This is a genomic window from Streptomyces sp. NBC_00012 (assembly GCF_045040875.1).
Classification (GTDB): Bacteria; Actinomycetota; Actinomycetes; order Streptomycetales; family Streptomycetaceae; genus Streptomyces.
This window is the reverse complement of sequence record NZ_CP108309.1, coordinates 1,200,679-1,258,349: the sequence shown is the minus strand read 5'-3', so window position 1 is coordinate 1,258,349 and position 57,671 is coordinate 1,200,679. Positions and strand designations below refer to the sequence as shown.

43 protein-coding genes and 1 tRNA gene (1 of these 44 running past the window's edge) are annotated in these 57,671 nt (G+C 70.9%); 34 read left to right on the top strand and 10 right to left on the bottom strand.

Annotation, left to right across the window (positions count from 1 at the left end):
* From OHA19_RS05980 to OHA19_RS05965, 4 genes are all read left to right on the top strand, one after another.
* Positions 1 to 321: the 3' portion of a roadblock/LC7 domain-containing protein gene (locus tag OHA19_RS05980; RefSeq protein ID WP_405749587.1), read on the top strand. The gene continues 114 nt to the left of window position 1, outside the view; the window shows 321 of its 435 coding nt (coding positions 115-435); the start codon falls outside the window, past its left edge; the stop codon is at positions 319 to 321.
* Between the two features lie 2 nt (positions 322 to 323).
* Positions 324 to 695 (top strand): DUF742 domain-containing protein, encoded by a 372-nt coding sequence (locus tag OHA19_RS05975; protein WP_405722011.1) that lies wholly within the window; start codon positions 324 to 326, stop codon positions 693 to 695.
* 274 nt (positions 696 to 969) lie between these two features.
* Positions 970 to 1,530, top strand: coding sequence for a GTP-binding protein (locus tag OHA19_RS05970; protein ID WP_405753226.1), 561 nt, complete (start codon positions 970 to 972; stop codon positions 1,528 to 1,530).
* Positions 1,527 to 2,114 carry a GAF domain-containing protein gene (locus OHA19_RS05965; protein WP_405749585.1) on the top strand — a complete coding sequence of 196 codons (588 nt, stop codon included), beginning with the start codon at positions 1,527 to 1,529 and terminating at the stop codon, positions 2,112 to 2,114. Before OHA19_RS05970 ends, OHA19_RS05965 begins: the two co-directional genes overlap by 4 nt.
* A gap of 67 nt (positions 2,115 to 2,181) precedes the next feature.
* Here OHA19_RS05965 and OHA19_RS05960 read toward each other — a convergent pair whose 3' ends face one another.
* From OHA19_RS05960 to OHA19_RS05940, 5 genes are all read right to left on the bottom strand, one after another.
* The gene (locus OHA19_RS05960; RefSeq protein WP_405719132.1) at positions 2,182 to 4,092 is read right to left on the bottom strand and encodes a DUF2264 domain-containing protein; all 1,911 of its coding nucleotides are present in this window, start codon (positions 4,090 to 4,092) and stop codon (positions 2,182 to 2,184) included.
* A gap of 35 nt (positions 4,093 to 4,127) precedes the next feature.
* Positions 4,128 to 6,572: a polysaccharide lyase 8 family protein gene (locus OHA19_RS05955; RefSeq protein ID WP_405749583.1), complete on the bottom strand. Its 2,445-nt coding sequence runs from the start codon at positions 6,570 to 6,572 to the stop codon at positions 4,128 to 4,130.
* Between the two features lie 23 nt (positions 6,573 to 6,595).
* Positions 6,596 to 7,996, bottom strand: coding sequence for a M60 family metallopeptidase (locus OHA19_RS05950; RefSeq protein WP_405749581.1), 1,401 nt, complete (start codon positions 7,994 to 7,996; stop codon positions 6,596 to 6,598).
* 156 nt (positions 7,997 to 8,152) lie between these two features.
* Positions 8,153 to 9,247 (bottom strand): LacI family DNA-binding transcriptional regulator, encoded by a 1,095-nt coding sequence (locus OHA19_RS05945; protein WP_405719139.1) that lies wholly within the window; start codon positions 9,245 to 9,247, stop codon positions 8,153 to 8,155.
* Between the two features lie 62 nt (positions 9,248 to 9,309).
* Positions 9,310 to 10,296, bottom strand: a complete 987-nt coding sequence (locus tag OHA19_RS05940) for a hydroxyacid dehydrogenase (protein WP_405719142.1) — start codon at positions 10,294 to 10,296, stop codon at positions 9,310 to 9,312.
* A 339-nt stretch (positions 10,297 to 10,635) separates the two neighbouring features.
* Here OHA19_RS05940 and OHA19_RS05935 point away from each other — a divergent pair, with 339 nt between their 5' ends.
* The 5 genes from OHA19_RS05935 to OHA19_RS05915 all read left to right on the top strand — a co-directional run bounded on the left by OHA19_RS05935 (position 10,636) and on the right by OHA19_RS05915 (position 18,014).
* Positions 10,636 to 11,649, top strand: coding sequence for an ABC transporter permease (locus OHA19_RS05935; RefSeq protein ID WP_405719144.1), 1,014 nt, complete (start codon positions 10,636 to 10,638; stop codon positions 11,647 to 11,649).
* Positions 11,650 to 11,731: 82 nt separating this feature from the next.
* A complete protein-coding gene (locus OHA19_RS05930; RefSeq protein ID WP_405753224.1) occupies positions 11,732 to 12,592 on the top strand; it encodes a carbohydrate ABC transporter permease in 861 nt (286 codons plus the stop codon).
* Positions 12,593 to 12,664: 72 nt separating this feature from the next.
* The gene (locus tag OHA19_RS05925; protein WP_405719147.1) at positions 12,665 to 14,338 is read left to right on the top strand and encodes an extracellular solute-binding protein; all 1,674 of its coding nucleotides are present in this window, start codon (positions 12,665 to 12,667) and stop codon (positions 14,336 to 14,338) included.
* Positions 14,335 to 15,801 (top strand): M1 family metallopeptidase, encoded by a 1,467-nt coding sequence (locus OHA19_RS05920; RefSeq protein WP_405749579.1) that lies wholly within the window; start codon positions 14,335 to 14,337, stop codon positions 15,799 to 15,801. Before OHA19_RS05925 ends, OHA19_RS05920 begins: the two co-directional genes overlap by 4 nt.
* Positions 15,798 to 18,014 carry a right-handed parallel beta-helix repeat-containing protein gene (locus OHA19_RS05915; protein ID WP_405719152.1) on the top strand — a complete coding sequence of 739 codons (2,217 nt, stop codon included), beginning with the start codon at positions 15,798 to 15,800 and terminating at the stop codon, positions 18,012 to 18,014. The genes OHA19_RS05920 and OHA19_RS05915 overlap by 4 nt, the downstream gene beginning before the upstream one ends.
* 109 nt (positions 18,015 to 18,123) lie before the next feature.
* Here OHA19_RS05915 and OHA19_RS05910 read toward each other — a convergent pair whose 3' ends face one another.
* Together OHA19_RS05910 and OHA19_RS05905 are read right to left on the bottom strand one after the other, a co-directional pair.
* Positions 18,124 to 19,026 (bottom strand): transketolase family protein, encoded by a 903-nt coding sequence (locus OHA19_RS05910; protein WP_405749577.1) that lies wholly within the window; start codon positions 19,024 to 19,026, stop codon positions 18,124 to 18,126.
* Positions 19,027 to 19,064: 38 nt separating this feature from the next.
* Positions 19,065 to 19,766 carry a transketolase gene (locus OHA19_RS05905; RefSeq protein WP_405719157.1) on the bottom strand — a complete coding sequence of 234 codons (702 nt, stop codon included), beginning with the start codon at positions 19,764 to 19,766 and terminating at the stop codon, positions 19,065 to 19,067.
* A gap of 125 nt (positions 19,767 to 19,891) precedes the next feature.
* On the opposite strand from OHA19_RS05905, the gene OHA19_RS05900 reads away from it, so the two are divergent.
* From OHA19_RS05900 to OHA19_RS05790, 23 genes are all read left to right on the top strand, one after another.
* Positions 19,892 to 19,965 (top strand) — tRNA-Pro (locus OHA19_RS05900).
* Positions 19,966 to 20,479: 514 nt separating this feature from the next.
* Positions 20,480 to 20,713, top strand: coding sequence for a hypothetical protein (locus OHA19_RS05895; protein WP_405749575.1), 234 nt, complete (start codon positions 20,480 to 20,482; stop codon positions 20,711 to 20,713).
* Positions 20,714 to 21,077: 364 nt separating this feature from the next.
* A complete protein-coding gene (locus tag OHA19_RS05890) occupies positions 21,078 to 22,943 on the top strand; it encodes a phage tail sheath family protein (RefSeq protein ID WP_405749573.1) in 1,866 nt (621 codons plus the stop codon).
* Positions 22,944 to 22,990: 47 nt separating this feature from the next.
* Positions 22,991 to 23,515 (top strand): phage tail protein, encoded by a 525-nt coding sequence (locus tag OHA19_RS05885; RefSeq protein ID WP_255979047.1) that lies wholly within the window; start codon positions 22,991 to 22,993, stop codon positions 23,513 to 23,515.
* Between the two features lie 112 nt (positions 23,516 to 23,627).
* The gene (locus OHA19_RS05880; RefSeq protein ID WP_405719162.1) at positions 23,628 to 24,383 is read left to right on the top strand and encodes a hypothetical protein; all 756 of its coding nucleotides are present in this window, start codon (positions 23,628 to 23,630) and stop codon (positions 24,381 to 24,383) included.
* Positions 24,376 to 25,185: a hypothetical protein gene (locus OHA19_RS05875; protein ID WP_405749571.1), complete on the top strand. Its 810-nt coding sequence runs from the start codon at positions 24,376 to 24,378 to the stop codon at positions 25,183 to 25,185. The genes OHA19_RS05880 and OHA19_RS05875 overlap by 8 nt, the downstream gene beginning before the upstream one ends.
* Before the next feature lie 107 nt (positions 25,186 to 25,292).
* Positions 25,293 to 26,270 carry a Pvc16 family protein gene (locus tag OHA19_RS05870; protein ID WP_405749569.1) on the top strand — a complete coding sequence of 326 codons (978 nt, stop codon included), beginning with the start codon at positions 25,293 to 25,295 and terminating at the stop codon, positions 26,268 to 26,270.
* Between the two features lie 105 nt (positions 26,271 to 26,375).
* The gene (locus OHA19_RS05865) at positions 26,376 to 28,478 is read left to right on the top strand and encodes an ATP-binding protein (RefSeq protein WP_405749568.1); all 2,103 of its coding nucleotides are present in this window, start codon (positions 26,376 to 26,378) and stop codon (positions 28,476 to 28,478) included.
* Entirely contained in the window at positions 28,469 to 28,762 is a 294-nt protein-coding gene (locus OHA19_RS05860) for a hypothetical protein (RefSeq protein ID WP_405749566.1), read from the top strand. The genes OHA19_RS05865 and OHA19_RS05860 overlap by 10 nt, the downstream gene beginning before the upstream one ends.
* A complete protein-coding gene (locus OHA19_RS05855) occupies positions 28,759 to 35,322 on the top strand; it encodes a DUF4157 domain-containing protein (protein ID WP_405749564.1) in 6,564 nt (2,187 codons plus the stop codon). Before OHA19_RS05860 ends, OHA19_RS05855 begins: the two co-directional genes overlap by 4 nt.
* 12 nt (positions 35,323 to 35,334) lie before the next feature.
* Positions 35,335 to 36,015: a hypothetical protein gene (locus tag OHA19_RS05850; RefSeq protein WP_405749562.1), complete on the top strand. Its 681-nt coding sequence runs from the start codon at positions 35,335 to 35,337 to the stop codon at positions 36,013 to 36,015.
* Complete coding sequence (locus OHA19_RS05845) at positions 36,012 to 36,686, top strand: hypothetical protein (protein WP_405749560.1); 675 nt, start codon at positions 36,012 to 36,014, stop codon at positions 36,684 to 36,686. Before OHA19_RS05850 ends, OHA19_RS05845 begins: the two co-directional genes overlap by 4 nt.
* 132 nt (positions 36,687 to 36,818) lie before the next feature.
* Positions 36,819 to 37,187: a hypothetical protein gene (locus OHA19_RS05840; protein WP_405719185.1), complete on the top strand. Its 369-nt coding sequence runs from the start codon at positions 36,819 to 36,821 to the stop codon at positions 37,185 to 37,187.
* Complete coding sequence (locus tag OHA19_RS05835) at positions 37,180 to 38,319, top strand: hypothetical protein (RefSeq protein ID WP_405719188.1); 1,140 nt, start codon at positions 37,180 to 37,182, stop codon at positions 38,317 to 38,319. Before OHA19_RS05840 ends, OHA19_RS05835 begins: the two co-directional genes overlap by 8 nt.
* 45 nt (positions 38,320 to 38,364) lie before the next feature.
* A complete protein-coding gene (locus tag OHA19_RS05830; RefSeq protein ID WP_405719191.1) occupies positions 38,365 to 38,898 on the top strand; it encodes a phage baseplate assembly protein V in 534 nt (177 codons plus the stop codon).
* Between the two features lie 21 nt (positions 38,899 to 38,919).
* On the top strand, positions 38,920 to 39,267 hold the full coding sequence (locus OHA19_RS05825) for a hypothetical protein (protein ID WP_405749558.1): 348 nt from the start codon (positions 38,920 to 38,922) through the stop codon (positions 39,265 to 39,267).
* A 7-nt stretch (positions 39,268 to 39,274) separates the two neighbouring features.
* Positions 39,275 to 39,661 carry a GPW/gp25 family protein gene (locus OHA19_RS05820; protein WP_405719197.1) on the top strand — a complete coding sequence of 129 codons (387 nt, stop codon included), beginning with the start codon at positions 39,275 to 39,277 and terminating at the stop codon, positions 39,659 to 39,661.
* Positions 39,658 to 42,831, top strand: coding sequence for a putative baseplate assembly protein (locus OHA19_RS05815; RefSeq protein WP_405719200.1), 3,174 nt, complete (start codon positions 39,658 to 39,660; stop codon positions 42,829 to 42,831). The genes OHA19_RS05820 and OHA19_RS05815 overlap by 4 nt, the downstream gene beginning before the upstream one ends.
* Positions 42,828 to 46,622 carry a putative baseplate assembly protein gene (locus tag OHA19_RS05810; protein ID WP_405749556.1) on the top strand — a complete coding sequence of 1,265 codons (3,795 nt, stop codon included), beginning with the start codon at positions 42,828 to 42,830 and terminating at the stop codon, positions 46,620 to 46,622. Before OHA19_RS05815 ends, OHA19_RS05810 begins: the two co-directional genes overlap by 4 nt.
* Positions 46,622 to 48,763, top strand: coding sequence for a hypothetical protein (locus OHA19_RS05805; RefSeq protein ID WP_405749554.1), 2,142 nt, complete (start codon positions 46,622 to 46,624; stop codon positions 48,761 to 48,763). The genes OHA19_RS05810 and OHA19_RS05805 overlap by 1 nt, the downstream gene beginning before the upstream one ends.
* A 95-nt stretch (positions 48,764 to 48,858) precedes the next feature.
* The gene (locus OHA19_RS05800; RefSeq protein ID WP_405719208.1) at positions 48,859 to 50,484 is read left to right on the top strand and encodes a DUF6519 domain-containing protein; all 1,626 of its coding nucleotides are present in this window, start codon (positions 48,859 to 48,861) and stop codon (positions 50,482 to 50,484) included.
* On the top strand, positions 50,484 to 51,374 hold the full coding sequence (locus OHA19_RS05795) for a peptidoglycan-binding protein (RefSeq protein ID WP_405719210.1): 891 nt from the start codon (positions 50,484 to 50,486) through the stop codon (positions 51,372 to 51,374). The genes OHA19_RS05800 and OHA19_RS05795 overlap by 1 nt, the downstream gene beginning before the upstream one ends.
* A gap of 222 nt (positions 51,375 to 51,596) precedes the next feature.
* The gene (locus tag OHA19_RS05790; protein ID WP_405719213.1) at positions 51,597 to 51,977 is read left to right on the top strand and encodes a hypothetical protein; all 381 of its coding nucleotides are present in this window, start codon (positions 51,597 to 51,599) and stop codon (positions 51,975 to 51,977) included.
* Between the two features lie 82 nt (positions 51,978 to 52,059).
* On the opposite strand, the gene fusA is transcribed toward OHA19_RS05790, so the two are convergent.
* On the bottom strand, positions 52,060 to 54,159 hold the full coding sequence (gene fusA / locus OHA19_RS05785) for an elongation factor G (RefSeq protein WP_405749553.1): 2,100 nt from the start codon (positions 54,157 to 54,159) through the stop codon (positions 52,060 to 52,062).
* A 543-nt stretch (positions 54,160 to 54,702) separates the two neighbouring features.
* Between fusA and OHA19_RS05780 the strand changes: the two genes are divergently transcribed.
* A complete protein-coding gene (locus OHA19_RS05780; protein WP_405719219.1) occupies positions 54,703 to 55,335 on the top strand; it encodes a class I SAM-dependent methyltransferase in 633 nt (210 codons plus the stop codon).
* Positions 55,336 to 55,373: 38 nt separating this feature from the next.
* Here OHA19_RS05780 and OHA19_RS05775 read toward each other — a convergent pair whose 3' ends face one another.
* Complete coding sequence (locus OHA19_RS05775; RefSeq protein ID WP_405719222.1) at positions 55,374 to 55,700, bottom strand: hypothetical protein; 327 nt, start codon at positions 55,698 to 55,700, stop codon at positions 55,374 to 55,376.
* Between the two features lie 121 nt (positions 55,701 to 55,821).
* Positions 55,822 to 56,700: a DUF2510 domain-containing protein gene (locus tag OHA19_RS05770; RefSeq protein WP_405722018.1), complete on the bottom strand. Its 879-nt coding sequence runs from the start codon at positions 56,698 to 56,700 to the stop codon at positions 55,822 to 55,824.
* Positions 56,701 to 56,872: 172 nt separating this feature from the next.
* Here OHA19_RS05770 and OHA19_RS05765 point away from each other — a divergent pair, with 172 nt between their 5' ends.
* Positions 56,873 to 57,652, top strand: a complete 780-nt coding sequence (locus tag OHA19_RS05765; RefSeq protein ID WP_405719225.1) for a crotonase/enoyl-CoA hydratase family protein — start codon at positions 56,873 to 56,875, stop codon at positions 57,650 to 57,652.
* The last annotated feature ends 19 nt before the right edge of the window (positions 57,653 to 57,671 follow it).

Genomic DNA, 57,671 nt, shown 5'->3' with positions numbered 1-57,671 from the left:
GTGAAATCCCTTCATGGCATGGACGCCGACAGCGCCGACCACATGGCGGCGCTGGCCGCCGGCCTGTACTCGCTCGGCCGCAGCGCGGGAGCGCGCTTCGGTGACAGCGGCGAGGTACGGCAGGTGGTGGTCGAGCTCGACTCGACCCTGCTGTTCGTCTCCACCGCCGGGTCCGGTACCTGCCTCGCCGTCCTCGCCGGACGCGAGGCGGACGCGGCGGTGCTCGGCTACGAGATGACCATGCTGGTCAAGAGCGTCCGGCCCTATCTGATGACGCCCGTCAGACAAGCGGCCGGGTCGCCGGGCACCACGGGGCTGTGAGGGTGTCGGTCCCGCAGGACGGGCCTCTGCTCGACGACGCGGCCGGCCGGCTGATTCGCCCGTACACCGTGAGCAACGGCCGGACCCGTCCTACGGCCGTGCTCGATCTGCTCTCCCTGATCATGGCCACGGGGAGTGAACCGCAGATACATCTCGGTCCCGAGCACTCCGTCGCGCTGGGGCTGTGCGGCGGCCCCACCTCGGTGGCCGAGATCGCCGCCCATCTGCGGTTGCCCGCAGTCGTCACCAAGGTGCTCGTCTCCGACCTGGTCGACTGCGGGGCAGTGACCGCGCACCCGCCCGCCTTCCACGACATGCCCACCGACCGATCTCTGCTGGAGGCAGTGCTCGATGGCTTACGACGACAGCTCTGAGGGCTTCGGCAGCCCTGCAGCGTACTGGAACGACGCAAGCCCCGAAGGCTTCGGAAGTCACGAAAGCCGCGGAGGCCACGGTCAGTTCGAGGGCGGTGGCGGCCCGGATAGCTACGGACACCCGGGGAACCACGGGGATGCTCAGAGCTACGGGGACGCGCAGGGCTACAGCGGCACGCAGGGCTATGCGGACGCTCCGGGCCACGAACCCGAGCCGGATCACGGCGCCCCCGGCGGCCCCACGGGCTCCGAGGGGTTTCCCGTCGCGCTCAAGGTGCTGGTGGCCGGCGGGTTCGGGGTCGGCAAGACGACGTTCGTCGGCGCGGTCAGCGAAATCGCACCGCTCAGCACGGAAGAGCTGCTGACCCAGGTCAGCGCCGCCACCGACAGCCTCGAAGGAATCGAGTCCAAGACCGCGACCACCGTGGCGATGGACTTCGGCCGCATCACCCTCGACGAGCAGCATGTGCTCTATCTCTTCGGCACCCCGGGCCAGGAACGTTTCTGGTTCATGTGGGACGAGCTCTCCCAGGGAGCGCTGGGAGCCGTAGTGATCGCGGACACCCGCAGGCTCGCGGAGTGCTTCGCCGCTGTCGACTTCTTCGAGCGGCGAGGCATCGGATTCATCGTCGCGGTGAACGAGTTCGACGGCGCCTACCGCTACGCGCCCGAGGAGATCCGGGCCGCACTCGACCTGGGCCCGGACGTACCGGTGGTGCTCTGCGACGCCCGGATCGCCAGCTCGGGCACCGGGGCCCTGGTCACACTGGTCCAGCACCTGATCAACGCCACTTCTTCCTCGGCCCCGTTGACCGGTTTCGGAGCCCGCCCGTGATCCGGGACACCACAGGCCGCATCCTGCTCACGCCCGTCGACGGCGATGCCGTGGTCCGTACCCAGCGGCTGAGGACGCTCGGGCTCGGTGAGCGCCCCGACGCGTCGTTCGACAACTTCGACGCCTTCGCCGACCGGGTGGCCGAGGTGACCGAAGTGCCCTTCTCGATGGTCAACTTCATCGACGGCAACCGGCAGTTCTTCGCCGGGCTGCACACTCCGGGCGGCGCACACAAGGGATCCGACCTGGGTGCCGCGGCCGCAGGCAGCAGCCGCAGCGGCCGGTATGTGGCGCTCGACCGCGGCTACTGCCCGCATGTCGTCGTACGGCGCAAGGCGCTCGTCCTGGAGGACGTCTGCGACTACCCGCGGTTCGCCGGCAATCCGGTGGTCGACGAAATAGGCATCCGCTCCTATCTCGGAGCACCCCTGATCGACCGCACGGGCATCGCCCTGGGTGCCGTCTGCGCGGTCGACACCGTGCCCCGGCCGTGGGGCAGGGCGGGACTCGACACGATCAAGTCCCTGGCCATGGAGCTCGTCGGGCACATCGACCAGCGGGAGGGCAACGGCATCGGGATCTGATCGGGCACGCCCGCCCGGCGCCGGGGCGCCCGGCCGACGACCCCGATGAGTCCTTTGTCCTCGCAGTTCAGACCTCGACCGTCGTACCGTCCAGGAACGTCAGCACCACCGAGTCCGCACCCGCACGCACCCGCACCGCGTCGCGCAGCGCCTCCGGATGCACGGCGTCCCGGGAGAGGGCGACCAGCGAGACATGGATGCTCCGCCCGCCCGGGTGCGGCCCGCTGCGGAGATACGGAATCGCCGAGTGCGGCCCGTACGCATTCGACTGGACATCACGTGCCACGGCCGCCCCTTCGGTGCCGCCGTCCCAGCCGTGCAGCCCGATCAGCGCGCTGCTCAGACCTTCGGCGGTGCGGGCGAGTGCCCAGTCCGGACCCGACAGGGCGAACGGGCGCTCCACATGGGCGATGGCGTGACCGCCCTCCCGGACCACCGCGCCCTCGGGCGCCTCGACCCGGTGCACCCGGATCTCCCACGGACCGTGCAGCACACTTGTGGTCTCGACCCGGTACGGATGATCGTCACCGGGCAGCCGGGCCGCGTACCAGGAGGCGGCGACGCGGTCCTCGCAGCGCAATGGATGGATCCGGCGGCGCAGCGACGGGGTGCCGTTCGGTGCCAGGAGCGCCAGATGACCGTCGATGGAGCGGACCACGGCGTGCGGGGCGGCCTCGGGGCCCGTCGCCGTCGAGTACGCGAACCGGGCGTAGTGCGGATCGTCGGTGCCCTCGGACGGGTCGGCCCCCTCCTCGTACGGCGGATTGTGGTCGCTGCCGTGGTTGACCAGCCGGACGATGCCGTCGTCACGGGTGCCGTGCAGCAGCCAGCCGGTGGCGGGCAGCGCGGTGTACCGGTCGGACTCCTCGACGGGCAGCGGGAGTTCGCGCGCCGTCCACACCGCGTGGTCGGCCGGCAGCAGCAGCCCGAGGAAGCCCTTGCTCGCCCAGTACGGAGAGGCGGGGCCGGAGTACGGCTGGGTGCTCGGCAGGAACGTGTCGTACCAGCCGAGCGTCAGCAGCCCCCGCTCGTCCGGCACACCGCGCTCCGCGAAGTGCCGCATCGTGCCCGAGGCGAGCCGGCGGGTGAGCCCCGGCGCCAGCGGAGTGCAGTCGGCCAGTGCGCCCATCCACACCGGAGCCAGCGCGGCGAACCGGTAGGTCAGCGAACGGCCCTGGTGGACCGGCGCGCCGTCGGAGCCGAAGAAGTGCTGATAGTCCTCCAGGAACCGGCTCAGCCGCTGCCGGTAGACCTCGGTCCTGCCTCCGTCGTCGCCGCCCGCGATCCGTGACCAGAGGAGCGGGTACAGATGCATCGCCCAGCCGATGTAGTAGTCGAAGTTCCGGCCGTCCCCGTCGGTGTACCAGCCGTCACCGACGTACCAGTCCTCGATCCTGTCCAGGTTCGACTCGATGTCCGAGCGGCTGTACGGCGCGCCGACCGAGGCGAGGAACTGCTCGGACACCACCTGGAAGAGCCGCCAGTTGTTGTCCCAGGTGCGCCCGCCGACGAACCCGGAGAACCAGTCGACGACCCGCTCCTGGACCCGGGCGTCCAGCCGGTCCCAGATCCACGGCCGGGTCTCGTGCAGCGCCACCGCGACCGAGGCCGCCTCCACCATCTGCTGCGAACAGTCCGTCAGTTTCGGCCAGGCCTCCCCACTGCCGGGGTCCGTGCCCGCTGCCAGCCCCGCCGTGTACCGATCGATCAGCGCGGGGGCGACCGCCCCGCCCGCGCCCGCGATCCTGCAGGCGGCGAGCAGGAACGACCGGGCGAACCCTTCGAGACCGTCCGAGACGACCCCCGACCAGCTGCCCCGGCCGGGCAGCCGGTACTGGGCGAAGCCGGGGGTCGCGTACGGCACCAGCGCATCCAGCATCCGGTCGGCGGTCGTCTCCCAGTGCGCCCGGGTCCAGCCGGTACGTGACGACAGGAGCCGGTCGGGCGGCGGCAGTTGCAGATGCGGTGCGACGGACATGGTGGTGCTGCTCCTCTGGGTGATGCGCGGATGGGCTACTGGACGAGATCGGCTCTGTGGGTGTGGCCGCGTGAGCCGCCGACGGCGACGGTGAGCACGGGCCTGCGGCCCGGGACGAGACTCACCGAACCATCGGCCTGTGCCACTGACCGTACGGGGAAAGGGAGTTCGACCGTGAGCGTGGTGAGGGTCCGGCCCGGGTCGGCGACCGCGACCCGGACGTGTCCGCCCTGGCGCTGCACCAGCACCGACGCCGGGCCCGACGCGGTGATCCCGGCAGCCGTTCCGGCGCCCCAGAAGTTCACCGCGGTCAGCCCCGCCCGGCGCACCTCCACGGCCTGCGCGGTGGTGTCGTTGGCGACGATCCGGACCGGCCGGGACCGCGACCACACCGCGGTCGCCGCGGCCGACGCGCCGGGCAGCAGCACATAGGCGTAGTGGGCGTCGGCGGGAGAGGGGCCGTGGTCCGTCCAGAGCGTCAGATAGCGGCGGGTGACCGGGTCGGTGCTGCCGCCGGTGTCCGCGCCGGTGTCGATGGCCCGCCAGGTGCCGGTGCGCTGCTCACGCAGGGCGTGCAGGGCTGTTCCCTCCGGGAACACATAGCCGCCCACCGAGTCGACATGCGCCCAACGGGCCCGGCCGAACTCGCCGCTCCAGCCCTGCTCGACGGGGAGGCGGACGCCATCGACCAGCAGCCGGTGGCGTCCGTCCGTACCCAGGTTGCGGTTCTCGACGATCGTCTCGACCGGTCGGCCGTCGCTCGCCGTGATGCCCGCGCCGAGCGCGATCACCGCGTTGTCCAGCAGGAACCACGACTTCCTGGCCCGCAGGGTGGTGCCCTGGGCGCCGATCACCTCCATCGCGGCGGCCCCGTACCGGCCGTCCAGCACCACGCCACCCGCGACGGTGTTGGCCGGACGGTAGGTGGACGTACCCCCGCCGGTGCCGAGATCGGTCCGCTGCCGGGTGTCGACCGTGGTGCCGGGGAGACGGTAGGGATCGACGGTCGGCCAGAAGCCGTCATTGAACTGCCCGAGGTCTTCGCCGTCGTACAGATACGTCATGCCGTCGCCGGTGTACCAGCCGTGCAGATTCTCGCCGTTGCCCGCCTCGTACGCCGAGATCCGCTTCGACGAAAGCGACAGCGCGCAGGCCCAGCCGGGGCGGCGGTGCACGGCGCGGTCCATGTCCGCGAAGACGTGGCTGCCCGTGGAGCGGGGTCCGGCCGGCACCGTCCCGTCGCTCAGGACGGCCTTGGCCAGGGCGAGTTGGGGGAGAGTCGCGAGACCGTCGAAGGGGGTGGTGCGGTTGCGCGTCAGCCAGCCCTTGACCAGCGACCGCCAGCGCGTCGCGTACTCGGCGGGCGCGCCGGACGCCAGCAGCAGGATCGCGGCGAGGGCCGTCGCACCGTCGCGGTGGTCACCGGCGCGCTCACGGGAGATCGCCCGGCCGCGCACCGAATCCATCATCAGCCCGTCGAAGATCACCGGGGCGAAGGTCCGCTCCACGGCGTCGTACATCACCGACACCTCGGGGTCGGCCACCGCCCACTCGGACCCCGCCAGCAGAGCCAGCAGATACGCCGTGCCGCCCAGCAGCACCACGCCGTACGAACCTGTGTAGGCGACCACGTCGTGCTGGACGAACGAGCCGTCCTCGTAGAAGCCGTCGCCCGAACTCGTGTACCGGAACAGGCTGTTGCGGCCCGAGTCGCGTACGTCGGAGAGCGCGTCGCGGGCCGAGGCCAGCTTGGCCGGGTCCTGTCCCAGCAGCCCGCGCAGCGCCACGATCACGGCCTTGTCGGTGCGGTTCGCCCCGGTCTCCGCGAGCGTGGGGGAGTTGGTACGGCGGTCCGCGTCCGGGCAGAACCGGTCGACGACCGCGAGGTAGTCCGTCAGGTCGGCCGCGGGAATCCGGTCGCGCAGGATGACGGCACAGTCCATCAGCGCACGCGGGGCGCCGATCTCCCAGAACCACCAGTTGCCGGTCTCGCGCCTGGCCGGGTTGTACGCGGTGTCATGGGTGAAGCGGAGCGCGGCGACGAGGGCGCCCGCCACCTGTGTGGACCCGGCAAGGGAGGACCCCTCGGTGGCCCAGGCGGTCGCGACGGTACGCAGCCGGGTGTAGCTCTGGCCGAAGTTGCCCGGGTCGGTGAGCGGCGCGAGGTCCGGCCAGAGCGCGGTGCGGCCGACGCTGCGGTCGAGGGTGTCCCACAGTCCCGCGGCCGTGGTGTCCAGGGCCGCGACCGCGGCGGTGAAATCGGGGTCGGCCGGGTCGAATCCGCCGCCGGTGAGCAGGGATTCGGCCCGCTCGAGCAGTGTGTCGAAGCAGGCGGTGGGTGCGGCCGCGGCTCCGGCTCGGGCGGATGCGTCCGCGGTGGGGGAGGCTTGCGCGGAACCGGCCGTTGTCATTTGTGCCGTCGCGGCTGTGACGGCGGTGGCGCTGCTCGCCGCGAGCAGTGTGCGTCTGCTGAGGTTCACGGTGAACTCCCTTGTCGCAGCGGTCAGTCGGCCAGCGTGGCAGGGTCGACGGGCGGCTTCGGAAGGTTCAGTGCGGCCAGCTCGGCCCGGCCCGTGGCGTCGATCGGGAACGCCCAGGTGTTCAGGAAGAAGTCCGTGAGGTCGTAGCCCGCGATCCGGCTGGAGTAGGTGGCCAGGGCCCGGTAGCGCTTGTCGTTCTCGGTGTAGTCGGACTGCGGATTCTCCTCGCGGACCAGCTTGTGCAGCCGGGGCCAGAAGTCGTTGCCGAACGCCAGCTCCAGCTGTCGCAACGGGACGAGCTTCTCGTAGGCGCCGAAGGACTTCTCGTACGTCAGCCCGGCCGTGCCGAACTTCAGCCGTGCCGACTGGAAGTAGGTGAGCCCCGTCTTCGGGTCGACGGTGAGGAGGTTGGACGGCTGCTTCAGGGTGCGCTGGGCGGCCAGTGAGTAGATGTTGACCGTGACCTCGGTCAGACCGCCGGGCTTGTACGCCATCTGCTGGTGGAGATGGCCGAGTTCGTGGTAAAGCCCCCAGCCCCGGGTCCGCAGCCCCTCCACGGTCGTGGCCCGGTCGAGGTAGGCGCGCGGGAAGCCGTTGTAGCCGTGCGTGGCATAGGCGCCCACGCCGCTGGGCACCTTGCTGACCTCGGTGAAGTGGTACGGCCCGGCCTTGCGCCGGTGTACCGGCTTCGAGCCGTCCAGACCGCTGATCCGGGCGTGGGAGTCGATGATCGTCTCGACCAGCCCGAGCAGTGCGGCGTGGTCCTCGTCGCGGTACAGCAGCGCGCCCTCGCGAGTGAGCGTCATGATGGTGTTCGGTGCGTGCAGTTCGACGTACGGCGAGGCGGTGAGCGTGTCCAGCCGGTGCTGGTAATCGGCCTCCGAGGTGCTGCCCAGGGTGAAGACCGGCATGGGGACGGCGCCGGAGCGGATCACCACACCGGCCTGCTCGCCGCGGCCCGTCAGGGTGAGGTAGACCGGGCCGCCGTGTGGGTCCGTGACGGTGTTCGCCCCCGCGGTCAGCGGATAGCTGCGGGGCTCGGTGATCTCGCCGTAGTAGTCCCAGGCGCCGATCCAGAGGGTGGGCAGCAGATCGTCGTACGGCTGGACGGTGAGGGAGAGCGGGGTCCCGGCCGGGACGTACAGCCCGGTGGGCTGGAACTCCGAGCCGCGCAGGGCCTGTCCGAGCCGCAGCCGCTCGGCCTCGGCGGCGGGCCGGGCGGTCACGGTCAGCTTGACCGGGCGGCCGGCCGTGCGCTCGGTGGCGGTGCCGGACGTGGTGGCCCGAGCCGTTCCGGCGGCGGCGCCGAGTGCGACGGCAGCCCCGGCCCCGGCGGCCGCGGCGAGGACGGAGCGCCGGCCGACGGGGGATGAGACGGCGGAAGAAGGGGTGGAGGAGCCGGCGGAGTCTGTGGGCATGCGCATGCGGAACTCTCCCTGCGGAAACCAGTGAGGGGCGGAAGCGTGCGGAACGGTGCTGCTCGGCGCCAGCATGTAAGCGGTTGCTGTCCAGAGGCAAGAGGGGGCAAGAAGTTACTGAGATTTACTATGACCAACTGCGGACAGGCGGGAAGTAACCGGTCACTTACGGATGGAGCGGCCAGACCTCGGCGCAACGGAATCGCGTACCACGATGTGGGTGCCGAGCCGCAGCGCACCCGTGGTGGGTTCCCGCCAGTCGTCCTCGTCCCCGCCGTTCACGGCCAGCCGTACCGCCTGGCGTCCCATCTCCTCCAGGGGAATGTGGACGGTGGTCAGCCGGGGCCGCAGCTCCTGGGCCACCGGAATGTCGTCGTACCCCACCAGGGACACGTCCTTCGGCACCCGGATCCCGGCCTCCTCCAGGGCCTGGGCCGCGCCCGCCGCCACCATGTCGTTGGCCGCGAAGACGGCGGTGAAGTCCGGCCCGTCCCGCAGGACTTCGGCCATCTTCCGGTAGCCGAAGTTACGGCTGAAGGTGCCGGGGCGGACCAGGTCGGGGTCCGGGGCGATGCCGCGCAGCCGCAGCGCCCGCTGGTATCCGGCCAGCCGGTCGCGGGTGGTGGAGAGCTTGGGCGGGCCGGCGAGGTAGAGGATCCGCTCGTGGCCCTGCATCAGCAGATGGTCGGTGATGGCGAAGGCGCCACCCTCGTTGTCGTACTCGACCGCGACGGTCGGGGCCTCCTCGTCCAGCGGCGGCCTGCCGCACAGCACCAGCTTCGATCCGCCCGCGTCCAGCTCGCGCGCCCTGCGGGCCAGCTCGGTGGTGTAGCCGCGGTCCGCGATGGAGCCGCCGACCACCACCACCGCGTCCGCCCGGCGCTCGTGCATCAGATCGATGAAGGCCAGCTCCCGCTGCGGATCGCCCTGGGTGCAGCAGACCAGACAGAGCCGTCCGCCCAGTGCCGCCTCCCGCTCCACACCGCGCGCGATGTACGCGTAGAACGGGTCGATGACCTCGTTGACGATGATCCCGACGGTGCGGTTGGAGACGCCGGCCAGGGCGCGGGCGTGGGCGTTGACGACATAGCCCAGCTCGCGCATCGCGGACTCGACCCGCTCCCGGGTCGCCTCGGCGACCGGGTAGTTGCGGTTCAGTACGCGGGAGACCGTGGCCGTCGACACACCTGCGCGCCGCGCGACGTCGGTGACCGTTGCCCGCCGTTGTCCGTCCCCGGCTGTGCTCTGCCGGCGCATCCGGCTCACCCCCTGGTGGCTGTTGTGTGACGTCGAGCCTAGAGCCTGTGCCGGGGGCGGGCTCACGCGATCCTCCCCAGATCGGCCCGGTGCACCGGGTGGTCGAACGGTGTGCCGTGGGCGTACCGGACCAGCTCGTCCACCGCGAGCGCCCCCAGCCTGCCCACCTCGTTGCCCTGGGCGCCGGCCAGGTGCGGGGTGAGGAAGACGTTCGGAAGGTCCCACAGGGGGTGGCTGTCCGGCAGCGGCTCGGGCGATGTCACGTCGAGGACCGCGTCCAGTCGCCCGCTGACCAGGTGCCCGGTCAGCGCCTCGGTGTCCACGAGCCGGCCGCGCGCGGTGTTGACGAGCAGGGTGCCGGGTCGCATCAGGCCGATCCGCCGGGCGTCGATCATCCCGCGGGTCTCCGGTGTGTCGGGGGCGTGGACGGTCACCACGTCACTCGTCGCCACCAGGGTGTCGAGGTCGGTCGGGGTGACGCCGAGCAGTTCCGCCTCGGACGCGCTGACATAGGGATCGTGGAGCAGTACCTCCGCGTCGAGGATCCGGAGGAGTTCGATGACCCGGCGTCCGATCCGGGAGGCCCCGACGACACCGATGGTCAGCCCGTGGGTGCCGAGCCAGTGCTGCCGGTCGAGGTCGGCGTGGGTGCGGTGGGTGCGCCGGGTGCGGAAGAGCCCGGCCAGCGGGAAGACCCGCTTGGCGCCCATGATGATCGCCGCCAGGGTGTACTCGGCGACGGGTACGGCGTTGGCGGCGGCGGCCGACGAGACGACGATCCCGCGATCGAACGCAACCGGGGACAGAAACGTTTTCACCGTGCCGGCCGCATGGATCACGGCACGTAGCGCGGGGGCCCGGTCCAGCAGCACGGCGTCGACGGGCGGGCAGCCCCAGCCGGTGAGCAGGACCTCCGCGCCGCGAAGCGCCGCCGAGGCCGCCGGGGAGTCGAACTCGCTGATCACGGACGGGTCGAGCAGGTCGGCGGCCTCCTCCAGGCGGGCCCGGGCCGGTGGCGGGAAGACGTCGTCGAGCAGCCCGGGGCTCATGACCAGGACGGTGCGCGGCCGTCGCGGGGACGGTGCCGCAGCATCGCTACCGGATTGAGCCGGTGCCTCTTCGGTGGTTCGCACCCTGCCTCCGGACAGTAATCGCGTTCTATGGGATGACCGGCACGCTAGGGATCGTGATGGCCGACCGTCAAGCTCCAGCCCGCCTCAACTGTCCAATTACACACCATATTTGCGGTTTAGAGGTGCTGGATTCAGTCGCCGGAACATCGCGGCTCAACGACATTTGCCCGGATCTCTTGACGCTTGGGTTAATCGCTTACTAACTTGCGGCCCCAGAAGGCCCACCACGCGCCACCCAGCCGAACAGGACGCACCATGGCTGAAACAGCACCCCCGTTGCCGCGGGAAAAGCGGCGGCAGAAGGCTGAAACACCCTCCCCGCCCGCTGCCGGGGCCGTTGTCGCACAGCACCGGCTGAGCCTCTGGCAGCGGATCAAGCGGGACCGGGTGATGCTGCTGCTCACCCTGCCCGGCCTGCTGTACTTCGTCGTATTCCACTACGTACCGCTGCTCGGCTATGTGGTGGCGTTCCAGGACTACCAGCCGTACCTCGGCTACATGCACAGCGTCTGGGTGGGGTTCGCCAACTTCTCCGCGGCGTTCGGTGAGCCGGCCTTCTGGTCCGCGACCTTCAACACCCTGGAGATCGCCCTCGTCCAGCTGGTGTTCTTCTTCCCGATCCCGATCGCCCTGGCCCTGCTGCTCAACAGCATCGCCAGCGACCGGATCAGGCGTTTCGTGCAGAGCGTCGTCTATCTGCCGCACTTCATCGGCTGGGTCATCATTGTCTCGATCTTCCAGCAGATCCTGGGCGGTGCCGGGCTCCTGCCCGACGTGCTGGGCGGAATGGGACTGCCGCGCTACGACATGATGAGCGACCCCGACGCCTTCCCCTGGCTGCTGACCCTCCAGGTGGCCTGGAAGGACGCCGGCTGGGGCACGATCATCATCCTCGCCGCACTGCTGAACATCGACAAGCAGCAGTACGAGGCAGCCGCCATCGACGGCGCCGGACCGCGACGCCGCCTGTGGCACGTGACCCTGCCGGGCATCGCCCCCGTGCTCATCCTGCTGCTGATCCTCAACCTCGGGCAGATCCTCTCCGTCGGCTTCGAGCAGATCCTGCTCCAGCGCGACGCGGTCGGCCCGGACGCCGGTGAGGTCCTCGACACCTACGTCTACTACCACGGCATCAAGGACAACGACTGGGGCGTCGCCGCCGCAGTCGGACTCGTCAAGGCGGTCATCGGCACCGCACTCGTCCTGGGCGCGAACAAGTTCGCCCACCGACTCGGCCACGAAGGGGTGTACCGCGGTGCTGACCGCTGAGAAGACGCGCGCCATGACGGAATCCACCGCACCGGCGCCCCACCCCGCCCCCGCCCGGAAGTCCGACGGCCGGCCCCCGTGGATGGAACGGCCGACCCGCATCGGACAGACCGCCAAGGCGGCAGCCGTCGTCGTGGTCGTCCTCGCCGTCGCCTACCCGCTGGTCGGCGTCATCGGCACGAGCTTCGCCTCGCAGACCGACATCATCAAGAGCTCCGGCCTCGTCCTGTGGCCCGACCACCCGACCCTGGACGCCTACCGCACCATCCTCACCGGCGGAGTCGTCACCCGCGCGCTGATCGTCTCCGTCGGGATCACGGTCCTGGGCACGCTCGCCAGCCTCCTGGTCACCGTCGGCATGGCGTACGGGCTCTCCCGCCGCGACGTCACGGGCTCCCGCTTCATCCTGATGACGGCCCTGTTCACGATGCTCTTCAACGCGGGCATCATCCCGAACTTTCTGTTGGTCAAGGGCCTCGGCCTGTACGACACCTACGCGGCGCTCGTCATGCCCACCCTGGTCAGCGCGTTCAACCTGGTCGTCCTGCGGTCCTTCTTCATGAGCCTGCCCGAGGAGCTGTACGACGCCGCGAAGGTCGACGGAGCCGGCGACTTCCGCATCCTGGTGCGGATCGTGCTGCCGCTGTCGAAGGCCGTACTCGCCGTGATCAGCCTCTTCTACGCGGTGACGTACTGGAACGCCTTCTTCAACTCGCTCCTGTACCTCAACGACTCCGACAAGTGGCCGCTGCCGATGGTGCTGCGCACCTACGTGCTCCAGGGCCAGAGCCTGAACGCCGCCTCGGCCGGCGAGGTGCTCGCCCCGCAGCAGGCCGTACAGATGGCGGTCCTGGTGATCGCCGTCGTCCCGATCCTCTGCGTCTACCCGTTCCTCCAGCGCTACTTCACCAAGGGCGTGCTCACCGGCGCCGTCAAGGGCTGAGAGGCCCCCGTCGGCCTCTGAGCGCAACCACCGCCCCCCACTCCTTCCTTCCCCTCTCTCAAGGAGATTCAGGTGTCGAGCTCCACCCCCATCAACCGCAGAGCACTGTTCCGCATGGGTGCGGGCGTCGGTCTGGGACTGGCCGCCGCCCCGTTGCTCGCCGCCTGCGGCGACGGCGGCACGACCGCGAAGGCGGAGGCCAAGAGCGCCTCGCTGCTGCCCAGCACCGCGGTCCGCAACATCGGCCTCGCCCCCGACCTGGCGGGCACCGCGGCCGGCGTTCCGCAGGGCTACTTCGGCTACCCGGCCAAGCCGCTGCGCGCCACGAAGAACACCCCGCTGAAGGGTGCGAAGCCGATCAGCGCGACGATGGAGACCTTCTCACCGCCGCCGCCCGCCCGTGGCAAGAACGCCGCCTGGCAGGAAATCGAGAAGCTCCTCGGCGGCCAGGTGAACATCACCGCCGTCCCCGCCGACGACTACGGCACCAAGTTCTCCACCATGGTCGCCAGCGACAGCCTGCCGGACCTCTTCATGTACCCGGAGGTTGGCGGCGTCGACAACAAGGCCGCCTTCCTCCAGGCCAAGTGCGCCGATCTGACGCCGTACCTGGCCGGGGACAGGATCAAGGACTATCCCAATCTGGCCGCGATCCCGAAGGGCGCCTGGCAGGCCGCCATCTTCGGCGGGAAGCTGTACGGCATCCCGATCGCCCGCACCGGGACCGGCGGCGCCGGCGTCTACCGCCACGACCTGTTCGAAGAGGTCGGCGTCACCAGCCTCGACCAGATCACCGACCTCGACCGGTTCGTCGAGGTCTGCAAGGAACTGACGCAGCCCAAGAAGGACCAGTACGCCATCATCGCGGGCGCGACCAGCATGCTCGCCATGTCGGCGGGTGCGCCCTACTACTGGCGGCTGGACGAGAAGACCGGCAAGTTCACCACCGACCTGGAGACACCGGAGTTCCGCAAGGCGGTGGAGACCGCCCGGCAGCTGTACAAGGCGGGCTGCTTCTACCCCGGCACGCTTCAGATGTCCGGGGCGCAGAAGGCCCAGTACACGGACATGTTCAAGAACGGCAAGGGCGCCTACGTCTACGACGGCATGCCCACGTACCTGGCGCCCGGCGTCGGGTACGTCGCCGCCATGGGAGCGATCGACAAGAAGTACGACCCGCGCCCCTTCGTGCCGGTCGGCAAGGACGCCATCGCCTGGATGGACAACGTCAAGCTGGAGAACACCCACATCAAGAAGGCGTCCGGGGACCGCGTCAAGCAGATCCTGGCCCTCGCCGACTTCGCCGCGTCCCCGTTCGGCAGCCAGGAGTACACGCTCATCAACTACGGGGTCGAGGGCAAGGACTTCACCCGCGACGCCAAGGGCAACCCGGCGCTCACCAAGCAGGGCACCCAGGACGTCACCGTGCCCTGGAAGTTCATGGCCTCCGCGGTCCCGGCGATCTTCAGCGCCGACTCGGAGCAGGGCGTCCGGCACGTCCACGGCACCTTCACCAAGATGATCCCGATGATGGAGCAGGACCCGACCCTGCAGTACTCCTCGCCCACGTGGGACTCGAAGGGGTCCGGCAGCCTCTACACGTTCAAGCAGGACGCGCTCAAGGACATCATCGCGGGCCGCAAGCCCATGTCCGCCTACGACCAGCTCGTCAAGGACTACCTGGCCAAGGGCGGCGAGCAGGCCCGCGGCGAGTTCGAGGAAGCCTTCCAGAAGGGGAAGAAGTGAGGACGCGACGCTCGGCCCTGAAGCTCGGCGGCGCGGCGGTCGCCGCAGCCGTCGCCGTACCCGCACTCGGCTCGACCGCCACCGCACAGCCGCACGGCTTTGACCCGGAGCCGGGCTCGGACGGTGTCGGCGACCCGCTCTTCCCGACCCTCGGCAACGGCGGCTACGAGGTCGTCCACTACGACCTGAATTTCGACTTCACACCGGTCACCTACGACTTCACCGCCGCGGTGCGGATCAACGCCAAGGCCACCCAGGACCTCTCGGCGTTCAACCTGGACACCGACGGACACACAGTCGACTCCGTCACGGTCGGCGGCCGCCCCGCCACCTGGGCGCTCGCGCCCGGCAAGAGCGGCCAGGAGCTCACCGTCACGCCCGCCCGCCCGCTCCACAACGGCCAGGCTTTCACCACCGAGGTGCGCTACCGGGGCAACGGCAAGTCGCCCCGACTCGGCCTGACCGGCTGGAAGTTCGGCACGGACGGCGGCTTCGCCTCCGCCGCCCAGTCCTCCCGCGCCGACACCTTCCTGCCCTGCAACGACACCCCGTCCGACAAGGCGACCTGGACCTTCCACATCAGCGCCCCGCAGGGCTATGTCGCCGCCGCGAACGGCGAACTCCTCCACAAGACCCCGCGCGCCGACGGCTCCACCGTCTGGCACTTCGCCCTGCGCGAGCGCATGGCGACCGAACTCATCGGCATCGCCGTGGTCAAGGGCACCTACCTCTACGGCACCAGCCACCGCGGACTCCCGCTGCGCCACATCGTCCCCCAGGGCCAGGAGGACAAGTACGGGCCGATCGTCGCCCGCACCGCCGACCATCTGGCCTGGCTGGAGGCGAAGTTCGGCCGCTACCCGTTCTCCGTCTACGGCGTCCACATCTACGACGGCTACACCGACGCCCTGGAGAACCAGACCCTCTCCCTGTTCTCCACCAACTGGTTCAAGCTCAACGCCGACGGTCATCCCGGCTACGAGACGACCATGGTCCACGAACTGGTCCACCAGTGGTTCGGCGACTCCGTCACCCCGAACGACTGGCAGCAGGCCTGGCTCAACGAGGGCCCCGCCGTGTACTACGCCGGCCTGTACGGCGAGGAGCGCGGCTGGTCGGCCTTCGAGGACAAGATGAGGGCGACGTACGAGAAGCTCGACGCGGTCCGCGCCGCCGACGGCCCGCCCGGACTGCCCAAGGCGCTCGGCGGCACCAACATCTACGACGGCGGCGCCCTCGTCCTGTACGCCCTCAGCCTCCGGGTCGGCCGGCGGAGATTCGACCGGGTGATGCGTGAGTGGGTGAAGCGCTTCAAGGACTCCACGTACACCAGCGAGGCCTTCATCCGGCACACCGTCGATGTCACCGGCGACAAGTCCCTCGACCCGTTCCTGCGTGACTGGCTCTTCGGAGCCGTGAACCCGCCCATGCCCGGCCACCCGGATTGGAAGGCCTCCGCGTGAACCGCCACCACCTGAACACCGTACGGGGAACCGCCGCTGCCGCCACCGCCGCCTTCCTGGCCGCACTTCTTCTCGCCCCCGCCGCCCAGGCCGCACCCGGCACCCGCACCCTGTACGCGGCCCCGGACGGACACGGCACCTCCTGTACGGTCGCCCGCCCCTGCACGCCCGAGGGCGCCCGCGACCGGGCCCGCACCGAGACCGGCCACGACGTCCGCGTCCTGCTGAAGAACGGCACGTACAAGCTCGATCAGCCCCTGGAGCTCGGCGCCGCCGATTCCGGGAAGGACGGCCGCACCGTCACCTGGAGCGCGGCCCCCGGCGCCCGCCCTGTCCTCTCCGGCGGACAGGACATCACCGGCTGGCAGCAGAACGCCGACGGAACCTGGACCGCCGGGGTCCCGGCCGGCGTCACCCCCCGCCAGCTCTTCGTCGACGGCAGGCGCGCCACCCGCGCCCGTGGCGACGCCTGCGCCGCCGCCACCTGCGACGCCACGAAGACCGGCATGACCGGCGCGGTCGCCACGGGCATCGCCGACTGGCAGCGCCCCACCGACGCCGAAGCCGTCATCCGGGTCCGCTGGCGCAACTACCACTGCCGGATCACGGCCGTGAACGGCGATGTCATGACCTTCGCCCAGCCCTGCTGGACCAACTCGGCGAGCGGCACCGACCGCACCGGCCCCGCCTGGGACTCCACCACGGTCGATTCCACCCGCTACAGCGGCGTCGCCTTCTTCGAGAACGCCCCCGAACTCCTCGACCAGCCGGGCGAGTTCGTCTGGAACTCGAAGGACCGCACTGTTACCTACCTGCCGCGCAAGGGCGAGAACATGCGCCACGCGCAGGCCGTCACCCCGCACACCGAACAGCTGCTCGTCATCGACGGCGCCCATGACCTCGCCGTCAGCGGGATCGGCTTCGCGTACGCGGCGTACCGGCAGCCCGGGACCGACGAGGGCTACGCGGGCATGCAGGCCGGTCTTACCCTGACCGGAGCCACCGGCCCCGTGGACCACGCCGGCCGTTTCTACACCAAGCCGTCCGCCGCCGTGACGGTCCGCGGCGGACAGCGCGTCGGCATCGAGAACGCCCGGTTCAGCAGGCTCGGCGGAGCGGGCGCCATCCTCGAAGCGGGCACCAAGGACAGCTCCGTGACCCGCTCGTCCTTCACCGACCTGTCCTCGGGCGCCGTCTACGTGGGCGACACCGAGCCGATGCCGTCGGCGGCGCTCGCGGGGGAGCGGAACACCGTCGCGTACAACACCATCACCCGCTCCGGCGTCGAGTACACCGACTCGGTGGGCATCTGGGCCGGGTACGAGGCCGGGCTGACCATCGACCACAACAGTCTGGACCACCTCCCGTACTCCGGGATCTCGGTCGGCTGGGGCTGGAACCAGCCCGAGTCGCAGAAGTCCGTCCTGCGTGACAACAAGGTGACCGACAACCGGATCACCCATGTCATGGAGGTCGCCCAGGAGCAGCACGACGGCGGCGCGATCTACACCCAGGGCGCACAGCCGGGCACCGTCGTCTCCGGCAATTACATCAACCGCTCCGCCTTCGGGAACACCGAGCGCGACGGCAACGGCATCTACCTCGACGAGCAGTCCTCGCACATCCTCGTCGAGCGCAACGTCATCACCCGCATCGGGTACAAGTGGGTCTCGAACTGGGCGGATTACGGCATCGAGAACACCGCCCGGGGCAACTGGACCGACACCGCGGCGCCCGCCCTCGGCGGCAAGGGATCGGTCATGACGGACAACCTCACCGGCCTGGACAAGCTGTCGGCCGAGGCGCTTGCCGTCGCGAGCGGGGCAGGCGCCCACGGCGGCCCGGTCGAGCAGCTGCGCACCGACCTGGCCCGCGCCGGCACCGCCACCCAGTCCTCCACCGAGGGCACGGCGAACGCCGCACTCGCCCTGGACGGCGACACCAACACGGACACCCGCACACTGTCCGAGGCGGGCGCCTGGTGGCAGGTCGACCTGGGTGATGAGCGGCGGATCCGCCAGATCGAGATCTGGAACAACTCCTCGTCCACCACCGCGGACTTCGACGTGGTGACGGACGACGGAACGATCCACGTCAGCGGCAAGGCACTGCGCCCGACCGTCGTGGACCTGGACAGCCGCACCCGCACGGTGAAGATCGTGACGTCCGGCACCGGACGCGTGGCACTGTCGCAGGTACTCGTCCACCCATAGGGCCCGAAACCACCCTGATCCACCGGGCGGGCCCCGGGGACGCCGCCGGTCGTACCACCACCGGCGGCGTCGCCGTGCTCGCCCGCACTCCCCGGGCCCACCGCACCGGTCAGCGACCGACGAAGCCGCCGATCCGCTCCCGCAGCCCCCGCGCGTCCAGACCGTGCGCGGCGAGGTGCTCGTCCATCTCCCCGTACTTGCGCAGCTCGGCCCGCCCGACGCCGAGCCCGAGCACGCGGTGCGGCAGATCGGCGAGCACGTCATTGGCGGCAGCCGTCGACGTGCCCGCCAGATACGGCTCGACGATCACCACATCCGCGACCCCGTGATCAGCGACCGCCCGCCGCAGCCCGGCCCCGTCGAAAGGACGCACCGTCGTCGCGTACAGGACCGTCACATCGAGGCCGTCGGTCGCGGCGAGAACGTTGTCCAGCATCGGCCCGACCGCGATCACCACGCCGCCCGCCCCCTCCCGCACCACGGTGAACCCGGTCCCCGCGCCGACCGGCCGCGCCCGCGCGTTGGACTGCACCGACAGCCGCACGTACACCCGGCCGTCCCCGGCCGCGGCCCGCCGCAGCAGCGCCTCGGCCTCGTCCGGGTGGCCCGGCACATGGACCGTCCAGCCGTCGAGGGTGTCCACGAGCGCGACATCGCCCGGCGACATATGGGTGAAGCCGCCGGCCGGCCAGTCGTACGAGGCTCCGGCGCTCACCAGCACCCCGCCCACTCCCTGATGCCCGAAGTCCAGCTTCACCTGCTCGAACGGCCGCTCCACCAGAAAGCTGGCGAAGGTGTGCACGATCGGCCGCAGCCCGGTGAGCGCCATCCCGGCCCCCGCTCCGATCAGCAGCTGCTCCCTGATTCCCACATTGACGACCCGGTCCGGATGGGCCCGCGCGGCGGGACCGAAGCCGTCCCGGCTGATGTCGGCCAGGACGAGCGCGAGGCGCGGGTCCTCGTCCAGCAGCCGTGTCGTGGTGGTGATGAAGCGGTCACGCATCGTGTCCATGCGAAATCTCCCTCTCTTCGGTCTTCGGCCGGTGCGTTTCAGAGCTTGGGGGCGACCCGGGCGACCACGGCACGCGGCCGCCCGGGGTGCGGCGCGGTGAAGGCGGCGTACAGCGCCTCGTGGTCCCGCCCGTCGACGGAGTCGACCGACCAGCCCGCCGTCTCGAACCGGGCCGCGATCCCGCCGGGCCGGGCGTACGAAGCCGAAGCGTTGTCGATCACCACGGTGTGCAGCTGCTCCAGTCCGGCCGGGCCCGCGTAGGCGAGTGCCTCGTGATTGCTGCCCTCGTCCAGCTCGGCGTCACCGATCAGCACCCACACCCGCGGATCGGTGAGCCCCTGCGCCCGCAGCCCGAGCACGCTGCCCACGGCCAGCGGCAGCCCGTGCCCCAGCGACCCGCTGCCGATCTCGACCCCCGGCACCAGCATCCGGTCCGGATGGTGCCCCAGCGGTGAGTCGTACGACCCGAACCCCGGCAGCAGCTCCTCCCCGAAGTATCCGTGCGCGGCCAGGACCGCGTAGTACGCCATCGGCCCGTGCCCCTTGGAGAGCAGGAACCGGTCACGGTCGGGTGCGTCGACGGTGCCGGGCGTCACTCGCAGCACCCGGTCGTACAGCACCCGGATGGCGTCCAGGGTGGAGGTCGCCGCGGGGCCGTGTTTCTCGTCCCCGGTCATCAGGCTCATCAGGCGGTTCATGTCACGGTGGTCGTGCGCCGGTGCGGCGGTGGTGTTCGTCATGGGACCAGCGTTGAACATCAAGTTTGGTTGAGGTCAAGCGGTAAAGGCGTTCGTGACCACCCTCCTGAGTGCGGTATTGTTCTCATGCGCGTTCGGCCAGGGGAAACCCCAGGTCAGGCGGGCATCGGGACGTGGCGCAGCTTGGTAGCGCACTTGACTGGGGGTCAAGGGGTCGCAGGTTCAAATCCTGTCGTCCCGACTGGAGACAGTCGCAGATCAGGGCCGGTTTCGGAGACATCCGAGACCGGTCTTTGGCGATTCTTGGGGAGCAGTCGGGGGCCGGCATCCTTCCCTGGCGTCAACGGCCCATGACGATCGGGCCCGGCGGAGAGCCCGGTGGCGGGCGGTGGCCCAGCCGAAGTGGCTTGCTTCTCCCCGGAGTCGGGTCTCGTCGCGGGGCATCCGGCGTTCGAGGCCGCCCTGGCGGCAGCCGGCCAGGGCCAGGGCCAGGGCCAGGGCCGTGAGCCGGCCCAGGAGACAACAACGGCCCTGGCACATCGAGTCCGACGAACTCCGCGAGGGCCGCACGCGCGGCGAAGTCGTCCGGGCCCGCATCGGCGCAGGCCGGTGGCCGGAGGTTGAGCCACCTTCCCTAAGCCCCCGCGCCCCTGAACCGCAGCGGCATCAGTGGTCACGGAGTGTGGACGCCGCCGGTCGGCACAGCGCGTCACCGTGGCCGGCCGGCCCGAGGGCATGGCCGGTCGGCCGACGCGGTGCAGAGGCTGGACCTGGCCGCCGCGGCGACCGCGCTCGACGCCCTGGACGCCGGCGCTCCGGCCATGATTGCCGGGCCGAACGGCACGGGTCCTTCAGCCCGCAGCCCGCAGCCCGCAGCCCGCAGCCCGCAGGCCGCCGGCCCCGACCCGGCGGAGGTCGGCGGCGGCCCTTTGGCGTGTGTCACGGACATGCCCGGGGCCAGTTGGGCGCTCGTTCCTGTGGAGAGCTGACCCCAGTGCGTGACCCTGTGTAGCGAACGCATGCCCATTCTCTGAGGCGTGGCGGGGCTCGCGTTCCGGAGTCAGGTGCCCCTTTCGCTCTTCACAGAACCTCCCCGTGGGGTGACCGGAACACGCCTTGCCCCTCAACTTGCAAGCATTCAATACTTCGTTGAGCACACACACGCATCAGGAGTCACGAGCGCATTGCTTGGTCCGGCCGACCAACCGGCCGGGCGTTGACGGGGGAACTTGATGAGGTGCACGTGACTCGCCGTGACCAGCGTGCGGTCCTTGCTCGCGTGCCTCGATGGAGTGTTTCCTCTGCCGTCTCTTGGTGCCTTCATCTGGTGCCTGAGCAGGGATAGGAGGGGGAATGTCGACGAATGCAGTGAGCGCCGCAAAGCCGACATATCCCGGCGTATACGTCGAAGAGCTTCCCAGCAGTGTCCGCACCATCTCGACCGTCACGACCTCGGTGACCGCGTTTGTGGGCCACACCCGGCGCGGGCCGCTGAACCAGCCGGTGCGGGTCACCAGCTTCGCCGAGTTCGAGCGCCGCTTCGGAGGTCTCAGCTCACAGAGTGCCGTCGGCTATGCGGTGCACCAGTTCTTCGGCAACGGCGGCACGGTCGCCGTGATCGTCCGCGTCACCAAGGCGGGCAGCGGCAAGGCCGCCTGCGCCACCCTGGAGTCGACCGAGGGACACAGCGAGTGCCCGGTCCTCGAAGTGCACGCCAAGGAACCCGGCCACTGGGGCAACGGACTCCGGGTCGCCGTCGACTACGACACATCGAGCCCGGACGACGAGTTCAACCTGCGCGTGTACGACGCCCGCGGTGGCGCCCGCGAGACCTTCACCGGCCTGTCCATGGACGCCTCGCACGGACGTCACGCGCCGACCGTCATCAACTCCGGCTCCCGGCTCATCCGCGTCGACATCGTCGGTGAGGGCCGCCCAGACCCCTCGGGCACCGTCTCCAAGAGGTTCGGGCAGGAACTGCCCGACCTGGCCGTCGACCTCACGGTCAAGATCGGAGAGGTCGAGCGCGAGTTCACCCTCTACGACCCCCAGAGCGACGGCGAAGCCCCGTGCAATGTCACCGAGTTGGCGCTGCTCCTCGAACGCAAGCTGCGCGCCCTGCCGGACGCCCCCGGCAAGCACGCCTTCGCGGGCGTCCAGGTCACCGCGTTCGGCCGGCGCATCCAGGTCGTGGCGGGCTCCACCGACCCCGAGGACATCGTCCGCTTCGTCGGCGAGTGCGCCAACGACCTGGGCCTCGAAGGCTCGGTCAATCCGCCGGTGTTCCCGCTCAAGGGCGGCGAGGACGGCGACCCGCCGGGACCGCGCGACCTCATCGGCTCCGAGGCCGACAAGAGCGGCATCCAGGCGCTGCGCGGCGAGGACGACGTCAATCTGCTGGTGCTTCCCGAGCTGGCGGCGTACGAGAACACCGACGACGCGGTCACGGTGATCTCGGCGGCACAGCGGCTGTGCGAGGAGCGGCGCGTCTTCCTCCTGGTCGACGCCCCGAACTCCTGGGGCAGCGTGGACGCGGCACGCGTCGGCCTCGCGGCCTTCGACCAGGTGCGCGGCAACCACGCGGGCCTGTACTTCCCGCAGTTGCAGCTCACCGACCCGCTCACCGGGCGGCTGCGTTCCTTCCCGCCGTCCGGAGCGGTCGCGGGTGTCTTCGCGCGTACGGACGCCGAGCGCGGTGTGTGGAAGGCCCCCGCGGGCACCGAGGCGCGGCTCGCCGGGGTGCACTCCCTCGCGGTCGGACTCACCGACCGGGAGAGCGGTCTGCTCAACCCGCTGGGTGTGAACTGCCTGCGGACCTTCCCGCTGGTCGGCCCGACCGTCTGGGGCGCCCGCACGCTGGAGGGCTCCGACGCCCTGGACAGCGAGTGGAAGTACGTGCCCGTCCGCCGGCTCGCCCTGTATGTCGAGGAGAGTCTGCAACGCGGCCTGCAGTGGGTCGTGTTCGAGCCCAACGACGAGAACCTGTGGCAGCAGATCCGCCTCAGCGCCTCCTCGTATCTGCACAACCTCTTCCGCCAAGGCGCCTTCAAGGGCGGCACTCCGCGCGAGGCGTACTTCGTCAAGTGCGACCACGACACGACGACGGACGAGGACATCGCGAACGGTGTCGTCAACGTCCTGGTCGGCATCGCGCCGGTCAAACCCGCCGAGTTCGTGATCGTCAAGATCCAGCAGACGTCCGGGCAGTTCGAGCTCTGAGGTCCCCCAAGCCGTGGCGAGCGAGAAGGAAAGCGTGAAGGAATCCGATGGCTGAGTTCAACGTCAACGCCCATCGCTTCGACCCCTACAAGAACTTCAAGTTCCTTGTCCTGTGGGACGGTCGTACGGTCGCGGGCATCAGCAAGATCAGTCCACTGAAGCGGACCACCGAGGTCGTCAAGCACCGGCACGGCGGCGACCCGAGCTCCCCGCGCAAGTCGCCCGGCCGCTCCGAGTTCGAGGGCATCACGCTGGAACGCGGGGTCACCCACGACCCCGAGTTCGACCGCTGGGCCAACAAGGTGTGGCAGGTCGGCGCCGGTCTCGGCTCCGAGGTGTCCCTGGCCGACTTCCGCAAGGACATCGTGATCCAGGTCCTCAACGAGGCCGGGCAGGTCGCCGTCTCGCACAAGCTCTACCGGACCTGGCCCAGCGAGTACCAGGTCCTCGGCGAGCTGGACGCCAATGCCAACGCGGTGGCGATACAGAGCCTCAAGCTCGAGTGCGAGGGCTGGGAGCGCGACTACGAGGTGCCGGAGCCGGAGGAGCCCTCCTTCCTCAACCCGGCCTGACCGAGGCCGAGTCGGAAGATTCGCACCAAGGGCCGCAGTGCTGACCGCGGCGCACCACAACGGACGGATTCCACCGCGCGGGCGGCGGCAAGAGCACGGAAGGGGGGCGGGTGTGACGGTCACTCAGGCCGGCGACCTCCTGGCGACATGGGAGGCGGGGCTCGGACGCGACGGCCACGGACGTGCGCTGCTCCTGCACCTCGCCGCCCGTCCCGAGCTCGGCAGCGACAGCGAGGTCCTGCTGGCGCTGCCCGTCGGTGCCCGCGAAGCCGACCTCCTCGCCCTGCGGCGGGCGCTGTTCGGCGAGCGCATGCAGGTCAGGCTCGACTGCACGGCCTGCGGGGCGGACATGGAATTCGACCTGGACGCAGGGGAGTTCGCACGCTCCATGCAGCCGCCGGATCAGTCGGTGGTGCACATCGCAGAGGCCGGCTGGGACGTCGTGTTCCGGGTGCCGACCATCGCCGACCTGACGGCGGCCGCCCGGCACCCGGACGCGGCACTCCCGGACGACGGAGCGAGGCGGGCGCTGCTCGCCCGCTGCGTCGTCTCGGCGGTGCACGAAGGGGACGCCATCTCCGCCGACGCCCTGCCCGCATCCCTGCAACGCAAGATCGCGGATGCCGCCGGGGCCGTCGACCCGGCCGCCGATGTGACGCTCAACATCAGCTGTCCCGAGTGTTCCGCGGCCACCCGCGCCGAACTGGACATCGCTTCCTACCTGTGGACGGAGCTGGACGCCTGGGCGCGCGACATCCTGCTCGACGTCCATCTGCTCGCGACCGCCTACGGCTGGAGCGAGCCGGAGATCCTGGCGCTCAGCCCGATGCGCCGCCGCTACTACCTGGAGCTGTGTGCGGATGCCTGAGCCCAAGGGCGTACCGGGCGCCGAGTCCCCGGACACGGGCGCACCGGACACGGGCGCACCGGACGTGAGCGCTCCGGACGTGAGCGCTCCGGACCACTTCGACCGGCTGCTCGCCCGGCACGCCGGGGGGCCTGCACCGCACGCCGGTGTGACCCGGGTGCGGCCGAGGCTCGCCGGGCCCTTCGAGCGGGTCGAGGCTGTGCGCGGGACGGGGCTCCCGGACCCGGACAGCGCCGAACCCCTGTGGCCGACCTACTCCCGACCAGCCGTCGAACGAGGGGAGTTGGAGCCGGGGACGCGTGAGGTCCGGTTCCACTCGGAGCGCGACCACACCGTCGTCCGCACCGAAACGCACCCCGCACCGCCGCAGCCCACCCCGAGCACACCGACCCCGGCTCCGCCCGAGGTTCCTCTGCTGAGGCCCGCCGCCGCGCCGGTACCGCGCGCTCTTCCCGACACCTCGCGCCGCGCCGCGGCACGGGAGCGCACCTCGGGGATGCCGCCCCGGAGCGCGGTCTCCGCGCCCGTCCTTGCAGGGGCGGACGCCGCGGCTGTCGCCGTGCCCGCGCCCCTTCGGCCCAGTGCCGTGGACACGGCGGCGGCACGGGACGCGGTACGGCAGTCGCAAGGGCGGCGCGGGGCGCGCGGTGGCGAGCAGGTGGTGCATGTGCAGATCGGGCGCCTCGAGGTCACCGCGGCCGGTGCGTCGTCGCCCGACACGGGGCGTGCCGGGCGGTCCGCCCCCGTCAGACAGGGCGCGACGGTGAGCCTGCAGGACTACTTGGCGCGGGGGCGCGAGTGAGGAACACACGCGGGGGACGCAGCGGCGGCGCCGGTGTCGTGTCGGCAGGGGACGCATCGACGAGGCGCCGAGCCATCGGGGCACCGAGAGACTGAGGAACTGACGCCATGAGCAACGCACTCGCACTCGCCCACGTCACCCAGGCCCTCGCCCTGCTGATCGAGGACAATCTGCAGCCCGAGATCGACATCGCCGTCAACGTCGAGCCGCGCAAACCGCCGGCCGATCCGCCGACGGACCCCACCATCACCGTGTTCCTCTTCCAGGTCACGCCCGACACCTCGCAGCGCAACAACGACCTGGCGAGCAGGACGTCCGACGGCAGGCTCCTCAAGCGCCCGGCCGCGGCCCTCGATCTGCACTTCGTGATCAGCGCGTACGGCGACGAGGCCACGCTCGTCGGACAGCGGCTCATCGGCTCCGTGGTGCGCACGCTGCACGAAATGCCCGTCCTGCCCAAGGACATGATCGAACTGGCCGGTGAGAAACCCTACTTGGCGGGAAGCGATCTCGCCGATGCCGTCCAGAGGGTGCGGTTCACACCGACCGTGATGGACATCGACGAGACGTCGAAGCTGTGGGGGATGCTGCACCAGACGCCGTACTCGCTGTCCGTCGTGTACCAGGCGGCGCTCGTGTTCATCGAGGGCCGCGAACAGCCGGTCCCGGCCGAACCGGTGGACCGGCACACGGTGCGGGTGCTGCCGTTCGGGGCGCCGGGGGCGCCGCAGCGGCCGGTGCCGGTGGGTGGGGACGGTGCCGAGGCGGCCACGGATCCCGGCGCGGGTCCCGGCTCCGCCAGGGGTTCCGGTGCCGGCACGTCCACGGGTTCGGGCCGCGGTCCTGGGACGGGCCCGGCTTCGGCCGAGGCCGCTGCGCCCACGCAGGGCGGTGCGCCCGCGAAGGCGCCGGTCAGGACGGTGGCCAAGACAGTGGCCAAGCCTTCCGCGAAGGCACCGGCCAAGGCGGCCGGCACCAGGACCCCGGCCCGGACGCGCAAGGCCACGTCACGCGGCGCCGCCAGGAACACGGAGACCGCCGCCCCGCAGGCCGAGGACACGGGCGCCGAAGGCGCGGAGAGCTGAGGCGGCGTGCGGCCGACGGGGGCAGATGACGACATGGCGGCGAGCGGGCCGGGTGCAGCCGGTGGCCGGGGTGGGGCCCGGTCGCTGGCGGAGGAGATCCGGCGGGTGCTGGCCCTCGTGGACGCGCATGCGGCACGGGCGGGTGGCGCCGGGCGGCGGCGGGGTGACACTGCCGCGAGGAAGGGTGGCGGCACGGCTTCCAGGGGTGGCGCTGCCACGACGGAGGGCAGCACGGCCTCCCGAGGTGACGCTGCCACGACGGACGGCGGCCCGGCATCCCGGCAGGACGCCGATGCCGCTGCCGTGGCGGGCGCCGCCCCGGTGGCCTCGGAGTCTCCGACGGGCGAGCCCGCCGCACCCGCGGCGGACGCCCACCCCACCCACGTACCGGAGACAGCCCCCGCGACCGCCGCCCCGCTCACGGCCCTGACCTCCTGCTTCGGACTCACCCCCTTCGAGCGCGACCTCGTTCTGCTCACCGCCGCCTACGAGCTGGACCCCACCACGGCCGCACGCTGCGCCGCCGCCTGCGGCGATCCGGAGCGGGCCCACCCCACCTTCTCGCTCGCCCTGGCCGCGCTGGCCGAGCCGCACTGGAGCGCGCTCACCCCGGTCGCCCCACTGCGCCGCTGGCGCCTGGTGGAGCTCGACGACGAGTCGCGGCTGACCATGTCCCGGCTCCGGCTCGACGAGCGCATCCTGCACTTCCTGCTCGGCTCGCCCTACCTGGACGCCCGGCTGCACGGCCAGTTGCGCCGCACCCCGGTCGCCGACGGCCTGCCGCCCCCGTACGACCTGGCGGCGGACCGGGTCACCGCGGGCTGGACGGTGGGCAGGCGCCCGGACGCGCCGCTCCTCGTCGAGCTGGTCGGCGGCGACCTGCGCAGCCGCGCAGACATCGCCGCAGCCGCGGCCGCCCGCGCCGGGCTCGGGATCTACGCGATGAACGCCGAGGACATCCCGACCGACCCCGCCGCCCGCGACGGCCTCGCCCGGCTCTGGCAGCGCGAGGCGATCCTGCTGCCGGCCGCGCTGCTCGTCGAGGTGGGCGAGCTCGACCGGGACCAGCGGGCGGCAACCGAGGCATTCCTGGCCGGTGCCGCCGTGCCCGTAGTCGTCTCCAGCGAGGTCCCACGGGCGTCGGAGCGGGCGCGCGGCGAACGGGTGAGCGTTCCGCGCCTGGACGACGAGGAACAACTCGGCGTATGGGGCAGGGAGTTCGACGGCGTCGTCGACATCGAGGAGCGGCAGCTGCGGTCCCTGGTGGCGCAGTTCCAGCTGCCCCCGCACGTCGTGCGTTCCGCAGCTGCCGCCGTCCGGCGCGATCTGCCCGTCGAGGACGTCCTCGACGGGGCGCAGCTCGCCTGGCGGGCCGGCCTGGACGAGGCCCGCGTCGGCATGGACGAGCTGGGGCGGCGCATCGAGCCCGAGGCGGGCTGGGACGACCTGGTACTGCACGAGCGGCAGACCGCTGTGCTGCGCGAGATCGTCGCGCATGTGCGGCAGCGGGCGAAGGTCCACCAGGAGTGGGGATTCGCGGGGACCCTGCGCCGGGGCCTCGGTGTCACCGCCCTCTTCGCGGGCGGCTCCGGCACCGGCAAGACCCTGGCCGCGGAAGTCATGGCCAGGGAGCTGGGCCTGGATCTCTTCGTCATCGATCTCTCGCAAGTGGTCAGCAAGTACATCGGCGAGACCGAGAAGAACCTCCGCAAGGTCTTCGACGCCGCCGAACGCGGCGGCGCACTGCTCCTGTTCGACGAGGCCGACGCCCTGTTCGGCAAGCGCAGCGAGGTCAAGGACAGTCACGACCGGTACGCAAACCTCGAGGTCAGCTATCTGCTGATGCGCATGGAGGCCTACCGGGGCCTCGCCATCCTCACCACCAACATGAAGAAGGCCCTCGACACGGCCTTCATGCGCCGCATCCGCTTCGTCGTCGACTTCCCGTTCCCGGCCGAGCACGAACGCGCCGAGATCTGGCGTCGCGTCCTGCCGCCGCAGACCCCGGTGAAGGGCATCGAACCCGGTCTGCTCGCCCAGCTCACGGTCGCGGGCGGGTCGATCCGCAACATCGCCCTGTCCGGCGCCTTCCTCGCCGCCGAGGAGGGCGACCGGTTGCAGATGCGGCACATGCTCGCGGCGGCCCGCACCGAATACCTCAAGCTGGAACGCTCCTTGACGCCGACGGAGGTTCGCGGATGGGTGTGAAGCGCGACCCCAGGGACCCTCGGGAGATTCGCATCGATGTCGGTGAACTCGTCCTCGACGGCTTCCGCGTCGACCCCGACCGGGTCTCGGCGTCCTTCGAGCGTGAGCTGTCCCGTCTCGTACGCGAGCACGGCGTGCCCCTGGCCGCGGACGGTGCCGTCGCGGTGGAGAGCCTGTCCGGCCTGCCGCCACTGCCCTCCGGCCTGTCCGCGCGGCGCCTGGGCCAGGAGCTGGCCCGCGCGGTGCACGCGGGCCTCTCCGGACGTGGGGAGGTGACCCGGTGAGCGCCACCCCGACGCAGGACTCGCGCGCGGATCAGTCCGCCGAACAGCGCCGAAGGAAGCGCAGGGAACGTGCCGCCAAGAACCGTGTTCCCGAGCCGAAGGACATCGTCAGCGGTGCCGGACAGCCCCTCGACGTCGGAGTGCGCCGGGAGTTGGAGGAGCAGCTCGGACACGACTTCAGTCGCGTACGCCTGCACACCGACCGGGACGCGGGCGTCCTCACCGACCTGCTCGGCGCGGACGCGGTCGCAGTGGGCCAGGACATCTTCTTCCGTGAGGGCGCGTTCCGGCCCGGCACGTCCGACGGCCAACGCCTGCTCGCCCACGAGCTGCTGCACACCGTACAGAACCCGGAGGGCCTCGGCGCGCTGCGGGCCGGGCGCGACCTCGGCACGGTAAGCCTGCCGCAACAGGCCGCCGAGCGGGAGGCGGAGGCGGGGGCGCAGCAGCTCGTACGCTCCGATGAACAGGCCCCGGAGATCGAGGAGGGGCAGGCCACCCCCGGCTGGATGCGGTACGCGACCGTCGACGCCGACCGGAACCGTATCGAGCAGATCGACCCGGCGACCCTGGTGGACCGCCTGACCAACTCGGTGGTGCGCTCGCTGCGCGGCGACCCGGAGGACCTGTCGAAGCGGACCCGGATGCAACTCGCCGGCCTGCCCGGCGAGTTGCTGGACGGGGTACTCGTCGGTCTGGAGAACCGCCTGCTCAGCTCGGAGCACGATCGGGTGCTCGATCTGGTCGATGACATCGAGTACGCCGACGAGCTGGAGCAGAGCTCCCTCGACGTTCCGGGCGTGGAGAGCGACGCGGCGGCGGACCTGTTCCTGGAGCGGGAGACGGCGCGGCGGACGGCGGAGGAGGAGGGGGAGCGGGAGTCGCTGCCCGAGGCTGCGCCGGGGCCGGAGAAGGAGCAGGCCCAGCCGGAGGGTGCGCCCGGGAGTACACCGGCGAACGGCTGGGAGCGTGCGGACGCCGGGCAGCAGCCGGAGGACGGGCAGTCGGTGGACGGGGCCGCCGGACCGCCCGGCAGGAAGCCGGAGCCCCGTCCGAAGCCCCGTCCGAAGCCGGGTGCCGACTCGCAGCAGGAGAAGAGGGGTTCGGGTGCCGGGGCCGGGGAGCAGCAGCCGACGGCGTCGGCTGCCGCCCCTCGCCAGGAGTCGTCCTCGGGTGACGGTGTCGCTTCGGACGGCGGGAAGTCCGAGAGCGGCCGGCAGAGCGGTGACAAGAAGGAAGCGGGCGGCGCCGACGGCAAGGAAGGCCAGGACCAGCAGGGCGCCCCGGCCGTGAGCAAGGAGGAGTCCGCGGCCAGGAACCGTCCCGGCGCGGGCGACGCGCTGACGGCGGGGACACAGCTCAAGCCGCAGGACAAGGCCGGGAAGGACAAGCCAGGCGGCTCGCCCAAGGAGTCCGGCAAGGACACCCTGCCGTCCGGCGCGGTCAGCAGGCTGGACGGCGTACGCAATCAGGACGTCGACGGACCCGAGGAGAGCGCCGAGGACGACCCGTTCGGGGCGGGCAGCGAGTCGGAGGTCGAGGCCGGGGGTGCCGAGCCGAGCGCTTGGGACACCAAGCTCCAGCCGGAGGACTTCCTCCCGGCCTCCGACCTGGATGTGTCCGGCGTACCGACCGCGGACAAGTCGGAACCCGGGGCCGCCGAGGCCGCGCTGCCGTCGTTCCCGGCGCCACAGCCGACCAAGGCCGACAAGGTCCAGGCCGAGCGCGACGCCGAAGACGCCGAGGACGCCGAGGACGCAGCGGACGCGGATCTGCCGGAGCCCGAGGAGGACGGGGCTGCGGGAGAGCCGGAGCCTTCCGGCGAGGCGGACGAAGCGAGGTCTGCCGATGGGCAGTTGAGCGGTATCGATGTGGAGCGGGCCGAGGCCGCTCCGGTGGGCGCGGGCGCGGCGCCGAAGGACCCGAAGAGCGGCGACGACCCGAAGGCCGGTCCGGTCGCCGCGCAGACGACCGTGCAGGAGGCACCGGGCAAGGACGAGCCGGGGGGCGCGGTCAGGGAAGGCGCGGCCAAGGAGGAGAAGGGCACACCTGTTTCCGGGGACCAGGCGGGCGGTGCGCCGGAGAAGGGGTCCCAGCAGGCGAGTGGCAGCAAGTCGGCGGCGTCGGAGCCCGGGGCCAAGCCGTCGGGTTCACCTTCGGGGGCGACGTCGGCCTCCGGATCTGGGCCCGGAAGCGGGACGGCGACCGGGACCGGTACCGGGGCTTCGGGCAAGAGCGAGCCGGCGCCCGAGTCGAAGGCACCCTCCGCCGGCGGACCCGGTGCCGGGAGCGGTCCGCAGCCGGAGGTGCCTGCGCCGAAGGCACCCGCGCCCGCCGCTCCAGAACCCGCGAAGGCTCCCGAGGCCCCGACCCCGGAGGCCGCGCCCGCCCCCGAGGCCCCGACCCCGGAGGCCGCGCCCGCCCCCGAGACCGCTCCGGCACCCAAGGCGGCGGGCCGGAAACAGGGCTCGGTCACGACGACGACGCGCGGCGGCGGGGGTGGCGGCAGCGCCGCCAAGGCGGCCCCCGGCAGGGGCAAGAAGGACTCCGCTGCTGCCCCGAACCTCACCACCGTGTCCCCCGAAGCGGGCCTGTCCACCGCCTCAAAGCTCAAGCCCCACAAGGCACTTCAGGCAATGTCGGGCGTCGGCGGCGCGGCGGACCGCACAGTCGGCGACGAGCACAAGGCCCTCGCGGCCGCCCCGCCCCAGATGCAGCGCCCGGCGGGTGCGCCGCAGACCCTGGAGGGCAAGCCCAAGAGCGACGCCCCCGCGACGTACTCGCAGGACCCGGCGCAGAAGTCCGAGGCCCCCGAGGGTGAGAAGGCCGAGGTCGAGGGCGCCAAGGAGCCCGAGGGGCAGATCGAGGCCGAGAAGGCGGAGGAGCCCGGCGGCTGGGACACCTTCAAGATGGCCCTGGGCTTCGGTATCGGGAAGGTGTTGAGCTGGGTCGGCTTCAAGGTCGACGCGCAGGAGCTGGCCGCGAAGTTCGCCGGGCTGCCCACCAAGGACGAGGCGCTGAAGAAGGCCCAGGCGGGCAACGCGCCGGGCGTGCAGATGCAGGGCGCCGCCGAGCAGACGGCCGGCGAGCAGGGCTCCAGTGTCGACACCAAGGGCCAGGAGACCGTCGCGACGGGCCGCGACGACGCGGGCCGCCCCATGGGCGAGAACCAGGTCTACCCCAACGCTCCCAAGGAGCAGATGAAGGGGAAGGTGCCTGGCGCCGACGGCGGCAGGGGCGGAGTCCCCGAGGCCGGCGCGTCCACCGGGGCCGTACCTCCCGAGGCGGCGTCGGAAGTCGCCGAGCACGACCGTGGCCCGCAGTTCCAACAGGCCTTCAGTCAGGGCCAGAAGGGCATGTCCGACAGCCGGCAGACCAAGGACAAGGACTTCCGCGAGTCGCAGACCAAGCACAAGGCGAAGGTCGACGCCGAGATCGCGACCAACACCAAAAGCCAGGCGAACCAGCGCGGCAAGGCGATGACCGAGGTCACCGCGCAGCGTACCGACTGGCGTACCGAGCAGGACGGCGAGCTCAAGAAGCTCGGCACGAAGAAGACGGACCGGCACGAGAAGGTCCGCAAGGATGTCAAGGACAGGGAAGAAAAGACAGACAAGGACGTCACCAAGGAGAAGGACGACGGCGACAAGAAGATAAGGGATGAGAACACCAAGGCGGAGAAGGACGCCGAGAAGCAGCGCGACGACAGCGTCAAGGACTCGGGCAACTGGGTCAGCAAGGCCTTCAATTGGCTCAAAGAGAAGGTCATCGAGATCAAGAACGCGATCGTCCGTGTCATCAAGGCGGCACGGGACGCGGTCGTGGGCTTCATCAAGCACTTCAAGGAGACGGTCGAGCGCTGGATCAACGAGGCGCGCAAGTTCATCGTCGACACGATCAAGGAACTGATCAATGACCTGATCGAGTTCGCCAAGGCGATGGTGCGGGCCGTCATCGAGCTGGCCAACCGCATCCGGAAGCTCATCACTTCCCTCATCGCGGCGGCGATCGCTCTGGTCAACCGTCTCGCCGCGATGCTCAAGAAGGTCGTCGCCGACCTCCTGAATGCCATCGCCAAGCTGCTCAGCGACATCCTGAACATCCTGAAGAAGATGCTCATGGACGTCATCAAGGCAGTCGTCGACGCGGTCAAAACGGTCCTCGACTACGCCTCCAAACTCCTCAGTGCGCTGGGCGACTTCATGCTCATCGCGGTCGATTTCCTGTCCGACCCTGGCGGCTGGCTGAGCGGGGCGAAGAACTCCGCGGTGGACGGCGCGAAGAACCACCTCTTCCGCGAGGTCGTATCGGCCGTGAAGCAGTGGTTCCAGTCGAAGATCGAGGAGATCATCGGCGTCCCGAAGGCGATCATCGAGCGGCTCATCAAGGGCGGCTTCACCCTGGAGAAGATCGTCAAGGAGACGTGGGACGCCGTCGTCCCCATGCTCCCGGTGATCATCGGCGAGATCATCATCACGAAGGTCATCGCGAAGCTGATCCCCGGCGCGGGCTGGGCCATGGCGGTCATCGACGCGATCCGCACGGCGATCGGCGCGCTGAGCGAGATCCTGCGGGCGATCGGCGCGGTCATCTCATGGCTGAAGGTCGTCCGCATGGGCGGCGCGGGGATCCTCTTCGCGAAGGCGGTGGCGGCGGGGGTCGTCGCGCTCCTGGAGTTGGCGTACGAGGCGCTGATGAGCGGGATCGGCAAGTACGTCGCCAAGGTGGGCAAGCGGCTGAAGGGCGTGGCGGCGAAGCTCGGCAAGGGGGGCAAGGGCGACGGGAAGGCCCCGGCGGGCGGGTCCGACGACAAGGGCGATGGCAAGGCGGCTCCGCCGAAGACGACGGCGGCCCCGACGGCTTCCACGCCCAAGCCGGGCACGAAGCCGGGCGCCACTCCGGGCACGAAGCCGGGCGCGGACAAGCCCGCGACGACGCAAGGGCCCGGCAAGGGCATGGGCACTGACGGCTGGAAGCCCACGGGGAAGGGCGACGACAAGGGCGCCCCCGGCAAGCAGGACACGAGCCCGACACCGGCGCCGAAGCCGAAGCCCAAGCCGGAACCTCCGGCGAAGCCGAAGCCTGACGTGGACACGAAGGCCAAGCCGAAGCCGAAGGACGACGCACGGGGCAAGTCCAAGGACGATGCACCGGGCAAGCCCAAGGACGACAAGGACGGTTCGGACAAGCCCAAGGATCCGAACGCCAACAAGCCGAAGGGTGACGGCAAGGACGCGCCGGGCAAGCCCGGTCCCAAGGGCGACAAGGACGGCCCCGGCACCAAGCCCGGAAAGGGCAAGCCGGACAAGGACGGGCCTAGCAAGCCGAAGCCGGACAAGGACGGCCCAGGAAAGCCCAAGCCGGACAAGGACGGGCCGGGCGGACGGAAGCCGAAGCCGGACAAGAAGGGCCCTGGCAAGAACAAGCCCAAGCGCGACAAGAGCGGTCCGGGCCGGCCCAAGTCCAAGCAGGACAAGAAGAACGAGAGGAAGGAAGAAGAGGAATCACCGGACGCACTGGAAGATCGTCTCGCCCTCATCACGACACGCATTCGCGCATACCTTCTCCCAAGGCTGAAGGAAGGGATGGAGGAGTCCGTCTTCGATGCGAGCCTCACCATGCTCAAAAACAGGTATCGGCTCCGGAGCCTGCTGGCCGTCGGCGACCCAGAACTGGATGTGATCGCACAACTCAACCCCACCTCGAACCCGATCGATGCGGTACGCGAGGGATCAGTCGTCTATTTGGACGCGCAAGGTGAGCCCAAATTCCCGAAAGCCGTGTACGACTACTCACGTGCACCCGGTGAAGCCAAGGTTCACTTTCTCCACGATCCCGTTCGCCCAGGCATACCGGCGTCCAAGATCAATAAGTTGGGATCAAACCCGTCCGGCTGGCACAAGGCGATGCGCTATTGGCCGGACCAGATCGTACGAATGCACCTGATCCCTGACTCGATGGGTGGTGGCGTCCAGGCCATCAACCTCACGCCGGCCCCCTCGCGCACGAACAGCAGGTTCGACCAGTACGTCGAAAAGCCCGCCTTGGAGGCAGCAGAGGAGAAACGCGATGTCATGAAGCGGACCGGGAAATACATGGCCTGGTACAAGGCCGAGGTCACATACAACCACCCGGATCCGTGGAAGGACTTCCCATCCCATATCAAGGGAACATGGAACACCTATAAGCTAGCCGGACGTAAATGGGAGGAAAGGGGCGAGGACTCCAGTCAGATGTACCAGGAGCCCGTCGGGATGCCCCGCGACCCGGGAACAGCCTGGAAGATCAGGATCAATGACCGGTACGAGTCGGGAACCCTTCTCGCTAGAGAGCTCGCCAGTAAATTTTCCCACAAGGACTCCAGGCTTCGGAACATAATCGACAGAATACTCGAACTGGCCAAGACCAGAAGAGTGCAGACCGTCGACGAGCTGATGAATGAGTTGCGCGCTGAATTCTCCTCGAACGGCCCAGAATACGACAGGCGGCTGGACAATGTCGAGGAAGGACTTCGCAAATTCGCCGACGACGATCGCATCGACTACGAGCCGCTGGAATAGAGGGGTGCGGAGATGACCACACATAACGACTGCGAGCTTGCCTTGCGCAAGGCGGTGCGCGAACTTCAAGCGGTTCCTGCGATCCAGATCAGTGCCGGTGAACTCGAAGATGAGGCACCGTCGGATCTGAGTCCTGCCCAAGTGGAAAATGATATCCGCGAAGAATTTGGAACGAACCTTCCGCAATCGGTGACTCAGTGCTCCGTAGCCTACGGGCACATTTCCTATCACTGGTGGATCGATCATTCCGAAGGGTCCGTGTCCGGCGAATTCAACCTGCGCCCGCCTTGCACCTGCCTGCCGACGATTCCACCTTCGGCGGAATGGATCATGTCCGACTCTGAAAGGGAACTTTCAGATCAGTTCCTCCTCTTTGACGACTTCCCTCAGGGAGGCACGGACCCTTACGTCGCCCTGCGCCTCGACAGCGATACACGATCGCCCGAGATCTGGTATCACGCAACGGAGTGCGGCCCGCTCCTGATCGACCTGGACTACTGCGCTTACTTGCGCACCCTCGCCATCACCAAAGGTGCCCTTGGTTGGCACTTCCTGTTCGCCGACATTTCATTGAAGCAAGCAGATTTCAGGTCCTACATCAATGAACTGAAGGGCATGCTCGCGGTGTTCCCGGAGCTCTTTCCAGAACACGACTACACCTCTCTGCAGGAGCGTCTGGAGGCCCGCCTGTGACCCGCTACACCGACATCCCCAAGCCCATCCGCTCCGGCATAGTCCTGATCGACCCCGACCGCGGCACCCCCCAGCGCATCATCGTCCTCCAGTTCAACCCGGACACTCTGGAGCGCAGCCTCTCGCCCCAGACCGCAGGGTCCGGCGGCGACTCCGGTGGCGGGGGCAGTGGAAACGGGGACCGCAACGAGGCTCTGCGGCTCAAGGGGCCGGCCCAGGAGCAATGGAAGTTCACCGCCGAGATCGATGCGACCGATCAGCTGGAGGTCGCCGCACCCGACGGTATCCACCCCCAACTCGCCACCCTGGAAATGCTGGTGCAGCCCACCACGGCGCAATTGCGTGAGGCGAGTCGGCTGGCCAAGAACGGGACGATCGAGATCAGCCCGATCGAGATGCCGCTGACCCTGTTCACCTGGGGGAGCAAGAGAGTCATGCCCGTCAGGCTCACCGAGCTCTCCATCAACGAGTCCGCCTTCGACGTGAACCTGAATCCCATCCGGGCCTCGCTCAGCATCGGTCTGAAGGTGCTCAGCGTCAGCGACCTGCCGGCCGGGCACCTGGGCGCCGACCTCTACATGGCGCACCTCGCGCAGAAGGAGCGCCTCGCGAGCGCCGTACGCCGCGGCAGCCTGGGCGCCCTCGGCCTCAACGGGGTGCTCGGCGGATGAAGCGGCGTGCCGAGCGAATGACGTGCGGGAACCCCCGGCCGGTACAGCACGGGAACCCCCGGCCGGTGCGGCACAGGGACACCCAGCAGGTGCAGCACGGGAACACCGAGCAGGAAGGGCTGAGCCACCGGCATGGCTGACATGGAGCCGTACGAGAGCGCGATGGACGCGATACCGGGCGCGCACCCGTATCCGAGGTCGAGTCGCTACCACGACGCCGAGATCGGGATTCACCGGCAGGCGGACGGCACCGAAGTGCGATACGCCAAGCGACGGTTACTGCCTCCGCTTCCGGACGGGGGTGACACCCAGCCGCACACCGTCAGTGCCGGGGAGCGCCCCGATCTGCTCGGGCAGCGCTACTTCGGGGATCCGGGCCAGTGGTGGCAGATCGCCGACGCCAACCCCGTACTGGATCCCGATGAGCTGACCGACGAGGCCGGCAGCACCATCGACATCCCGCCGGCCGGCGGCTTCCCGCAGGGGAACCGGCGTGTCTGAGCAGCCCGTGGGGAAAGGCCCCGTCCACATCACCCTGCACATGGGGACGCAGCTGACCAAGCCGGTTCCGCAGGAGGTCGCCGAGGCGCTGCTGTCCGCGCAGATCACCGCGACGGCGGGGGAGCGGAGCGGATTCCAGCTCGCCTTCGATCTCACGAAGAACGGGCTGATCAGCCGAAATCTCCTTCCCGAGGGGTTCTTCGACCCGAAGACACGCATCATCGTCACGGTCAGCATCAAGGGCACCCCCGAGGTGCTGCTCGACGGGCTGATCGTGCGCCAGGAGGTCGGGGCCAGCAATCAGCCGGGGCATTCCACGCTCACCATCACCGGAGAGGACCTCACCCTCCTCATGGATCTGGAGGAGCGGACCGACCGGTACCCGAACCTCCCGCCGTCCGAGCGCGTCCTCGCCATCCTGCGCCGGTACTCCGAGTACGGGATCCGCCCGGACGTCTACCGCGAGCAGATACCGCAGCCGCCCCAGCAGAACCTGCGGGTGCACTACCAGACCGGCACCGACCTGCAGTACGTCAATGAGCTCGCCCGGGCCAACGGCTACACCTTCTACCTGGAGCCGGGCCCCACCATCGGTCAGTCGTCCGCCCGTTGGGGTCCGGAGGTCCGCCTCGGCATCCGTCAGCACGCCCTCAACGTCAACATGGACGCCAACTCGACCGTCGACCAGCTGACATTCGCGTACGACGGCACCGCACGCCAGGAGCCGCAGGCCCGTGTGCAGGACCCGGCGACCCGGTTCTCCGCTCTGCTTCCGCAGCCGCCGATCAGCCCGCTGCGGCCCCCGCTCGGCAGGCGGCCCACCCCTGCGCTCAAGCGCAAGACGCTGTCCGGCACCGCCAAGCAGCTGCGCGCGCAGGCCGAGGCCCAGCTCCTCGCGCAGGCCGCCACATCGGCCGACGTCATCAGCGGCTCCGGGTCGCTCGACGTGAACCGGCACGGGTATCTGCTGCAGCCCCGCCAACTGGTGGGTGTGCGCGGCTCGGGGCGCGCGTACGACGGCGACTACTACGTCAAGTCCGTCACGCACAATCTGCGGCCGGGCTCCTTCCAACAGAACTTCACGCTCTCCAGGGAGGGCCTGGAGGCGCAGAACGACACCGTCCGGCCCTGACCCACCCCAAGCGAGCAACACCGCACACACCAGGAGCAGCTCAGCATGGCGGCACCCAGCAATCGCTTCCTCGGCAAGTTCCGCGGCCGGGTCATGGACAACAACGACCCGCTGCACCTGGGCAGGGTCACCGTCGAGGTCCCGGACGTGCTCGGTGACGAGCCGTCGACCTGGGCGCTGCCCTGCCTTCCGTTCACCGGGCCCGAGGCCGGCCAGTTCGTGGTGCCGTCGAGGGGCACGGGCGTGTGGGTGGAGTTCGAGCAGGGCGACCCGAGCTTCCCGATCTGGACGGGCTGCTGGTACGGCGACGAGAAGGAACTGCCTCCAGACGCAAAGAAGTTGGTGGAGACGCCGTCCGATTTCAAGCCGGTCGTGGTGCAGACACCCGGGGCGCACAAGATCGTGATGTCCGACGCGCCGGGTGACGAGCGGGGGATCAAGCTGCAGGCCGACGGCGGCTCGTACATCCACATCACCAGGGAAAGGATCACCATCGCGACGGGCGAGGGCGCGGAGATCGTCCTGGAAGGCAAGCGAGTGATCATCGGCAAGGGCCTGATCGTGGCCGCCAAGCAGTAACAAGACGGGGGACGAATCAAGTTGACCGGGATATCCGGGGGATACACATCCGGCAGTCTGCTCGGCGAGGACGCCGTGATCAGCTGCCCGCACGGCGGCCGCGCCACGACCGCCACGCCGTCGAACGGGCCGGTGCTCCTCAACGGAGTGCCGGTCCTCACCGGCGCGCACGCCCATGTGGTCGCAGGCTGCCCGCACACCGCCGACGGTGTGCCCTCACCCTGTGTGACCGTCCGCTTCGCCGCGGACGACACCGGCATCACCGTCGACGGCGCGCCCGTGCTGCTCGACACCTCCGCGGCCCAGTGCTTCTCCGCGGCGTCCGTCGCCCAGGGGCCGCCCTTCGTCCAGGCACGCAGCGAGAGGTGACCGTCCCATGAGCCGACGCGGCAGGGTCCGCAGCGACATCGCCTTCCCGTTCCGGGTCGACCGGCGGGGGCGCACCGCGCACGCGGATCACGACGAGCATGTACGGGACCTGATCGAGCAACTGCTGTTCACCAGCCCCGGTGAGCGCGTGATGCGCCCCGACTTCGGCTGCGGACTGCGCGACCTGGTGTTCTCGCCCAACAGTCCCGAGCTGACCAGCACCCTGGAGCTGTCCGTGCAGGCCGCTCTGCAGCGCTGGCTCGGCGACCGTATCGAGGTCGAGGCCCTGGACATGGAGAGCGACGAGAACGTCGTACGCGTCCACCTCGCCTACGCCGTACGCGTCACCGGTACCCGCCGTGATGACGTCTTCGAAGGGAGGGTCCGGGCGTGAGCAGCACCACGACCAGCACCAGGCGGGCCAAGGTGAGAGCCGCACAGCTCAACGGAGTCGACTCCGTCGAGGTGAGCGACGACGGGCTCACCCTGACCGTCACCTTCCTCGGCAAGGCCCCGCACGGACTGTGCCCGGAGAACGTACGCATCGACGGTGGCCGCCGCATCACCGGCATCCATGCCGAAGACGTGAGCGTCGAGCGCGAGGAGGACCCGGAGCTCGACGACCGCCTGTACGTCACCCTCGACAAGGCGGGCGACACCTCCCGCTACCGGCTCTGCCTCGTGGAGACCGATCCGTACGGGCGGCCCGGCGAGGTGCCCTTCCGTGGCTTCGACCAGCGCTATCACAGCGCCGCGTTCGCCTTCCGTCCCGACTGCCCCACACCGTTCGACTGCAAGGAATCGCTCCACCACGAGGAGAGCTTTCCCGTGGCACCGGTCACCCCCGTGGCGCCGGTCATCGACACAGTGCCGGTCATCGACTACACGGCCCGCGACTACGAGACGATCCGCAAGCTGCTGCTCGACCGGCTCGCGCTCACCACTCCCGACTGGGCCGAGCAGAGCCCCGCCGACCTCGGCACGACCCTCGTCGAACTGCTCGCGTACACCGGCGACCGGATCAGTTATCAGCAGGACGCGGTCGCCACCGAGGCCTATCTGGACACCGCCCGCCGCCGGATCTCCGTACGCCGTCACGTACGGCTCATCGACTACGCGATGCACGACGGCGTGTGCGCGCGGGCGTACGTCGCCGTCGAGACGGCCGGCGAACACACCCTGCTGCCGGGGACCTTCCGCTTCGCCTCCGTGGACATCCGCGCCCTCGACCCGCACGATACCCCCGCACCCGGCACCGTCATCGACGACGTGGACCTCGCCGACCTGGACGAACGCGGCTCGGTCGAGGTGTTCGAACCGGTCGCCGCGGACGAGCCGCTGCGACTGCTCGACGCCCACAACGCGATCCGCCTGTGGACCTGGGGCGGCGAGGCGACCGTCCTGCCCAAGGGCGCCACCGCCGCCACTCTGCGCGACGAATGGCGCGATCCGGAGCTCTGGCAGGACCGCCGGCTCGACCTCCGCCCCGGCGACGTACTGATCCTCGAAGAGGTGAAGGGGCCGCGCACCGGCACCCCCGGCGACGCCGACCCCACCCACCGTCAGGCCGTCCGCCTCACCTCCGTCACCCCCGGAGTCGACAGCGTCGAGGACCAGCCCGTCCTCGACGTCACCTGGGCCGCCGAGGACGCCCTGCGCTTCCCGCTCCGCCTGGCCACGCTCGCAGGCCGCGACTGCGCTCCCGTCGAGGACGTCGGCCTGGCGCGCGGGAATGTCGTGCTCGTCGACCACGGCCGCTCCCTGACCTGGTGCGGCGACGGCCTGTCCGAGACGGTGACCGTGCCGCACGAACCGGCCGTGGTCGGCACCTGCGGCACGCCGGCCTTCGGCTGCGCCGACCGGGACGAGGGCAACGCACCGGCCCGGCTCATCAACTTCCTTGCCGACAAAGCCGAATGCGGTACACCACTGAGCGCGGACGACATCCGTGAGCTGTTCGACGTCGTCGGCGAGGCGGAGACCGGCCGTGCCGGGCTCGGCCTCGAACTCGCCGGGAAACACGGTCGCGAGCGTGTGGTGCCCGGCACCTCCTACGCCCAGGCCGCCGCTCTCCGGTCCCTCCTCGCCCAGTCCGTGTACCCGGGCATCAGGCCCCGCTTCCACCCCAAGCCCGGCCGCTCGCCCATCACCCAGGCCGTCGCCTTCCCGGACCCGGCCCATGTCAGCAAGGGCCAGGCCGACCGGCTCGCCGCGATCCCCGGGCGGATCAGGCAGCGCCTGGCCGAGCTGTGGCGCAGCGCCCGCGACCGCGACGGGCTCGGCGAGCCGGAGATCGCCGAACTCACCGTCCTCTACGGCCTGAAGATCCTGGAGCACCTCGAACTCCACGCCCACCCGGTCCGCGCCCTGCGTGAACTCCTGTATCGCAGCGACCAGTTGCTCGCGGACAAGCTGAGCCGCATCGAGGTCCTCACCGCCCGCGCCCGCGCCGGCACGGTCCTCGACGGACACATCGCCTGGGAGATCGCCCACACCTGGGGCCCGGCGTACGCGGCCGGACTCCACCCCGACGAGCCAGTCCTGCGCGGCCCGGCCGCCGATGCCGTCGCCCAGGACCCGCGCCACGCCCTGCCCGCCGTACGTGTCCACGACGGCGAGCACGTCTGGGAGCCGCGCCGTGACCTGCTCGAAAGCGGGTCACGAGACCGGCACTTCGTCGGCGAGCTCGACGACGACGGCCGCCTCGCCCTGCGCTTCGGCGACGGCCTGAACGGTGCCAGGCCCGCCCCGGGCGCCCGCCTGGAGATCCGCTACCGGCTCGGCGGCGGCACCGCGGGCAACGTGGGGGCGGAGGCCATCAACCACCTGGTGCTCTGCGGGGAGGCCGAGGACGACAGCCCGGTGCCGGTCGCCGGCGTGCGCAACCCGCTGCCGGCCGTCGGTGGCACCGAGCCCGAACCACTGGAGCAGGTACGCCAGTTGGCCCCCCTCGACCTGCGCCGCACCCGTCTGCGAGCCGTCACCGCCGAGGACTACGCGGCGCTCGCCTCGGCCCTGCCCGGAGTGCAGCGGGCCGCAGCCGAGATCCGCTGGACCGGCAGCGTCCAGGAGGCGCACATCGCCATCGACGCCCACGGCACGGGGGAGCCCTCGCCCGCCCTGCTCGACTCGGTCGGGCACGCGCTGGAGGCGTACCGGCGCATCGGCCACGACCTGGTCGTGAGCCCCGCCCGCCCGGTGCCGGTGGACATCGAGCTGTGCGTGTCCGTGGAGCCGGGGCACCAGCACGGGCAGATCCTCGCCGAGCTGTACCGGGTACTCGGACGCGGCCGGCTGCCCGGCGGGCGGCTCGGCTTCTTCCACCCGGACGCCCTGACCTTCGGTGAACCGGTGCGCCTCAGCAGGCTGGTCGCGGCAGCGGCCGCGGTGCAGGGCGTGCACGGCGTCCAGGTCACCCGGCTGCGACGCCTGTTCCACGAGGACCGCGGAGAGAGGGAGGACGGTGTGCTGCGGATCGACCCGCTCTCCATCGCCACCTGCGACAACGATCCGGACCGGCCCGAGAACGGCCGCCTGGAGATCACCCTGGGAGGTGCCCGATGAGTGACTTCGACGAGTGCGCCTGCGGCGGCGCGTGCGGCGGCGGTCACGACGAGCGCCGGGCGCCGTCCGCACCGCACAACCCGCCGGGCCGTACCGCGCTCGACTACCGCGTCGGCGACTACGGCTCCTTCCTGGCCGCCCTGCACGACCGGCTCGCCTCACCCGCCTACCCGGCACTGGACCGGCTCACCGTCCGTACCCCCGACGACCCGGCGCTCGGCCTGCTCGACGCCACCGCGGTCCTCGGGGACCTGCTCACTTTCCACTCCGAGCGGATCGCCGACGAGGCGTACGTGCGTACCGCCAACGAGCACCGCTCGCTGGCGCTGCTGGGCCGGCTGGTCGGTCACCGGCCGCGCCCCGGCGTCGCCGCCTCCACCCACCTCGCGTACCGCCTCGACCGCGACCCGCGCGCAGAGGCGCTGGCCGTGACCGTCCCGCGCGGCGCGCGCAGCCACTCCGTGCCCGCAGCCGCCGACGAGGAGTCCCAGACCTTCGAGACGGGCCGGGACCTGACGGCCCGCTGGGACTGGAACGAGCTCGAGGTGCGCCGCCGACGGGCCACGCTCATCACCCCGGACGACGTGGAGCGTCGCTCCGAGCTGTTCGTCGAGGGCGCCGACAACTTCCTGCACACGGGGGACCAGCTGCTGTTCGTCTTCGACGAGAAGGCGGGAGGCGACCGGCGCCTCGCACCCATCGCGCGTGTCCGCGTCGACCGGGACGACGGCATCACCGGCATCGGCCTGCCCGTCTCGGCGCCGCCGACCCTGAAGGAACTCGTCGACGAGGTGGGGCGCTGGGTCGCCGAACCGGAGGAACCGGGTGAGCCGGGGGAGGAACCGCCCACGCCGGAAGTGCCCAACCCGCGGCCGGTCAGCCTGTTCATCGAGGAGTTCCACCAGCAGGTGCTGGGGCCCCTGCGGGCCGACCTGCCGGGCATCAGGACGCCGGGGAAGCTCGCCGCCCGGCTCGCCGAGCCGGTGGAGCGCCTCGGCGAGGCGCAGGTCCTCGCCGAGGCGTACGAGGATGTGGCGGCCTGGTTCGAGCAGCTGGAGGCCATCCTCGCCGAGCTGGCCGAACGTGCCCTGGACCTGGCGCCCGGCCGCCCGGTGGACGAGGACGAGCGGGCCGCGGCACTGAAGTACACGGCGCAGCGGCAGCAGCCCCGGGCCGCCGCCTTCGACGCCCTGGCCGCCCTCGTGCCCGCACTCACCGCCGGCCGGGCCGCCGGCCGGGGCCGCCGCACTCCCGCCGCCCCGACCCCGGGTGGCGACACGGCCCGCCTCCTCGCGGCCCTCCACCCGGGCCTCGGCCGCACCCTCTACCCGGCCCTGCTCAAGGCCAAGGCGCCGAGCGCGCCCAAGCTGCTGCGCGAGCTCCTCGCCATGCGGGTACGGACGGCCCCGTTCGGCGCGACGGCCCCGCTCAAGCCGGTCCAGGACGACCGCGGCCGGGTCGTCCGCACCGCCGACTGGCCGCTCACCGGCGCCGTGCTGACCAGCATGCGCGTCGTCTTCGACACCTCGGGCAAAGTCCCGGAGAAGGCCGAGTTCCAGTACATCGAGGGCAGCGCCTCCGACCAGCGGTCGGAGAGCCTGCTCGGCCGGCCGAACATCCCGGCGTTCCCGCTCGGCCCCGGCACGGTGGACCTGTCGACCCGCACCGCCCCGGACCGCGAACTGAGCTGGCTGGCCCGGCGCCCCACCGACTCCCAGGAGCCCGGCGTCACCGCCCAGCTGCACGCGGGGCTGCCCGAACTCGGCCTGTTCGTGTCCCGGCCCGACAACGAGAACAGCATCCACGTCGTCGTCAGCAACGGCTCGTCCGAGCCCGTGACCCTGCGGCCCGGCGTGCCCCAGCAGGTCACGCGCGACGGATACGAGGTGACGCTCAAGTACACGGTGGCCGGAACCCAGCCGGGCGTCGAAATCGTCATCGCCGGCCAGTCCGAGCCGGTCGACCGCAGCATCCTGCAGCTGGACAGCGTGCAGGACGCCATCACCGTCGGCAGCTGGGCCGTGGTCCTGCGCCCCGGCAAGGGCAAGGAGGGCGGCGTCCCCGGCGACCCGAAGCTGGCGTTCGTCTCCACCAAGGTCGAGGCCGTGCGCACCACCGCGTACACCAACTACGGCATCACCGGCCGGGGCACCGAACTCGTCCTCAGCGACCCATGGCTGGACGACAAGGACGTGCTGCTCTCGCACATCAGGGAGACCACGGTGTACGCGGCCGGGGAGCCGCTGCGGATGGCGGACGAGCCGCTCGGCGAGGACGTGCACGGCAACGAGATCGAGCTGGCCGACCTGCATCAGGACCTGCAGCGCGGCCGGACGCTCGTCGTCAGCGGGGAACGCAGCGACATCCCCGGCACGACCGGCGTCGAGGCCACCGAGGTCGTGGTGATCGCCGAGACCGAGCGGGTCACCGACCCGACGGCCCCGGACGGGCCCGCCCACACCAGGCTGACGCTCACCGCCGACCTCGCCCACCGCTACCGCCGCGAGACGGTTCGGATCCTCGGCAATGTGGTGGAGGCGACGCACGGCGAGAGCCGTGACGAACCCATCGGCAGCGGCAACTCCGAGCGGGTCAACCAGACCTTCGCGCTCTGGCAGTCCCCGCTCACCTGGATGGCCGCCAACACCCCTCTGGGCGCGACACCCGCCCTGGAGATACGCGTCGACGGACTGCTCTGGCACGCCGTCGACAGCCTCGCCGGGCGCGGCCCCCGCGACCGCGTCTACATCACCGGCTCCGCCGCCGACGGCCGCACCACCGTGACCTTCGGCGACGGTGTGCACGGCGCCAGGCTGCCCAGCGGCCACGAGAACATCCGCGCCCGCTACCGCTTCGGTACCGGCAAGGCCGCCAATGTGGCCGCGGACCGCATCACCCAGGCCGTCACCCGCCCCCTCGGTGTCACCGCGGTCACCAACCCGCGGCCCGCCACCGGAGGCGCCGACGCGGACACGCCCGCGCTCACCCGCCGCACCATTCCGCTGTCGGTCGCGGCCCTGGACCGCCTCGTCTCGGCCCCCGACTACGAGGACTTCGCCCGCTCCCGCGCCGGGATCGGCCGGGCATCGGCCCGTGAACTCTTCGACGGCAGAAGGCGGTTGCTCCATGTGACGGTCGCCGGCACCGACGATGTGCCGATCGCCGGCCCCGATGGGGAATCCGACCTGCTGCGCTCCCTCCGCGCCTCCCTCTCCGAGTACGGCGACCCGCGCCTGGCTGTGCGGGTCGACGTACGCGAACTCGTGGTGCTGCTCCTCGCGGCCAAGGTCAAGGTGGCGCCCGATCACGCCTGGGAGACCGTCGAGCCGCGACTGCGCCAAGCGCTGCTGCGCCGCCTCGGCTTCGAGGGACGGGAACTGGCCCGGCCCGCCGCCCTGTCCGAGGTCCTCGCCACGGCGCACGCGGTGCCGGGCGTCGACTACATGGACGTCGACGTGTTCACCGGAGTTCCCGCCTCGGCGACGCCCGGCGAGCTGGCCGACCTGGTCACCGACCCCGGTCCGCCGCGTCCCGTCGTCCCGGCGCACCCGGCGACGTACGACGAACGTGTGCACACCGTGCGCGACAAGGACGGCGAGACCCTGTCGGCCGTCTGCGCCCGCTACGGACTGCCGCTGCCCGAACTCCTGCGTCTCAACCCCGACATCACCGACACCCGGCGCCTGGCCGAGGGCCGTCCGGTGTACGTCTTCCGCGGCATCCGCCCGGCGCAGCTCGCACTGCTGTCCCCGAAGGCCGCGGACACGATCGTTCTCACGGAGGTCAAGTGATGTCCCGAGAGCCGGACGGCCTCGCCGATCTACTGCCCCTGTGGCACCGACTGCGCGACACGGAGGAGGGCGAACCGTTGCGGGCGCTGCTCGCCGTCATGGCCGAACAGCTGGACCGGGTGCGCGACGGTGTCGAGCAGGGCTACGAGGACCTGTTCGTGGAGACGGCCGCGCCCTGGGTGCTGCCCTACCTCGGCGACCTCGTGGGCTACCGGACCCTGCCCGGCTACGAGCGGGTCCTCGCCCCCGGCCTGCGCGGGGCGGCCTCGGCCGGACTGGAGCAGGCCATCGCGCCGCGCCGCGATGTCGCCGCGACCGTCGCCGACCGGCGCCGCAAGGGCACCCTGCACCTCCTGGAGGAGATCTCCGAGCAGGTCGCGAACTGGCCCGCACGGGCGGTGGAGCTGTCGCGGCTCGTCTCCCATCAGCAGCCGGTCAAGCTGTACGCGGACGGGGCCGGACACCGCTCCGGGCGTGGACGGACCGCCGACCTGCGCGACGGCTCGGCGCTCGATCTGGCGGGCGGGCCCTTCGGGACGGTGTCCCGCTCGGTGGACGTGCGGCGCGCGGATTCCCGCTACCGCCAAGGGGGTTGGAGCCCGGCCGGGGTGGCGCTGTTCGTGTGGCGTCTCAAGGCGTACCCGCTGACCGCGTCACCCGCGTACTGCATCGACCGGGCCCGCAACCTGTACACCTTCTCCATCCTCGGCAACGACAGCCCGCTGGTCACCAAGCCGGAGCCGGAGCCGTCCGCCACGCACATCGCGACGGTCGACAACGTTCCGGCGTTCATCCGGCGCCGCCAACTGCACGACCGGCTCGCCGACTACTACGGGCCGGGCAAGAGCTTCGTGATCCGGCGTGACGGCGAGGACGAGCCCGTGCCGCTGTCCGACATCGTGGTCGCCGATCTGTCGCGATGGCGCTACCGGCCGCGGCGCGGACAGGTCGCCGTCGACCCGGAGCTGGGCCGGATCGCGTTCGGCGCGCGGTCCGCGCCACGGCAGGGCGTGTGGGTCGACCACCACTACGCGTTCGGCGCCGACATGGGCGGCGGCGAGTACCCGCGCGACCGCGTCGAGCGGCCCGACGCCACCGTGTACCGGGTGGGCCCCGGCGAGACGTACCGGCAGATCATGGACGCCTACCGGGCCTGGCAGCACGACCGCCGGGCGGGCACCTGCGGGCCCGACGGAATCGTCGAGATCACCCACAGCGGCGCCTACCAGGAACAGCTGGACTTCGACCTCGGCCCGGGCGACCGCTTCGAGCTCCGTGCCGCGGAGGGCGCACGGCCCGTCATCCGGCTCCTCGACTGGTACAGCAACCGGCCCGACGCCCTCAACATCCGGGCGGTGCCGGAGGACTGCGCGCCCGGGGAGCGACCGCGCATCGTGCTCGACGGGCTGCTGGTCGCCGGGCGCGGCATCAACGTCACGGGCCCGATGGGAGCGGTCGTCGTACGGCACTCGACGCTCGTTCCCGGCTGGTCCCTGGAGCCGGAGTGCGATCCGCACTCGCCCGACGAGCCCAGCATCGTCCTGGAACGCACGACCGCCTGCCTGCAGATCGAGGACAGCATCCTCGGCACCATCGAGGTCATCGGGGACGAAGTGTCCGAGGAACCCCTCGACATCCACCTGCGCGACTCGATACTCGACGCCACAGGACCCGGCAGAGAGGCGCTGTCCGCACCGGACTGCCGGCACGCGCACGCCGTACTGCACATCCACCGCTCCACCGTGATGGGTGAGGTGCACACGCACGCGGTGCGCATCGCCGAGAACTCGGTCTTCACCGGCCGGCTGCACGTCGCCCGGCGCGGCATCGGGTGCCTGCGCTTCAGCTACGTTCCCGCCGGATCACGCACCCCGCGCCGCTACCGTTGCCTGCCCGACCTCGCGGGTCCTGGCGACGCCGCGAAGGTGCGGCCGCTCCTCACGTCCGAGCGGTACGGGACGCCCCGGTACGGGGAGCTGGCCGACCGGTGCGCCGAGGAGATCCGGCGCGGGGCCGAGGACGGGGCCGAGATGGGCGCCTTCCACGACCTGTACCGGCCGCAGCGCGAGGACAGCCTGCGGGCCCGCCTCACGCAGTACGTGCCCGCCGGGACGGACGCCGGGATCTTCTTCGTGACCTGAGGGCCCGTGCCGAGCCGTTCCTGCCGGGCGCATACCGCGCCCTTCCCACCGACGACGTGCGACCCGCACATCTCCGAACCAGGGGGACACCCTTCATGCACGCAGATCTCTCCCGCACCACCTTCCGGCCCGCGCGGCACTACTCGGCGGTCATCGCCCAGCAGGGCCGGGTCCAGCTCGACGCGGATGCCAACGAGCAGGCCGCGATCCAGCTCCACCAGGCGCGCACGACCGCCGTCGACCTGATCGGACAGCACGGCGGCCCGCTCGCCGCCGACGGGGACACGGGCTTCCGCATCCAGTACCACGGCGCCACCCCCGACCTCGACACCCTGGACATCCACGGCGGCCACTACTACGTCGACGGCATCCTGTGCGACGCGACCCGCCCGGCCCCCGGCGACGCGGTGCCCGACGAGGACGCCGCCGCCGGCCGCGACGGTGACCCCGACGACGGGACGCCCACGGGCACGCCGCCCGCGTTCTGGGACTACTGGGACCAGCCCGACGGCTACCGCGACAAGGAGAAGCCGGGCGACCGGCTGCCCACCGACTACCCCTTCGTCGTGTACCTCGACGTGTGGGAGCGCGCGGTGACCGCCGCCGAGGACCCGGCGCTGCGCGAGGTCGCCCTCGGCTCGGCGATGCCCGACACCGCCGCCCGCCGCAAGGTCGTCTGGCAGGTACTGCCGCTCGCCTACTCGAAGCTGGGCATCGAGGGCGATGTGCCGCCGCCCGACGACGTACGCAGGGCCTTCGAACGCTGGGCGGCGAACGAAGCCGCCCCCAAGTCCCGCCTGGCCGCCCGCAGCGAGCGCCCCGACCGCGCCGACGAGGACCCTTGCCGGGTCAAGCCGGACGCCCGCTACCGGGGCCCGGAGAACCAGCTCTACCGCGTCGAGATCCATGAGGGGGGCCGGGCCGGCCAGGCGGGCAAGCCCGGCGACGCCACCTTCAAGTGGTCCCGCGAGAACGGCTCCGTGGTTTTCCCGGTCGATGAGATCGACGGCACCTGGTTGCAGCTGGCCACCCTCGGGCAGGACGACAAGCTGGACCTTGACGTCGGCGACCACGTCGAGCTCGTCGACACCGCCTACGCCTCACGCCTGGAGCCCCTGCCGCTGCTCAAGGTCGAGGAACTGGACCTGCCCGGCCACCGGGTACGACTTTCCGCCGAGCCCGACCAGCACGTCGGGCGGCGCCCCGAACTCCACCCGTACCTGCGCCGCTGGGACCACCAGGCGGGCCCGAGGCACCGCGGCGCGCGCACCACCGCGCTGCGCGGCTGCGCCGTCCGCATCGAGGAAGGCGCCTGGCTGCCGCTGGAGGACGGCGTCGAGGTCTACTTCGAGAAGGGCGGCACGTACCGCACCGGCGACTACTGGACCGTCACCGCTCGCACCGCCACCGGCGGGGTCGAATGGCCGGTGAACGCCGCCCGCAAGCCGCTGCTGTGCCACCCCGCCGGCATCGTCCGCCACTACGCGCCGCTCGCCCTCGTCAAGGGCGAGGGCAGCCCCGTCGACCTGCGCCTCGGCTTCTCCCCCCTCGCCACCCGGCCGGTCCCGCCGGCGGACGCGGCTTCGCTCGTCGCCGAACAGCTGGCGCACGAGGAGGAGTTGGCCGCCGAGGGAGGGGCCCCGGCCACCGGAAGGTCGCAGACGACCGCCGAGGCCGAGGCCGCGGTGGACGAGTCCGCGACGGGAGGGGAGAACGCCTGATGGCCACGCCCCTGACCGCTTCCAAGCTGGTGGAAATCCTGCGTGCCGAGGGCCTCACCGTCCACGAGGTACGCAACTGGCGCCGCCACAACCGCAACGCGAAGGGCCCGTACGGCCCGATGAACGGTGTGATGATCCACCACACCGTCACCTCCGGGACGAACTCCTCGGTCGCGCTCTGCTACGACGGCCACTCCAGCCTGCCGGGCCCGCTGTGCCACGGCGTCATCGACAAGAAGGGCGAGGTCCACCTCGTCGGCAACGGCCGGGCCAATCACGCGGGTCTCGGCGACAGCGACGTGCTGCGCGCCGTCGTCAACGAGACGAAGCTGCCGCACGACAACGCCGCCGACACCGACGGCAACCGGCACTTCTACGGCTTCGAGTGCATCAATCTCGGCGACGGCAAGGATCCCTGGCCCGAGGCACAGAAGGAGGCCATCGAGAAGGTCGCCGCCGCCATCTGCCGCGCCCACGGCTGGAGCGAACGCTCGGTGATCGGCCACAAGGAGTGGCAGCCCGGCAAGGTCGACCCGCGCGGCTTCACGATGGACGGCATGCGCAAGCGCATAGCGGACCGGCTGGACGGCCGCGGCGGGAGCCACGAACCGAAGCCGAAACCGAAGCCGAAGACCGAGTACGAGGAGTTCCCGGGCAGCGGCTTCTTCCACACCGGACGGAGCCATCCCGTGATCACCAGGATGGGCAGTCGCCTGGTGGCGGAGGACTGCGGCCGCTACGAGGAGGGCCCGGGCCCCGAGTGGACCGAGGCCGACCGCAAGTCCTACGCGGCGTGGCAGCGCAAACTGGGCTTCAAGGGGAAGGACGCCGACGGCACCCCCGGGAAGGTCAGCTGGGACCGGCTGAAGGTGCCGAAGACGCAGCGGTGATCACGCCGGGGCCGGGGTCCGCGCGGACAGCTGATCGCCGGTGGGCGTGACTGCGGCCGCGCGGACGGTGGAACGCCCGGTACGAGCCTGCTGTTCGACGCTGTGGCCGGCCGGGTCTGCGCGCAGCTCCGTGCGGGCCTTCCGGGACTCGGTGCCGAGGTCCTCCAGACGGGCTGAACCGGATCGCCGCTGCCGCTGTACCTCAGAGAAGCCCAGGACGCGATGGAGACACTGCGGCAGGGCATCACGGATCAAGCCGGGACCATCGGTGACGTGTACCTCGACGACGGGCGCACCATCGTCACGTACGACGTCGTGCTGACTGCGTCCCGGGCCCTGGCGCGAGCGGTTCACACCAGCGGGCAGGAAGTGCCGTCGACCGACCGGATCCGCAAGGACCTCGGGAAGCTGAACGCCGATCTGCGGGTGCGCGGAGCAGGCGGCTGGATCTGCCTCACCAACGCGGGCAACCCGTACAACAAGGCCCTGTCCGTGGTCCACCTCGAACCCGGCTCGAAACGGCGGACGTTCGAGGGGGTGGCATGGCCGACCGGGCGTGCTCCCGCGCGCGAGGACGACTGCGTGATCCCGGCGCATCCGTAGTCCGCCGCGCCGGCCCCACCCGTTCGCGGGACGGCCCGGCCGGACCGGCCCCGCCCGCGAACGGGTGGGGCCGACGCGGTCGCTACCGGGCCGCGGTCCCGGGGGCTGCCGGGTTCGGCGCCGGGGCGTAGCCGGTGGGCCGGGTGGTGAACGTTCCCCTGCCCTGGGTCCGGCTGCGCAGCCGGGTCGCGTAACCGAACAGCTCCGCCAGCGGCACGGTCGCCGTGATCACCGCCGTGCCCGCCCGCGCGGTCGAGCCGGAGACCCGGCCGCGCCGGGCCGCCAGATCGCCGAGGACGCCGCCCACGGCGTCGTCGGGCACGGTGACGGTGACCTCCGCCACCGGCTCCAGCAGCACCATCGCGCTCGCCCGCAACGCCTCGCGGAGCGCGAACCGGCCGGCCGTGCGGAACGCCATCTCCGAGGAATCCTTGGAATGGGTGGCCCCGTCGGTCAGCGTGACCCGCAGCCCGGTCACCGGGTGTCCGCCGAGCGGGCCCTCGGCCAGCGCGTCCCGGCAGCCGGCCTCCACCGCCCGGACGTACTCCTGCGGCACCCGGCCACCGACCACGGTCGACCGGAACACGAAGTCGGGCCCGCCGTCCCCGCCGTCGTCACCGGTGGCCTCCAACGGCTCCGTGTCGATGACGACATGGGCGAACTGGCCGGCGCCGCCGTCCTGCTTCACATGCCGGTACACCAGCCCGGACACCCCGCGGGCGACCGTCTCCCGGTAGGCCACCTGCGGCCTGCCGACACCGATCTCCAGCTCGTGCGCACGCCGGATCTTCTCCACCGCGACCTCCAGATGCAGTTCCCCCATCCCCGACAGCACCGTCTGCCCGGTCTCCGGGTCGGTACGGACCGCCAGCGAGGGGTCCTCCTCGACCAGCCGCGCCAGCGCCGTCACCAGCCGTTCGGTATCGGTCCGCCTGCGGGCCTCGACCGCCACCGAGACGACCGGGTCGGCCGCGGTGGGCGGTTCGAGGACCAAGGGGGCCGAGGGCGCGCACAGGGTCGCCCCGGCGCGGGCCGCCTTCAGCCCGATCACCGCGACGATGTCCCCGGCCACCGCCGTATCGACATCCGTGTACCGTCCGGCCTGCAGGCGCAGGATCCGTCCGACGCGTTCGTGGCGCCGCGCGCCCGCGTCCAGCACCGTGTCCCCCTTCCGGATCGTTCCCGAATACACCCGCAGACAGGTCAGCCGGCCCGTGGCCGTCGAGTTCACCTTGAACACCAGCGCGGCGAACGGCGCCGCCGGATCGGCGGCCCGCTCCTGCACCGCGCCGTCCAGGGTGCCGCGCACCGGCGGCACGTCCGGCGGCGAGGGCAGATAGGCCACCACGGCCTCCAGAAGCGGCTCGACACCGCGGTTGCGGTAGGCCGAACCGCACAGCACCACAACACCCTCGCCGGTACGGGTCAGGTCGCGCAGCGCGGACCGCAGCGTCTGCTCGGAGACCGAGGACCGCGCGCAGAACTCCTCCAGCGCGGCCGGATGGAGCTCGGCCACCGTCTCCTCCAGCAGCCGCCTGCGCCGCCGCGCCTCCTCGCGCAGGGCGTCGGGCACCTGCCCCTCCTCGAACGTGCCGCCGCCGTCGGCCCAGACCAGCGCCCGCATACGCAGCAGATCCACCACTCCGCGGAATCCGTCCTCGCTCCCGATCGGCAGCTGGACCACCAGCGGGACGGTGTGCAGCCGGTCCCTGATCGACGCGACCGCCGTGTCCAGGTCGGCCCCGGCACGGTCCAGCTTGTTGACGAAGGCGATCCGCGGCACCTCGTGCCGGTCGGCCTGCCGCCACACCGACTCGCTCTGCGGCTCGACACCCGCGACGGCGTCGAACACCGCGATCGCGCCGTCGAGCACCCGCAGCGAGCGTTCCACCTCGTCGGAGAAGTCGACATGGCCCGGGGTGTCGATCAAGTTGATCCGGTGACCGTCCCACGAACAGCTCACCGCGGCGGCGAAGATGGTGATCCCGCGGTCGCGTTCCTGGGAGTCGAAGTCGGTGACCGTCGTCCCGTCGTGGACCTCGCCCTGCTTGTGGACGGCGCCGGTGAGATAGAGGATCCGCTCGGTGACGGTGGTCTTGCCAGCATCGACGTGGGCGAGGATGCCCAGATTGCGGACGTCGGTCAGCGGACTGGTGGGTTGACGGTGCAGTTCGGTACGCACGGCCCATGGCCTTTCGGAATGATCCGGAACGGAAGGGCGCGATTTCCCGGACGAACCGGCCTGTGATCAGGCCGGGCGAAGACCTCTGCAGCGATGTGTCACACCGGTGGGATGCCGCCCGGCCGTGTCGACGCCGGGCATCACGAGGTCAGTTGTTCGTCGCGGAGGACCGGTGCGGGCCGCGCAGCCCGCACCGGGCGCACGAAGACACCAGGATCACCTCGTACCGCGACGAGGGAACGACAACAGCGGTGCGGTAGCGCACGGCCGGTCTCCCCTCACTCGTCACGGTGCGCGCCGCGATGTCGTTGTGGCGCGCGTTCCGTGGTGAGTGTAGGGAACCCGGGTACGGGCGGGAAACCGTTTTACCTGACCCCCGCGACCGGCGGCCGGCCATCAGCGGTCCGTTCCGCACGCGTGCACACCAGTTCGCCTCGCGAACCCCCATGTGCCGTGCCCCGTACGGGCGTTGAAGGCGATGGCGAATGATGAAACGATCCTCGGGAACCGCACGGTACGGAGTTTGGGGAAGGAATCACATCGATGGACGGAGACCACGGCCTGGCTGCCGCCACGGTGTTCGACGCGCTGGGCGCAGACTACGAGCGGGCGTTCGCCGGATCCGCCGCCCACCACGCCTCGTTGCACCGGCTGCTGGGCGATCTCGCACCGCACAGCCGGATCCTGGACGTCGGCAGCGGAACGGGGCGGCCGACCGCCCGGACCCTCACCGAAGCCGGCCACGAGGTGCTGGGGGTGGACGTCTCGCCCGGCATGGTCGAACTGGCCGCCCGACAGGTGCCCGAAGCCGCGTTCGAGTGTGCCGACATTCGCGAACTCCCGCTGGAAGAAGGCAGTTTCGACGCGATCTGCGCGTACTTCTCACTGCTCCAGATGTCCCGCGACGACCAGTTCAGGCTGCTGCGGAAACTCGGACGGCTGCTGGTTCCCGGCGGCCATCTGGTCGTGGCCACGGTGCCGCTGGACGTGGAGGACTTCGACGTCGTCTTCATGGGCCACAACGTGCGGGCGACGAGCTTCGGCCCGGAGGAGTTCACCGAGCTGGTCAGCGCGGCCGGTCTCACGGTGCTGTGGGAGCAGAGCACCCTGTTCACCCCGGAGCACGAAGCGGCGGTGGCCGAGCCCCAGTTGTTCCTGCACTGCCGACGGGCCTGACACCCGGCCCGCCCTCGGGTGCCGGGCCCGCCGCTTCCTCAGCGCTCGACCGGCAGCTTCACCGGGCGGCGGGTGCGCCGTACCACGGGGCACCGCCGCACGAGAGAGACGGGGCGCCGGCCTGCCTTCAGCGGGCCCTTCCAGCCGCGCAGCGCCTGCCTGCCGCATCCGCGCCACTGCGCGGGCGAGATGGGTACGGGCTGCCCGCCCCGGGTGACCAGCGCGTTCACCGGAGTCATCGGGTCCGCCGCCATGGTCTTGGCGAGCAGCACACCGATCACCAGCGGGGCCAGCGACAGCGCCAGCGTCGTGCCGGCGGCGGTGACGTGCTGGATACGGGGGCGGGACGGTGCGTCAGGAAGCATGATGGTCATTCGACCAGCGACCGCCCGCCGGTGGATCGGCCGATGTACTCAGCTCGGCCCGCCCTCGTACTCACGCCCGGGTGTACGAAGGCGGGCCGGGGTGCTCGTCCGCGACGGCCCGCTAAGCGGTGGTGCCGGGGCCGGAGCCCGCTCCCGAGGCGGCCTTGATGCCCTTGGTGATGTCGTCCATGACGGAGAGCGCGGGAGCCTTGGCGTTGACGTCGAAGCCCGAGCGGACCACGATCAGCAGGTCCTTCGAGCGGGGCGAGGGGAAGGCCAGCGACTGGACGTACCCGTCGTCACCGTTCTTCGTCACCACCTTCCAGCGCACCAGGTAGCCCTGCTGGCCGGCCACGGTCACCGCCTCGGACTTGAGCTCCTGGTGCGAGGTGATGCCGCCGTAGATCTTTTCGCCGTACGAGTCCGTGGCATTGGCGGAGATGTCCTTCACCGCCGTGGCCTTCGCCGTCGTGGTGTCGAGCTTCAGGCCCTTCGCGGGCATGGAGAACACCCCACCGCGCACACACTGCTCGGACGCGTCACCGGGACACGGGTACTCACCCGTCGTCACTCCCGCACCCGCGACCCCGGAGGTGCCCTTCCAGCCGTCGGGCACGGGGAGGTTGATCCCGCTGGTCAGGTCCGTGGCGTAGCCGTCCTCGGTGCCCGGCATCCGCTGCTCGGGGGCGCCGCTCTCGCCGCCGCCCCCCGGCGCGCCCGGCCCGCGACGGGGGGAGTCCGAGGGCGGGGCGGACGGGGCGGTCGCCGCGCGCTCGTTGTCGTCCCCGGACTTGTCCGACAGGAGGAAGACACCGCCTCCGACGGTGGCGAGGACCACCACCGCGGCCGTGATGCCCAGTCCGACGCGCATCCGGCGGCGCCGGATCGTGGCGGGCGGCACGCGGAGCTGGTCGGTCCACCGGGTGCCGTCCCACCAGCGCTCGTGGACGGGGCCGATTCCTGTATACCCGGGGTCTGGGTGCCAGCCGGGCGGGCTCATCTGGGTCACGGGCCCACCGTAGAACGGTTGCGTGAGAATCGCATGAATCAGCCGTGACGGATCGATCCGGATCAATAGGGTGAGGCAGCGCTCCGCCCGACGGACGGAGTCCGGATCGAGGACGCCCCGCCGGCCGGCGGGGTTCTCCGCCGTCCCAGCGGGAGGCCGAACGATGAGCGAAGAAGCAGCCGTGCGGATCGAGCGGGACGGCCCCGTGTTCACGGTGATCCTCCGGCGGCCCGAGGTCCGCAACGCCGTGGACGGTCCGACCGCCCGGCAACTCGCCGACGCCTTCCGGGAGTTCGACGCAGATCCGGACGCGGCCGTCGCCGTGCTGTGGGGCGAGGGCGGTACGTTCTGCTCGGGTGCCGATCTGAAGGGCATCGGCACGGAGCGCGGCAACGAGGTCCTGGCCGACGGCGACGGGCCGATGGGGCCGACCCGTATGCGCCTGGGCAAGCCCGTCATCGCGGCGGTCTCCGGCCACGCGGTGGCCGGGGGCCTGGAGCTGGCGCTCTGGTGCGATCTCCGGGTGGCGGAGGAGGACGCGGTGTTCGGAGTGTTCTGCCGGCGCTGGGGAGTGCCGCTGGTGGACGGGGGAACGGTGCGGCTGCCGCGGCTGATAGGTGAGAGCCGGGCCATGGACATGATCCTCACCGGGCGTCCCGTACCGGCCGCCGAGGCCTACGCCATGGGGCTCGCCAACCGGATCGTGCCACCGGGCGAGGCACGCCGCACGGCGGAGCGACTCGCCCGCGAGATCGCCGCGTTCCCTCAACTGTGTCTGCGCCACGACCGGCTGTCGGTGCGCGAGCAGCACGGCCTGGGTGAACCGGAGGCACTGGCCCAGGAGTACCGGCACGGGCTGGTGCCGCTGACCGCGGGGGAGACACAGGCCGGGGCCGAACGGTTCGGGGGCGGCGCGGGCCGCCACGGATCCTTCGACGGGTGACGGGACGGCGGGAGCCACG

Coding starts and splice junctions, on each gene's coding strand:
- OHA19_RS05960 (WP_405719132.1), bottom strand. CDS start 4,092: ATGTCCGTCGCACCGCATCTGCAACTGCCGCCGCCCGACCGGCTCCTG.
- OHA19_RS05950 (WP_405749581.1), bottom strand. CDS start 7,996: ATGCGCATGCCCACAGACTCCGCCGGCTCCTCCACCCCTTCTTCCGCC.
- OHA19_RS05945 (WP_405719139.1), bottom strand. CDS start 9,247: ATGCGCCGGCAGAGCACAGCCGGGGACGGACAACGGCGGGCAACGGTC.
- OHA19_RS05940 (WP_405719142.1), bottom strand. CDS start 10,296: ATGAGCCCCGGGCTGCTCGACGACGTCTTCCCGCCACCGGCCCGGGCC.
- OHA19_RS05935 (WP_405719144.1), top strand. CDS start 10,636: ATGGCTGAAACAGCACCCCCGTTGCCGCGGGAAAAGCGGCGGCAGAAG.
- OHA19_RS05930 (WP_405753224.1), top strand. CDS start 11,732: ATGGAACGGCCGACCCGCATCGGACAGACCGCCAAGGCGGCAGCCGTC.
- OHA19_RS05910 (WP_405749577.1), bottom strand. CDS start 19,026: ATGGACACGATGCGTGACCGCTTCATCACCACCACGACACGGCTGCTG.
- OHA19_RS05905 (WP_405719157.1), bottom strand. CDS start 19,766: ATGACGAACACCACCGCCGCACCGGCGCACGACCACCGTGACATGAAC.
- OHA19_RS05890 (WP_405749573.1), top strand. CDS start 21,078: ATGTCGACGAATGCAGTGAGCGCCGCAAAGCCGACATATCCCGGCGTA.
- OHA19_RS05885 (WP_255979047.1), top strand. CDS start 22,991: ATGGCTGAGTTCAACGTCAACGCCCATCGCTTCGACCCCTACAAGAAC.
- OHA19_RS05875 (WP_405749571.1), top strand. CDS start 24,376: ATGCCTGAGCCCAAGGGCGTACCGGGCGCCGAGTCCCCGGACACGGGC.
- OHA19_RS05870 (WP_405749569.1), top strand. CDS start 25,293: ATGAGCAACGCACTCGCACTCGCCCACGTCACCCAGGCCCTCGCCCTG.
- OHA19_RS05860 (WP_405749566.1), top strand. CDS start 28,469: ATGGGTGTGAAGCGCGACCCCAGGGACCCTCGGGAGATTCGCATCGAT.
- OHA19_RS05850 (WP_405749562.1), top strand. CDS start 35,335: ATGACCACACATAACGACTGCGAGCTTGCCTTGCGCAAGGCGGTGCGC.
- OHA19_RS05840 (WP_405719185.1), top strand. CDS start 36,819: ATGGCTGACATGGAGCCGTACGAGAGCGCGATGGACGCGATACCGGGC.
- OHA19_RS05830 (WP_405719191.1), top strand. CDS start 38,365: ATGGCGGCACCCAGCAATCGCTTCCTCGGCAAGTTCCGCGGCCGGGTC.
- OHA19_RS05820 (WP_405719197.1), top strand. CDS start 39,275: ATGAGCCGACGCGGCAGGGTCCGCAGCGACATCGCCTTCCCGTTCCGG.
- OHA19_RS05810 (WP_405749556.1), top strand. CDS start 42,828: ATGAGTGACTTCGACGAGTGCGCCTGCGGCGGCGCGTGCGGCGGCGGT.
- OHA19_RS05805 (WP_405749554.1), top strand. CDS start 46,622: ATGTCCCGAGAGCCGGACGGCCTCGCCGATCTACTGCCCCTGTGGCAC.
- OHA19_RS05800 (WP_405719208.1), top strand. CDS start 48,859: ATGCACGCAGATCTCTCCCGCACCACCTTCCGGCCCGCGCGGCACTAC.
- OHA19_RS05795 (WP_405719210.1), top strand. CDS start 50,484: ATGGCCACGCCCCTGACCGCTTCCAAGCTGGTGGAAATCCTGCGTGCC.
- OHA19_RS05790 (WP_405719213.1), top strand. CDS start 51,597: ATGGAGACACTGCGGCAGGGCATCACGGATCAAGCCGGGACCATCGGT.
- OHA19_RS05780 (WP_405719219.1), top strand. CDS start 54,703: ATGGACGGAGACCACGGCCTGGCTGCCGCCACGGTGTTCGACGCGCTG.
- OHA19_RS05775 (WP_405719222.1), bottom strand. CDS start 55,700: ATGCTTCCTGACGCACCGTCCCGCCCCCGTATCCAGCACGTCACCGCC.
- OHA19_RS05770 (WP_405722018.1), bottom strand. CDS start 56,700: ATGAGCCCGCCCGGCTGGCACCCAGACCCCGGGTATACAGGAATCGGC.
- OHA19_RS05765 (WP_405719225.1), top strand. CDS start 56,873: ATGAGCGAAGAAGCAGCCGTGCGGATCGAGCGGGACGGCCCCGTGTTC.